48 protein-coding genes and 3 tRNA genes are annotated in these 57,671 nt (G+C 57.1%); 31 read left to right on the top strand and 20 right to left on the bottom strand.

Translation table 11 applies throughout. The features are described 5' to 3' along the window. Positions 1 to 305: 305 nt before the first annotated feature. From rplJ to B5E43_RS10060, 3 genes are all read left to right on the top strand, one after another. Positions 306 to 860, top strand: a complete 555-nt coding sequence (gene rplJ / locus B5E43_RS10070; protein WP_087396345.1) for a 50S ribosomal protein L10 — start codon at positions 306 to 308, stop codon at positions 858 to 860. Between the two features lie 75 nt (positions 861 to 935). Beyond that, on the top strand, positions 936 to 1,316 hold the full coding sequence (gene rplL, locus B5E43_RS10065; RefSeq protein WP_087396343.1) for a 50S ribosomal protein L7/L12: 381 nt from the start codon (positions 936 to 938) through the stop codon (positions 1,314 to 1,316). 285 nt (positions 1,317 to 1,601) lie between these two features. Then, complete coding sequence (locus B5E43_RS10060; protein ID WP_087396341.1) at positions 1,602 to 2,513, top strand: LysR family transcriptional regulator; 912 nt, start codon at positions 1,602 to 1,604, stop codon at positions 2,511 to 2,513. 40 nt (positions 2,514 to 2,553) lie between these two features. Here the strand turns inward: B5E43_RS10060 and B5E43_RS10055 are convergent, their stop codons facing one another. Continuing rightward, positions 2,554 to 3,114, bottom strand: a complete 561-nt coding sequence (locus B5E43_RS10055) for a manganese efflux pump MntP family protein (RefSeq protein WP_087396339.1) — start codon at positions 3,112 to 3,114, stop codon at positions 2,554 to 2,556. Positions 3,115 to 3,439: 325 nt separating this feature from the next. On the opposite strand from B5E43_RS10055, the gene B5E43_RS10050 reads away from it, so the two are divergent. The 12 genes from B5E43_RS10050 to B5E43_RS09995 all read left to right on the top strand — a co-directional run bounded on the left by B5E43_RS10050 (position 3,440) and on the right by B5E43_RS09995 (position 14,977). Next, a tRNA-Leu gene (locus B5E43_RS10050) sits at positions 3,440 to 3,526 on the top strand. Between the two features lie 149 nt (positions 3,527 to 3,675). Continuing rightward, positions 3,676 to 4,863 (top strand): MBL fold metallo-hydrolase, encoded by a 1,188-nt coding sequence (locus tag B5E43_RS10045; RefSeq protein WP_087396337.1) that lies wholly within the window; start codon positions 3,676 to 3,678, stop codon positions 4,861 to 4,863. Positions 4,864 to 4,970: 107 nt separating this feature from the next. Then, positions 4,971 to 6,686, top strand: a complete 1,716-nt coding sequence (ilvD, locus tag B5E43_RS10040; protein WP_087396335.1) for a dihydroxy-acid dehydratase — start codon at positions 4,971 to 4,973, stop codon at positions 6,684 to 6,686. 144 nt (positions 6,687 to 6,830) lie between these two features. Continuing rightward, a complete protein-coding gene (locus tag B5E43_RS10035; RefSeq protein ID WP_087396333.1) occupies positions 6,831 to 7,568 on the top strand; it encodes a FadR/GntR family transcriptional regulator in 738 nt (245 codons plus the stop codon). 268 nt (positions 7,569 to 7,836) lie between these two features. Continuing rightward, complete coding sequence (locus B5E43_RS10030; protein WP_087396330.1) at positions 7,837 to 8,889, top strand: TRAP transporter substrate-binding protein; 1,053 nt, start codon at positions 7,837 to 7,839, stop codon at positions 8,887 to 8,889. A 91-nt stretch (positions 8,890 to 8,980) separates the two neighbouring features. Then, positions 8,981 to 9,484, top strand: coding sequence for a TRAP transporter small permease (locus tag B5E43_RS10025; RefSeq protein ID WP_087396328.1), 504 nt, complete (start codon positions 8,981 to 8,983; stop codon positions 9,482 to 9,484). Next, positions 9,481 to 10,755, top strand: coding sequence for a TRAP transporter large permease (locus B5E43_RS10020; protein ID WP_087396326.1), 1,275 nt, complete (start codon positions 9,481 to 9,483; stop codon positions 10,753 to 10,755). The genes B5E43_RS10025 and B5E43_RS10020 overlap by 4 nt, the downstream gene beginning before the upstream one ends. A gap of 43 nt (positions 10,756 to 10,798) precedes the next feature. Continuing rightward, on the top strand, positions 10,799 to 11,611 hold the full coding sequence (locus tag B5E43_RS10015) for a 5-deoxy-glucuronate isomerase (protein ID WP_242964792.1): 813 nt from the start codon (positions 10,799 to 10,801) through the stop codon (positions 11,609 to 11,611). Between the two features lie 146 nt (positions 11,612 to 11,757). Next, positions 11,758 to 12,525 carry an SDR family NAD(P)-dependent oxidoreductase gene (locus tag B5E43_RS10010; RefSeq protein WP_087396322.1) on the top strand — a complete coding sequence of 256 codons (768 nt, stop codon included), beginning with the start codon at positions 11,758 to 11,760 and terminating at the stop codon, positions 12,523 to 12,525. A 29-nt stretch (positions 12,526 to 12,554) separates the two neighbouring features. Beyond that, complete coding sequence (locus tag B5E43_RS10005) at positions 12,555 to 13,514, top strand: C-terminal binding protein (protein WP_087396319.1); 960 nt, start codon at positions 12,555 to 12,557, stop codon at positions 13,512 to 13,514. Positions 13,515 to 13,546: 32 nt separating this feature from the next. Then, positions 13,547 to 14,503, top strand: a complete 957-nt coding sequence (eda, locus tag B5E43_RS10000) for a bifunctional 4-hydroxy-2-oxoglutarate aldolase/2-dehydro-3-deoxy-phosphogluconate aldolase (RefSeq protein ID WP_087396317.1) — start codon at positions 13,547 to 13,549, stop codon at positions 14,501 to 14,503. A gap of 21 nt (positions 14,504 to 14,524) precedes the next feature. Further along, entirely contained in the window at positions 14,525 to 14,977 is a 453-nt protein-coding gene (locus B5E43_RS09995) for an HIT family protein (RefSeq protein ID WP_087396371.1), read from the top strand. Between the two features lie 88 nt (positions 14,978 to 15,065). Here the strand turns inward: B5E43_RS09995 and B5E43_RS09990 are convergent, their stop codons facing one another. Genes B5E43_RS09990 through B5E43_RS09980 form a run of 3 tightly spaced genes read right to left on the bottom strand, consistent with a single transcriptional unit; the run spans position 15,066 to position 18,316 of the window. Further along, on the bottom strand, positions 15,066 to 16,316 hold the full coding sequence (locus B5E43_RS09990; RefSeq protein WP_087396315.1) for a zinc ribbon domain-containing protein: 1,251 nt from the start codon (positions 16,314 to 16,316) through the stop codon (positions 15,066 to 15,068). A gap of 31 nt (positions 16,317 to 16,347) precedes the next feature. After that, on the bottom strand, positions 16,348 to 17,601 hold the full coding sequence (locus tag B5E43_RS09985; protein ID WP_087396313.1) for a zinc-ribbon domain-containing protein: 1,254 nt from the start codon (positions 17,599 to 17,601) through the stop codon (positions 16,348 to 16,350). Between the two features lies 1 nt (position 17,602). Then, a complete protein-coding gene (locus B5E43_RS09980) occupies positions 17,603 to 18,316 on the bottom strand; it encodes a protein kinase (protein ID WP_242964791.1) in 714 nt (237 codons plus the stop codon). A 101-nt stretch (positions 18,317 to 18,417) separates the two neighbouring features. Here B5E43_RS09980 and B5E43_RS09975 point away from each other — a divergent pair, with 101 nt between their 5' ends. The 7 genes from B5E43_RS09975 (at position 18,418) to B5E43_RS09945 (ending at position 31,320) form a co-directional block, all read left to right on the top strand. After that, complete coding sequence (locus B5E43_RS09975; RefSeq protein ID WP_087396311.1) at positions 18,418 to 18,843, top strand: helix-turn-helix transcriptional regulator; 426 nt, start codon at positions 18,418 to 18,420, stop codon at positions 18,841 to 18,843. 29 nt (positions 18,844 to 18,872) lie between these two features. Continuing rightward, on the top strand, positions 18,873 to 20,432 hold the full coding sequence (locus tag B5E43_RS09970) for an O-antigen ligase family protein (protein ID WP_087396310.1): 1,560 nt from the start codon (positions 18,873 to 18,875) through the stop codon (positions 20,430 to 20,432). After that, entirely contained in the window at positions 20,429 to 24,229 is a 3,801-nt protein-coding gene (locus B5E43_RS09965) for an S-layer homology domain-containing protein (RefSeq protein ID WP_087396307.1), read from the top strand. Before B5E43_RS09970 ends, B5E43_RS09965 begins: the two co-directional genes overlap by 4 nt. A gap of 71 nt (positions 24,230 to 24,300) precedes the next feature. Continuing rightward, on the top strand, positions 24,301 to 26,997 hold the full coding sequence (locus B5E43_RS09960) for a hybrid sensor histidine kinase/response regulator (RefSeq protein WP_087396305.1): 2,697 nt from the start codon (positions 24,301 to 24,303) through the stop codon (positions 26,995 to 26,997). Between the two features lie 41 nt (positions 26,998 to 27,038). Then, positions 27,039 to 28,529 carry a sigma 54-interacting transcriptional regulator gene (locus tag B5E43_RS09955; RefSeq protein ID WP_087396303.1) on the top strand — a complete coding sequence of 497 codons (1,491 nt, stop codon included), beginning with the start codon at positions 27,039 to 27,041 and terminating at the stop codon, positions 28,527 to 28,529. 166 nt (positions 28,530 to 28,695) lie between these two features. Next, the gene (locus tag B5E43_RS09950) at positions 28,696 to 30,117 is read left to right on the top strand and encodes a sodium:solute symporter family protein (RefSeq protein ID WP_158099019.1); all 1,422 of its coding nucleotides are present in this window, start codon (positions 28,696 to 28,698) and stop codon (positions 30,115 to 30,117) included. 75 nt (positions 30,118 to 30,192) lie between these two features. After that, positions 30,193 to 31,320, top strand: a complete 1,128-nt coding sequence (locus B5E43_RS09945) for a muconate/chloromuconate family cycloisomerase (protein WP_087396299.1) — start codon at positions 30,193 to 30,195, stop codon at positions 31,318 to 31,320. A gap of 134 nt (positions 31,321 to 31,454) precedes the next feature. Here B5E43_RS09945 and B5E43_RS09940 read toward each other — a convergent pair whose 3' ends face one another. Both B5E43_RS09940 and B5E43_RS15520 read right to left on the bottom strand, forming a co-directional pair. Further along, the gene (locus B5E43_RS09940) at positions 31,455 to 32,510 is read right to left on the bottom strand and encodes a DUF4179 domain-containing protein (protein ID WP_087396298.1); all 1,056 of its coding nucleotides are present in this window, start codon (positions 32,508 to 32,510) and stop codon (positions 31,455 to 31,457) included. Next, on the bottom strand, positions 32,500 to 32,613 hold the full coding sequence (locus B5E43_RS15520; RefSeq protein WP_242964793.1) for a sigma factor-like helix-turn-helix DNA-binding protein: 114 nt from the start codon (positions 32,611 to 32,613) through the stop codon (positions 32,500 to 32,502). Before B5E43_RS15520 ends, B5E43_RS09940 begins: the two co-directional genes overlap by 11 nt. Here B5E43_RS15520 and B5E43_RS09930 point away from each other — a divergent pair. Together B5E43_RS09930 and B5E43_RS09925 are read left to right on the top strand one after the other, a co-directional pair. Then, entirely contained in the window at positions 32,560 to 33,576 is a 1,017-nt protein-coding gene (locus B5E43_RS09930; protein ID WP_242964794.1) for a hypothetical protein, read from the top strand. The two genes, B5E43_RS15520 and B5E43_RS09930, sit on opposite strands and share 54 nt — an antisense overlap. Then, positions 33,576 to 34,445 carry a DUF6551 family protein gene (locus B5E43_RS09925; protein ID WP_087334857.1) on the top strand — a complete coding sequence of 290 codons (870 nt, stop codon included), beginning with the start codon at positions 33,576 to 33,578 and terminating at the stop codon, positions 34,443 to 34,445. Before B5E43_RS09930 ends, B5E43_RS09925 begins: the two co-directional genes overlap by 1 nt. 43 nt (positions 34,446 to 34,488) lie before the next feature. Here the strand turns inward: B5E43_RS09925 and B5E43_RS09920 are convergent, their stop codons facing one another. From B5E43_RS09920 to B5E43_RS09885, 8 genes are all read right to left on the bottom strand, one after another. Then, on the bottom strand, positions 34,489 to 35,745 hold the full coding sequence (locus tag B5E43_RS09920; RefSeq protein ID WP_087396293.1) for a type II toxin-antitoxin system HipA family toxin: 1,257 nt from the start codon (positions 35,743 to 35,745) through the stop codon (positions 34,489 to 34,491). Between the two features lie 3 nt (positions 35,746 to 35,748). Then, entirely contained in the window at positions 35,749 to 36,069 is a 321-nt protein-coding gene (locus tag B5E43_RS09915; protein ID WP_071430674.1) for a helix-turn-helix transcriptional regulator, read from the bottom strand. Positions 36,070 to 36,138: 69 nt separating this feature from the next. Further along, positions 36,139 to 36,762: a hypothetical protein gene (locus B5E43_RS09910; protein ID WP_143382989.1), complete on the bottom strand. Its 624-nt coding sequence runs from the start codon at positions 36,760 to 36,762 to the stop codon at positions 36,139 to 36,141. Next, positions 36,735 to 37,328, bottom strand: a complete 594-nt coding sequence (locus B5E43_RS09905; protein WP_087396289.1) for a hypothetical protein — start codon at positions 37,326 to 37,328, stop codon at positions 36,735 to 36,737. Before B5E43_RS09905 ends, B5E43_RS09910 begins: the two co-directional genes overlap by 28 nt. Before the next feature lie 71 nt (positions 37,329 to 37,399). Beyond that, positions 37,400 to 38,074: a hypothetical protein gene (locus B5E43_RS09900; RefSeq protein WP_087396287.1), complete on the bottom strand. Its 675-nt coding sequence runs from the start codon at positions 38,072 to 38,074 to the stop codon at positions 37,400 to 37,402. Between the two features lie 273 nt (positions 38,075 to 38,347). Further along, on the bottom strand, positions 38,348 to 39,868 hold the full coding sequence (locus B5E43_RS09895; protein WP_227604059.1) for a transposase: 1,521 nt from the start codon (positions 39,866 to 39,868) through the stop codon (positions 38,348 to 38,350). A gap of 585 nt (positions 39,869 to 40,453) precedes the next feature. Continuing rightward, a complete protein-coding gene (locus tag B5E43_RS09890) occupies positions 40,454 to 40,660 on the bottom strand; it encodes a hypothetical protein (protein ID WP_087292822.1) in 207 nt (68 codons plus the stop codon). Then, positions 40,660 to 41,178 (bottom strand): hypothetical protein, encoded by a 519-nt coding sequence (locus B5E43_RS09885; protein WP_087396285.1) that lies wholly within the window; start codon positions 41,176 to 41,178, stop codon positions 40,660 to 40,662. The genes B5E43_RS09890 and B5E43_RS09885 overlap by 1 nt, the downstream gene beginning before the upstream one ends. 885 nt (positions 41,179 to 42,063) lie before the next feature. Between B5E43_RS09885 and B5E43_RS09880 the strand changes: the two genes are divergently transcribed. Together B5E43_RS09880 and B5E43_RS09875 are read left to right on the top strand one after the other, a co-directional pair. Next, positions 42,064 to 42,366, top strand: a complete 303-nt coding sequence (locus B5E43_RS09880) for a DUF6809 family protein (protein ID WP_164475088.1) — start codon at positions 42,064 to 42,066, stop codon at positions 42,364 to 42,366. A 5-nt stretch (positions 42,367 to 42,371) separates the two neighbouring features. Beyond that, positions 42,372 to 43,523, top strand: coding sequence for a site-specific integrase (locus B5E43_RS09875; RefSeq protein ID WP_087396283.1), 1,152 nt, complete (start codon positions 42,372 to 42,374; stop codon positions 43,521 to 43,523). A gap of 132 nt (positions 43,524 to 43,655) precedes the next feature. Here the strand turns inward: B5E43_RS09875 and B5E43_RS09870 are convergent. Continuing rightward, a tRNA-Met gene (locus B5E43_RS09870) sits at positions 43,656 to 43,731 on the bottom strand. A 3-nt stretch (positions 43,732 to 43,734) separates the two neighbouring features. Beyond that, positions 43,735 to 43,821, bottom strand: a tRNA-Leu gene (locus tag B5E43_RS09865). A gap of 478 nt (positions 43,822 to 44,299) precedes the next feature. Between B5E43_RS09865 and prfB the strand changes: the two genes are divergently transcribed. Both prfB and B5E43_RS09855 read left to right on the top strand, forming a co-directional pair. Continuing rightward, a complete protein-coding gene (gene prfB / locus B5E43_RS09860; protein WP_087396282.1) occupies positions 44,300 to 45,421 on the top strand; it encodes a peptide chain release factor 2 in 1,122 nt (373 codons plus the stop codon). A 128-nt stretch (positions 45,422 to 45,549) separates the two neighbouring features. Then, a complete protein-coding gene (locus B5E43_RS09855) occupies positions 45,550 to 47,445 on the top strand; it encodes a 5'-nucleotidase C-terminal domain-containing protein (protein ID WP_087396280.1) in 1,896 nt (631 codons plus the stop codon). An 81-nt stretch (positions 47,446 to 47,526) separates the two neighbouring features. Here the strand turns inward: B5E43_RS09855 and mgtE are convergent, their stop codons facing one another. The 3 genes from mgtE to B5E43_RS09840 form a co-directional block, all read right to left on the bottom strand. Then, positions 47,527 to 48,897: a magnesium transporter gene (gene mgtE / locus B5E43_RS09850; protein WP_087396279.1), complete on the bottom strand. Its 1,371-nt coding sequence runs from the start codon at positions 48,895 to 48,897 to the stop codon at positions 47,527 to 47,529. Between the two features lie 411 nt (positions 48,898 to 49,308). Further along, positions 49,309 to 49,776, bottom strand: a complete 468-nt coding sequence (locus B5E43_RS09845) for a methylated-DNA--[protein]-cysteine S-methyltransferase (RefSeq protein WP_087396277.1) — start codon at positions 49,774 to 49,776, stop codon at positions 49,309 to 49,311. Between the two features lie 27 nt (positions 49,777 to 49,803). Next, positions 49,804 to 50,916 (bottom strand): DUF3048 domain-containing protein, encoded by a 1,113-nt coding sequence (locus B5E43_RS09840; protein ID WP_087396276.1) that lies wholly within the window; start codon positions 50,914 to 50,916, stop codon positions 49,804 to 49,806. Between the two features lie 282 nt (positions 50,917 to 51,198). On the opposite strand from B5E43_RS09840, the gene B5E43_RS09835 reads away from it, so the two are divergent. The 3 genes from B5E43_RS09835 (at position 51,199) to B5E43_RS09825 (ending at position 55,963) form a co-directional block, all read left to right on the top strand. Continuing rightward, a complete protein-coding gene (locus B5E43_RS09835; RefSeq protein ID WP_158099018.1) occupies positions 51,199 to 52,110 on the top strand; it encodes a phosphate acyltransferase in 912 nt (303 codons plus the stop codon). 281 nt (positions 52,111 to 52,391) lie between these two features. Next, on the top strand, positions 52,392 to 54,227 hold the full coding sequence (locus B5E43_RS09830) for an NAD(P)-binding protein (protein WP_087396272.1): 1,836 nt from the start codon (positions 52,392 to 52,394) through the stop codon (positions 54,225 to 54,227). Next, the gene (locus B5E43_RS09825) at positions 54,221 to 55,963 is read left to right on the top strand and encodes a [FeFe] hydrogenase, group A (protein ID WP_087396270.1); all 1,743 of its coding nucleotides are present in this window, start codon (positions 54,221 to 54,223) and stop codon (positions 55,961 to 55,963) included. Before B5E43_RS09830 ends, B5E43_RS09825 begins: the two co-directional genes overlap by 7 nt. A 70-nt stretch (positions 55,964 to 56,033) precedes the next feature. Here B5E43_RS09825 and B5E43_RS09820 read toward each other — a convergent pair. After that, positions 56,034 to 57,671, bottom strand: a 1,638-nt coding sequence (locus B5E43_RS09820) for a SpoIIE family protein phosphatase (RefSeq protein ID WP_143382987.1), incomplete at its 5' end; no start/stop codon positions are given.

Below are 57,671 nucleotides of genomic sequence, written 5' to 3'. Positions count from 1 at the left end.
GGACGGGCAAAGACCCGGCCGTTTGTGCGCCGAGTCGGAGGGAAGCCGTGCGTTGCGAGCAGGCGAGGCGTGACATCCAAGCGCCGAATCCCTGATTTTTCCCTTTATTTATCCCTCCCGGACAGGTTTTGCTTGACAAAGCCTGTCCGGGGTGATAAAATACCACTTGCGTTCAAAGACAGCAGGTGTCCGGTTTGCCGGACGTAAGTCCTGCCGAGAGTGCTTTCAAAAGAATACTTTTGATTGTACTGTCCTCCTGTCCTTTGACGCGGAGGATTTCTTATTTTCTGGAGGTGAATCCAAAAATGCCTAACGCAAAGGTTCTTTCTGAGAAGCAGGCCATCGTGGCCGCCCTCACCGAGCAGCTGCAGAACGCTTCCAGCGGCGTGCTGGTGGACTACAAGGGCATTACCGTGGCCGAGGATACCGCTCTGCGTGTCGAGCTGCGCAAGAACGACGTGCAGTACGGCGTGGTCAAGAACACTCTGGCCCGCTTCGCTATGAACAACGTCGGCCTCAACGAGCTGGATGACGTCCTGAACGGCACCACCTCTCTGGCCACCAGCGCCGGCGACCCCATCGCTCCCATGCGTGTGGTCAACAAGTTCGCCAAGCAGCTCAATGGCAAGTTTGTCATCAAGGGCGGCTTTATGGACGGCAAGGTCCTCTCCCTGGAGGAGATCACCGCCCTGGCTGAACTGCCTTCCAAGGAGACCCTGCAGGCCCAGGCTCTGGGCATGATGCTGGCCCCCATCACCAGCCTGGCTATCGTCCTGAAGGCTATTGCCGAGAAGGACGGCGAGGCTGCCCCCGCCGAGGAGGCCGCTCCCACTGCCGAGGAGGCTCCCGCCGCCGAATAAGTTCGGCACCAACCGCTCTTACATGGAGCAATCAAATTTATTTAAAATCAAACCATTTTTAGGAGGTATTTAATCATGGCTAGTGAGAAGATTACTGCTCTCATTGAGGAAGTGAAGGCTCTGACCGTTCTGGAGCTGTCCGAGCTGGTGAAAGCTCTGGAGGAGGAGTTCGGCGTGTCCGCCGCTGCTATGGCTGCTCCCGCTGCTGGCGCTGGCGCCGCTGCTGAGGCTGCTGAGGAGAAGACCGAGTTTGACGTGGTTCTGGCTGGCTTCGACGCCGCTGCCAAGATCAAGGTCATCAAGGCTGTCCGCGAGATCACCGGTCTGGGTCTGGCTGAGGCCAAGGCTGTTGTCGAGGGCGCTCCCAAGGCTCTGAAGGAGGCTGTCTCCAAGGACGAGGCCGAGGAGATGAAGAAGAAGCTGGAAGAGGCCGGCGCCAAGGTCGAGCTGAAGTAAGCTTCCCCCTTTCTCATCCATGTAAGGACCCCTGGCGGCAAACGCCGCCAGGGGTCCTTTTCCTTTTCTCATCCAAAGTAATCTTTATAAAAACAGCCCGAACGGACGGAGAGGAGTGTCTGTTCGGGCTGTAATCATTTCTTTGTATGATGGATGGATCACACAAAGAGGGAGGGATTTCCTTGGATGACTCTATCCTATCACATCCCTCAATAAAAATAAAATACATATATTATTGCTTTTATCATATTTTTTTCGTATGATAAGAGCTAGAGGTGATGCTTTGTGGAACTGCGTACCCTCCACTATTTCACTGTGGTGGCCCAAGAATTAAATATCACAAAGGCCGCCGAGGTCTTGAATATGAGTCAGCCCCCTCTCAGTACCCAGATCCACCAGCTGGAACAGGAGCTGGGAGTTCCTCTGTTTATTCGGGGCAAGCGCCGGCTCCGGCTCACCGAGGAGGGCAGCCTGCTGCTGCGCCGGGCCACTCAAATTTTAGATTTGACCGACATGACACGCCAGGAGCTGGCCAGTCAGAGCAAGGGGATGGGCGGGACCATCTACCTGGCCATGGTGGAAGGGCGTGCCCCCTATCTATGCGCCCAATGGATCGCGGGCTTCCGTGCCCAGTACCCTTTGGTTCGGTACAGCCTGTGGAACGGCAGCGGTGACGAGGTATTGGAGCGGCTTCACAAGGGTCTGGCCGACCTGGCCATCATTGCCGCCCCCTATGACACCGAGCACCTGGAGGGCTTTTCCGTGGGCTGTGAGCCCTGGGTCGCCATCATCCCCCAAGACCACCCTCTGGCCCATCAGGAAGGAACTCAAATTTCCCTTGCCCAGCTGGTGGGACAGCCCCTCATTGTACCCACCCGGAAGTCCCGGGTAGAGGCCATTCGGCAGTGGTTTACCGCCATCGGCGCGGAGCCGGACATTTTATGTGAGATGTCCAACTATGTGGACGCGGTGGCCCTGGCCGAGCAGGGGGTCGGCATCAGCATTTTTCCCCAGACCACACTTACTCCAAGCCAGTTGGTATGTTCCAAAACCATCACCCAGCCAGCCCGCCATGTAGAGTACGTCTTAGTCTGGAACCGTGGACAGCGTCTCTCCCGACTGGGACAGGAATGGGTTCAGTTTGTGCAAAGCCATAAGCCGCCTCTCCCCCTGTCCCCGGACAGTAAGCTGCTGTAATGACACGTCCCGCCACAACGGGGAAAACACCGAACTTCTTTTACCCCAGAATCCCCAGATGCTCCAGCAGGATCTTTACGCCTATCAGTACCAGAATCACTCCGCCAGCCAGTTCTGCTTTGCTCTGAAAACGGGCACCGAACAGCGCCCCTACCCGCACTCCAAAGGCAGACGTGATAAAAGTGGTCACCCCAATAAATAGCACGGCCCAGCCGATCTCCACCTTCAAAAAGGCAAAGGTCACCCCAACCGCCAGGGCATCAATGCTGGTGGCCACAGCCAGGGGCAGCATAGCCCCCGGAGCAAAGGATGCGTCCATACATGCCTCTTCCTCCTGGGACTCCCGAATCATGTTGATTCCGATGGCGCCCAGCAGCACGAAAGCGATCCAGTGGTCCACCGAGGTGATCAGGCTTTGGAACTGTACTCCCAGTGCCCAGCCGATCAGCGGCATTAGAGCCTGAAACGCCCCAAAATAAGCCCCGCAAATCAGGCTGTGGGATATCCGGGTCCTGGGAACGGACAGTCCCTTACAGACGGACACGGCAAAGGCATCCATGGATAAACCGATGGCAAGGATCAATAGCTCAAAAAGACTCACAGTTTACTCCTCCTCTGGGGAGCAGGGCAAGAAAAAAAGACCCACCTGTCCCACCGGACAGGTAAGTCTCATCATTTCAGGACCGGCCAGGAGAGGCATCTTCTCCAGTATGTTGACCGTTCCGCGCCCATGCGCCGACTACTCCCTTACTTTGGCCTTTAGGGTATCATGAGACCGCCTTCTTGTCAACCATATTTTCCCCCGGCCCTTCCCATACCATCCCCACAGAATTTTTTGTATTTTTTTAATTTTACTCTTGACACTTTCGTCGAACTATGGTAATATCTCTCTTGCGCTGAACGAAACGGCGCAAAACAATAGGGATGCGCGAGTGGTGGAATTGGTAGACTCGCTGGCTTCAGGTGCCAGTGCTCGCAAGGGCGTGCGGGTTCGACTCCCGCCTCGCGCACCACAACGAGTGTTTTTACAGCATGAAATTAGCTGTGAAGACACTCGTTTTTTTATTCTTTCCACCTCGAAATAACTCCTATTTTGTCGCTGTCCAATTGCCAAAACCCAGGCACACCACTGACAGATTAAAATGGAAGGGAGAATCCCGTTATGGAAATGATACGAAGTTTCCTCCCCGTGGGACAAGGCGCCTTCTATACGGAACAGTTTTCCGGGTCCTTCGGTCAAATCAATGTCGTGTACGACTGCGGCTCTCAAACCTCTCTTTCCCTCCTTCGCCGGCAGATCCAGCAAACATTTGTCCCCGGGAGCGTGATTGACGCGGTTTTTATCTCCCACCTTCATGCAGACCATATCAACGGTCTTCCCTTTCTCCTGACCCACTATCGGGTCAAAAACCTCTTCTTCCCTCTGCTGACACAGGAACACCGGCAGCTTCTCCTGCTCCGGGACCTGGTAGCTCCCAATGGCCCGACAACGCCCTTTCTTACCTCCTTCCTCACAAATCCCTACCAGGCCTTTGGGGAACTGGATCTGGACTACACTCCCACCCTCTACCAAATCAGGGACTACCGCCAGCCCGACCTTTCCAGTAACCTGGATGCCATCTCTCTTCCCTCTGGGGAAACTGTGTCCCACATCATCCTACCCGGTGGGGACAAAGATCTCGATGACTGGCTCTATCTCCCCTTCAACTTCCAACAGGATACCCGCTTGGCCATTCTTCGCTCCGCACTGCGGAAGATCTTCCACCGGGACTACTCCCCTGAGGAGTTGGCAGAAGGACTGGAAGACGGCACCATCTCCTACGCCGATCTGAGGCAGGCCTACCACCAGGTCCCCAACACCTTTAATACCAATTCCATGACCCTCCTCTCCTCCTCCCAAAGCAGCCAATATGCGCAGGTTCCGCTCTCCCCCAACCTTGCAGTCAACCTGCGTCAATGCTCCAGCCACTGCTCACAGTCCCAGTGCTGTGTTTCTTCCTATCCCAGCGGTTGTCTCTACACCGGGGACTATGAAGCCAGCAAGCCTCCCCTCTATCAAGAGCTTGCCCATGCGTATGATTCTTACATGGCCGACATCGGCTGCCTTCAGCTCCCCCACCACGGCTCCCGATATAACTACAACACAGACCTCTCCCATCTTCCCGCATGTATGTTTTACATTGCTTCTGCGGCGTCCTCAAATAAAAACCATCATCCCCATGCCTCCGTCCTCAAGGATATTCTGGCCCACAACCGCCTGCCCCTCCCGGTCACCGAGCAAACGGACAGCTTAGTCAGCTTTTTGGTCTGCCCTCTCCCCTTTCCTCCTTCAGCCCTGTGCCCACCCTGATTTGCCCGGCCTATAAACATTGACAAGCCACTCCATTCTTATTATGATGTTAGGTACAATTTCGGTTCCCTGCCCCGGGGGACGCGCGTCACGTGAGGTGTATGTATATGATCAGTCAAGAAATTCGAAAAATTGCTCCTGAACAGGACCCCCTGCGCATGGGTATGGGCTGGACCGTGGAGGACCTATCCAAGCCCCAGATCATGGTGGAAAGTACCTTTGGCGACAGCCATCCCGGCAGCGCCCATCTGCTGGAGCTGGTAGAAGAGGCTGTCCAGGGGGTGGCGGAGGCCGGCGGTAAGGCGGCCCGCTATTTCGCCACCGACATCTGTGACGGTATGGCCCAGGGCCACGACGGCATCAATTATTCCCTGGCCAGCCGGGACACCATTGCAAATCTCATCGAAATTCACGCCAACGCCACCCCCTTTGACGGCGGCGTCTTCCTCTCCAGCTGCGACAAGGCCGTCCCCGCCCACCTGATGGCCATCGGCCGCATCAACATGCCCTCCATTCTGGTCACCGGCGGGGTGATGGACGCCGGTCCCGACCTGCTGACGCTGGAGCAGATCGGCAAGTATTCCGCCCAGTGCGCCCGGGGAGAAATCACCCCGGAGAAGCTGACCTGGTACAAGCAGCACGCCTGCCCCTCCTGCGGCGCCTGCTCCTTTATGGGCACCGCCTCCACCATGCAGATCATGGGCGAGGCCCTGGGCCTGATGCTGCCCGGCTCTGCCCTCATGCCCGCCACCTGCCAGGACCTGCGCACAGTGGCTCAGCGGGCCGGTCACCAGGTCATGAAGCTGGCGGAAGCTGGGCTGACTCCCCGCCAGATCGTCACCATGGACTCCTTTGAAAACGCCATCATGGTCCATGCCGCCATCTCCGGCTCCACCAACTCCCTGCTCCACATCCCCGCCATCGCCCATGAGTTTGGCCTGACCCTTGAGGCGGACCTCTTTGACCGGATGCACCGGGGCGCCCACTACCTGCTGGATATCCGCCCTGCCGGCCACTGGCCCGCCCAGTATTTCTACTACGCCGGTGGCGTGCCCCGGGTCATGGAGGAGATCCGCTCCATGCTCCATCTGGACGTTATGACCGTGACCGGAAAGACCCTGGGAGAGAATCTGGACGAGCTGAAGGCCAGCGGCTACTATGACCGCTGCGACGAATACTGTGCCAAGGTGGGTTTGAAGTGGCAGGACATCATCCATCCCTTTGACCACGCCATCGGAGAAAACGGCGCCATCGCCATTCTGCGGGGCAATCTGGCCCCGGACGGCGCGGTCATCAAGCACACCGCCTGCCCCGAAGAGATGTTCCAGGCCACCCTGCGGGCCCGGCCCTTCGACAGCGAGGAGGAGGCCATCCACGCCGTTTTGACCCACGAGACTCAGCCCGGCGACGCTGTATTCATCCGCTACGAGGGCCCCAAGGGCTCCGGCATGCCGGAGATGTTCTACACCTCCGAGGCCATCTCCTCCGACCCGGAGCTGGGCCGCTCCATCGCTCTAATTACCGACGGCCGCTTCTCCGGCGCCTCCACCGGCCCCTCCATCGGGCACGTCTCCCCTGAGGCCGCCGAGGGTGGTCCCATCGCCCTGGTGGAAGAGGGTGACCTGGTCCATATCGACATCCCCAACCGCAAGCTGGAGCTGGTGGGCGTTCAGGGCCAGGCCAAGACCCCGGAGGAGATGGATGAGATTTTGGCCCAGCGCAAGCAGCACTGGCAGCCCAAGGAAAATAAATACTCCTCGGGTATCCTCCACATTTTCTCCCGATCTGCCCAGTCCCCCATGAAGGGCGGCTATATGGTCTGACCTGTTTGGCTATCTCCATCCATATTACCCTGTAGAAAACGGAAATTTGACAGTCAAGTCAAAGTTTCGTATAATACATAGCGTTCACATGTATTACAACAACTGTCCATACCTGGGGATGGACTTGGATTGGAGAGAGTTGTTATGGCAGCCCGTCGCAGAAATTCCTCCCAAAAGACCTTAGTCGATACCACGGCCGATCAAATTATTGACCTGATTCTGGAAAAAGATCTTCAGCCGGGCGTCAAGCTGCCCACAGAGGCAGAGCTGACTCAGCTGCTGGGCGTTGGCCGCAGTACGGTTCGTGAGGCGGTACGTCGGCTGGTGACCCGCAACATTTTGTCAGTCCGGCAGGGCTCTGGTATTTTTGTCTCCCAGGAGAAGGGCGTACCAGAGGACCCGTTAGGCGTCACCTTCTTTGCCGATCGCACCAAAGCGGCCCTGGAGCTGAGCGACGTGCGCCTGATGCTGGAACCAGAACTGGCTGCCGCGGCGGTAAATCGGGCCACCGATGCCCAGCTGACCAAACTCAAACAGGCCTGTGCCTTGGTGGAGGAGTGCATTGTGAAAGGCGAGGATTACCGCCAGGCTGATATTGATTTTCACCGGTGCATTGCGGAATGCAGCGGCAACCATGTGCTGGAAAACATCATTCCCGTGATCACCTCCTCCATCGAGCTCTCCATTGAGCAGACGGAAGACGTCTACCGCCAGGCCACCTTTGAGGAACATCAAAAAATTCTGGCCGCCATTTTACGCCGGGACGCCATTGGCGCGCGCTTCTGTATGGCCGCTCACCTGAATACCAGCCGGGATTTCTTTGCCCGCAAAGCGGAAGCGGAGGAAAAGAAAAAGAACGCCTCCTCTGGCCCCACTCCCTAGTCCATTGCTGTATGTATTTTGATCCCCCGCAGCGGCAAGCTGCGGGGGACTTTTTTGTCTCGTCAAAGAATTAACAAATTTATCAGACGAATAATTTGTATCTTGCACAAAAGGTACTTCCTTTTTATGGCTATATCGCTGGTTTTTGGATTTTAAACCACCTTACTATTGACAGTTTGCCTATTAGATTGTATTCTTATGTACAGATAAGTCAGACAAATCCGTTTAAATTTATCTGACGAATTTTAAGGTAAGGAGAAAAAGGAATATGAAAAAAGTACTTGCTCTTGCACTGGCTCTGGCCATGTCTCTCTCTCTGGCCGCCTGCGGCAGCTCCGGCAGCTCTTCCTCGGCTGGCAGCGCCGCCTCTGGTGGCTCCTCCGCTGGCGGAAGCAGCGCCTCCGGTGAGACCATCACCTTCAAGATGTCCTTCGTGGACCCCGAGTCCTCCCCCTACGCTCAGGGCGGTCTGAAGATCGCTGAGGAAGTGGCTGCCGCTACTGACGGCCGCATCCAGATCGAAGTAGTCGCCGGCGGCTCTCTGGGCGGCGAGCGCGACACCGTGGAGCTGGCCATGGGCAACAACCTGGACATCGCCACCGCTGCAAACTCTGTTATGACCAACTTCATCCCCGAGATGGCCATTCTGGACCAGGCCTATCTGTGGGACAACGCCGATCAGGCTCACGCCGCCGTGGACGGCCCTGTGGGCGACCTGATCGAGGCCAAGGCTGAGGCTCTGGGCCTGCACGTCATCGGCTACATGGAGTCCGGCTTCCGTAACACCTTCTCCACCAAGCCCATCGAGTCCATCAGCGATTTCCAGGGCGTGACCATCCGCACCATGGAGAACCAGTATCACCAGGCCGCCTTTGAGGCCTTCGGCGCTATGCCCGTGGCTATGAGCGCCAACGATGTGTTCACCGCTCTGCAGCAGGGCACCATTGATGCCGCTGAGAACGCCACCGTCAACTGCCTGAACAATGGCTTCTATGAGATCACCAAGCACATCACCAACACCCAGCACGCCTTCGTGTACATCCTGCTGTGCATGTCCGACGATGCCTGGAACAAGATCCCTGAGGATCTGCAGCAGCCCTTCATGGAGGCTGTTCAGCGCGGCGTCGAGTACGAGCGCGATCTGCTGGTCAGCGAGAATGAGCGTGCCGCCGCTGAGCTGGAAGAGCTGGGCGTCACCTTCCATGAGATTGATACTGCCGAACTGAAGGCCGCTTACCAGGCGAAGGCTGCCGAGAAGGGCTTCACCTTCGATCCTGAGTGGCAGGCCGCTGTGGACGAAGCGATTCAGAGCGTCGCCTAACTCGCCTGTAGTCCCACCGTTATAATGAGACAGGCGGGAGCCATCGAACACACCATTCGATGGCTCCCGTTTTTCCAGAAAGGCTGGTTATATGAAAAAAATATTTAAAGGTCTGCAGCAGATCGAAAACTGGACCATTATCATCACCTTCGCGATCATGGTCATTGCCTGCTTTATCCAGGTCGTAAACCGCAACATCTTTAAAATCCCCGTCACCGGCTTTGAAGAGGCCGCCAAATACGCCATGATCTATATGGTCATGCTGGGCACCGAGATGGGCCTGCGCGACGGCACCCAGGTCTCCGTTACCGCCGTGGTAGATAAGCTGCACGGCACTGCCCGTAAGGCCGTTCAGGTCATTGCTAAGGTGATTGTGATTGGCTTCTCCGCCTTCCTGCTGAGCGAGTCTTGGGCCATGGTGCTCAAGCAGATTCAGATCGGTCAGCTCTCCCCCGGCCTGCGGATGCCCATGGCTGTCCCCTATGCCGCCATGCCCATCGCCTTCGCTCTGATCACCGTTATCCAGATTTACTACCTCATTCGTATTTTTGTTCCGGAAAAGAAAGACGACTCTCAGGGAGGTGAGCAGGCATGACCGGTATTATTCTTTTCGGCAGTTTTGCACTGCTCTTGGCCCTTAGCGTTCCCATCGCCCTGTCCCTGGGCGTGGCTACCATGGTCACTATTTTGTTCGGCGACGTGGGCGTAGGCGTTAACATCATTGCCCAGCGTATCTTCGGCGGCCTGGACTCCACCTCCATCATGGCCATCGCCTTCTTCGTTTTGGCCGGCAACCTGATGTGTAAGGGCGGTATCTCCCGTCGGATCTGCGACTTCGCTCAATCCCTCATCGGCAACGTCCGCGGCGGCATGGCCGTGGCCCTGGTTGTGGCCTGCGGCTTCTTCGCCGCCCTGTCCGGCTCCGCCCCCGCCACCGTGGTGGCCATCGGCGGTATGCTCTATCCCGACATGGTCCGCATGGGCTACCCCAAGGACCGCACTGCCGGCCTGCTGGTTGTCTCCGGCGGCCTGGGCCCCATCATCCCCCCCAGCATCGTCATGGTGGTTTACTGTACCATTACCAGCGCCTCTGTGGGCGATATGTTTACCTCCGGCATGGCCATCGGCCTGACCATTATGGTTGTTTTGATCATCGAGGTTCTGTTCTTCGCCAATAAGGAGAAGTGGCCCGCCGGTACCAAGCGTCCTCCTCTGGGTGAGTTCTTCCGCAGCTTCCTGGGCGCCATCCCCGCTCTGATGCTGCCCATCATTATCCTGGGCGGTATCTACTCCGGCCTGCTCACCCCCACCGAGTCCTCCGCCATCGCCGTGGTGTGGTCCCTGATCGCCGGCATCTTTATTTACAGAGAAATCAAGATTTCTGACCTGTATCAGATCTTTATTGACTCCGCTAAGGGCGCCTCCATGGTTCTCTTCATCATCGCCACCTCCACCGCCTTCGCCTGGCTGTTCACCTACGCCGGCATCTCCAAGCAGCTGGTGGACCTGGTTTTGAACATGCATCTGAGCGCTACCATGTTCTGCCTGGTGGTGGCCATCATCCTGCTGATCTTCGGCACCTTCCTGGAAGGCATTGCCACCTGCGTGCTGCTGGTCCCCGTGCTGTGGCCCATCGCCCAGTCCCTGGGCGTGGATGTGATCCACTTCGGTATGATCGTATGTATCGCCAACGTGGTGGGCACTATGACTCCCCCTGTGGCCGTCAACATCTTCTCCGCCTCTACCGTCTCCAAGCTGAGCATGGGCGAGATCGTGAAGGGACAGGTCCCCTTCTTCATCGGCTATGTGGCCGTCTTCTTCGCCGTGGTTCTCTTCCCCCAGCTCAGCCTGTTCCTTGTTAAGTAACGTCCCACCCTTTCTTCCATTGTTTTAAGGAGGCATATACATAATGCGTAACTTGGATAACAAAGCCCGCATGGAAAAGTGGAGCATCCAGTCCCCTGAGGAGCCTGGCTTCCACGCCGTCATCACGCCCGAGACCTGCGAGTGCAAAGAGGCCCATGTCTACCGTCTGAATCTGCTCAAAGGGCAGAGCCACACCCTGGAGTCCGGCGAACTGGAGATGCACCCCGTGCTGATCTCCGGCTCTGTCCAGCTCTCCGGCCACGCCGTGCTCAATGAGACGATGAAGCAGTACGACGCCTTCTACATCCCCGGCAACGACTCTGTTACCATTACCGCCCTGGAGGACAGCGTGCTCTACATCGCCGGCGCCAAGTACGAGGGATTCGGCAAGGCCTTCTTCCGCAGCTTTGACCTCTCTCAGCCTTTGGGCGACATCCACCAGATCCACGGCAGCGGCATCGGCCAGCGCGAGGTCATGATGACCCTGTCCGACAAGGACGAGGCCTCCCGTCTGATCTGCGGCGTCACCTGGGGCGGCGAGGGCTCCTGGACCAGCTGGCCCCCCCATCAGCACGAGAAGGACCTGGAGGAGGTCTACTGCTACATGGACATGCCCCTGCCCCACTTCGGCTTCCACATCAGCTATCTGAAGTCCGGGGACGTGGAGGACATCGTCACCCATACTGTCCACAGCGGCACCTTCGTTCAGGCTCCCTGCGGCTATCACCCCACCGTGGCCAGCCCCGGCACCCGCAACGCCTATTTCTGGGCTCTGGCCGCTCTGCGCCACTCCAGCCGCAGCTACAACCTGGCTGTTCTGGACCCCGCTCTGGAAAACTTTAACTCCGAGCGCTAATTTATACTACCGTTCACAAGGGGGCGGATCTCCCACGAGATCCCCCCTTCCTCTTCCTCCGCCCGTCCAGACAAGGCGGATCTCAATCCATTATTCTACTCTGCCCTCTATAAGGGCAGACCACTGGTTTGAAAGGAACGATCATTATGACGAACTTATTTGATTTGACCGGTAAAAAGGCTATCGTAACTGGCGGCACCCGCGGTCTGGGTAAGAGCATGGCCGAGGGCCTGATGGAGGCCGGTGCCACCGTGGTCATCTTCGGCACCAGCGACAAGGTACACGATGTGGCCAAGTCCTTCTGCGACAAGGGTCTGGACTGCAAGGGTCTGAAGGTGGACCTGGCCAAGGCCGACCAGCGCAAGGCCGCCTTTGAGAAGGCTGTGGAGATGCTGGGTGGACTGGACATCATCATCAACGCCGCTGGCATTCAGCGCCGCTATGAGAGCCCCAACTTCCCCATGGAGGACTGGAACGACGTCATCGAGGTCAACCTCACCGCCCCCTTCGATCTGAGCCAGATGGCCGCCCGGGAGTTCTTGAAGAAGGACGTTCCCTATGGCAAGATCATCAACATTGCTTCCATGCTCAGCTTCTTCGGCGGCCAGACCGTCCCCGCCTATGCCGCTTCTAAGGGCGGCGTAGCTCAGTTCACCAAGGCCATGTGCAACGAGCTGGCCAGCAAGGGCATCAACATCAATGCCATCGCCCCCGGCTACATGGACACCGACATGAACACCGCCCTCACCGATCCTGAGAACCCCCGTTTCAAGACCATCACCGACCGCATTCCTGCCGGCCGCTGGGGCACCGGCGCCGACATGAAGGGTACCGCCATCTTCCTGGCCTCCGCCGCTTCCGACTACCTCAACGGCGCTGTGATCCCCGTGGACGGCGGCTACCTGGTAAAGTAATATCGTATTCTTTAGGAGATGAACCCATTATGGCAAAATATAAAGTTTATGTGACCGACGGTCGCCACGAGAGCTATGACATCGAGCGGGATATGTTGGCTTCCATCGACGCCGAGCTGAAGGTCTGCCAGTGCGTCACCGACGAGGATATCATCCGCGAGTGCGCCGATGCCGACGGCATTCTGCTGGACATGGCCCCCATGACCGAGAGGGCTGTTCAGGCTCTGAACAACTGCAAGATCATCAACCGCTACGGCGTGGGCTTTGACAACGTTGCTGTGGACGCCTGCACCGCCAAGGGCATTCAGGTCACCAACGTACCCGACTACTGCGCCGAGGACGTATCTGACCACGCTCTGGCCCTGATGATGAGCTGTCTGCGCCAGACCGCTCTGCGGGACCGCAAGGTCCGCCAGGGTGAGTGGAACATCCACGGCACCAGCTTCCGTCTCAGCGGCAAGGTTCTGGGCGTGCTGGGCTTCGGCCGCATCGCCCGTGCCCTGGTGAAGAAGTGCTCTGGCTTCGGCTTCTCCAAGGTTCTGGTTTACGATCCCTATGTCCCCGCTGAGGCCTGTGCCGCTCTGGGCGCTGAGAAGGCTGAGCTCAATGAGGTCATGAGCCAGTGCGACTTCCTCTCCCTCCACATGCCCGTCACCCCCCAGACCACCGGTATGATCAATAAGGAGACTCTGGCTCTGATGAAGCCCACCGCCATCCTGGTCAACACCGGTCGTGGTCCCCTGGTCAACGACGAGGCTCTCATTGAGGCCCTGGAGAACCACAAGATCCTGGCTGCCGGCCTGGACACCCACTGCGTGGAGCCCATTCCCGCCGACTCCGGCTACCGGAAGCTGGACAACGTGGTCCTCACCGACCACACCGCCTACAGCACCGTGGAGGCCGTCCAGGAGCTGAAGACCAAGTCCGCTCAGAACATCATTAACGCCTTGACCGGTGTGGCCCCTGTCTATCCGGTTAACAAACTGTAAGCGCAAACGCGTATAAAAAGGAGAGCTTTACTATGGAAATCCTCGATCGTTTGGCCCGCGCCGGTCTGGTTCCTGTTGTCGTTCTGGATGACGCCAAGGATGCCGTCCCCACTGCCAACGCCCTGCTGGCTGGCGGCGTGGATGTGATGGAGATCACCTTCCGCACCGCCGCCGCCGCCGACTCCATCCGTGCCGTGGCCGAGAACTGCCCCGACATGCTGGTGGGCGCCGGTACCGTGATCACCCTGGAGCAGTGCAAGAAGGCTGTGGAGTGCGGCGCCAAGTTCATCGTCGCCCCCGGCTACAACGACGAAGTGGTGGCCTGGTGTGTGGAGAACCGCATTGCCGTCACCCCCGGCTGCGTCACCCCCACTGAGATCATGGCCGCTATGAGCCACGGTCTGAAGGTGATTAAGTTCTTCCCCGCCAACGTCTACGGCGGCCTGAACGCCATGAAGGCCCTCTCCGGCCCCTTCGGCGGCATCAAGTTCATCCCCACCGGCGGTGTCAACGGCAACAACGTGGGCGAGTACATCTCCGCCCCCTTCATCCACGCCGTGGGCGGCAGCTGGGTGTGCGCCAAGGCAGATATCGCTGCCGGCAACTTCGACAAGATCACCGCTCTGTGCAAGCAGGCTCGGGCCTCCATCATGGGCTTTGAGGTGGCTCACATCGGCATCAACTGCCAGAACGCCGAGGACTCCATGGCTGTGTGCGAGCAGCTCAACAAGGCCTTTGACTTCGAGACCAAGACCGGCAACTCCTCCAACTTCTCCACCTCCGCCATCGAGGTGATGAAGTCCATGTACCTGGGCAAGAACGGCCACATCGCCGTGCGCACCAACTCCATTACCGTGGCTGTGGCTGAGCTGGAGAAGCGGGGCTTCGTGGTGGATCCCGAGACCGCCAAGTTCAAGGGCGACCGGATGACCGCCGTGTATCTGAAGGACGAGTTCGGCGGCTTCGCGGTCCATCTGCTGCAAAAGTAATTGAGGAAACGAGGTATGGGTATGGATTGCTTCTACTGTACCAAAGACCAGCGGCTGCTGGATCTGATGATCCCCATGGCGGAAATGACCTGGTCCCATGTCTATCTGTTCCGGGACCAGAAGCACCGTGGCCGCTGCATTGTGGCGCTGAAAGAGCACAAGGACGAGATTTTCCAGCTCTCCGCCGAGCAGCGCAACGGATTTTTTGCCGAGGTCTCCGCGGTGGCGGAAGCCATCGCCAACCTCACCAAGGCCGGGAAGATCAATTACGCCATCTATGGCGATAAGGTCTCCCACTTCCACGTCCATTTGGTCCCCAAGCAGGTAGACGGCCTGCAGTGGGGCGGTCCCTTCACCGACACCTTGCCTGTGGTCCATCTCACCGACGGTGAGTATCAGGATCTGGCCAAGGAGCTCCTGGCTGAACTGGAGCCCATCGCCCAGCGGGAGAAGCTGTCCTTGAAGGCAATGTAACTTTCTCTCTTACCTTAAATGAGGAGACGCGCTTTGAACTTCACGTTCAAATGCGCGTCTCCTCGTTTTTTATTGCAACTTATATTGGCTACGGTTCCACGACAGCCTGAGATAGGTCCACCCCATGACCGCAGAGATTGTCCAAATCCACCCCATTTTCAGTAAATACACAGCCATCAAAGGAAAGGGTATCATCCCCAGGCACGTTCTCCAACACCACAGCGGTCCCGTTGCCGGTAAACTGATTGTCCAAAAACCGGGTGTCGGAGATTCCCGACCGGGTACTGTTGATGTGGAGGCCGATCTGGTTGTCCGCAAACTGGCATTCGGTGGTGTTCACCCAGGAGTTTCCGCCGTAGGACAGCACTCCTGTCCTCCAGTTAGCGAAGGAGCAGGCGACCGCCCAGGCCCGGGAAGCAGCGGACAGCCCGATGCCTCCCCCCTCCCCCGGGAAATCCAGGTCGTAGAAGAAGGAGATAGCACCCCCTTCGTACCGGATCTGTACCCCACCGGCAAAGGCGGTGCGCCCCGTGCCATCGGTGCAGCCGTGGAAATTCATTCCCCGCCGCTCCAGCACCAGCATCTCTTGGTAGGTCACCGGAGGAAGATAAATTTCAATCTGGTCCTCCTGAGGAATTTCCTCCGCCAAACGGTCCACCAGAGCTTGAAGCTCCTGGGTGGTGTTCATGGGGTAGTCCTCAGGCCGAATTTCGTGGGTTTGGGTGGCGGTAATGATCATATCCTGACGCAGCCGGATCACATCTCCATTCTTCATATGAATGGTCCAGACCACCTGGTTGGTATCGGTGCCGCAGATGAAGTGGATAAAGGATATCATGGCCGCTTCCCGATCATAGCCATCCGGAGCGGGCTGAGAGGCCTCCATGGGACAGGCCCCTGCCTCCCCCAAACGGATTTCTGTGGTCACATGGTCCACCAGTTCCAAAAATTCCGGGGCGGCGTTGAGTCCGCTGTCCTTGTAATTGACGTACCACCGGGAGGGCCAGGTAAAGTCTCCACCCGCTTCCTCGCTGAGATAGATTTTGGGGGCAAGGCTGTTGGGGTCCCGGTTCCAGGCCAGGATGAGCTGGTAGGTGGTCCCTTTATGGGTGTAAACCACCTCGGCCTGCCCGTCAAAGACCTGGGGGCGGGTGGCCAAATACATCCACACGCCTCCGGCCGCGGCCAACACTAGGACCAGGAGCCCCACCATCACCCGTTTGCGCAGGGGAATCGGCTGCCTCAGGGTTTTACGGGGGCGGAGCGTCTGGGCGCAGCGGGGGCAAAAAGCGGCCTCGTCAGGCAGAGGGAAGCCGCAGTGGGGACACGAGCGGGACATATGGATTCCTCCCTGTTGAGTCGTTTGCACTTCATTCGATGATCGCCTTGGTAATATCAATAGGCTGGTTGCTTCGGTTGTCGATGTCGATGCCGTTTCCGGTGAACCGGGAGCCCTGGAAATTCATTACCGTATCGGTGGGCACCCGCTCCAGCAAAACGGCGGTGCCGTTATTCTGGAAGAGATTCTCGTTAAACATGGTGTGGCTGGCGTACTCGCCCTCGCTGTTGAAGTGAAAGCCCACCTCATTGTCCCGGAACTGGCAGGCGATCACGTTCACCCACACGTCTCCGTAGCCCAGCACTCCGGTCTTCCAGCCGGTGAAGGAGCAGCCCTCTCCCCAGAACCGGGCGGAGGCGGACACCCCAATCCCCTCTCCATTCCCCACAAAGTCAATGTCATAGAAGTAGGAGATGGGGCCATTCTGGGCAACCAGAGAAACCGTGTCCGTGAAGGTAGTGCGCTGGGGACCATCGGTGCAGCCGTGGAGGTTGATGGGCCGGTCCCCGATGGAAAGCCCCCCTTCATAGGTCACCGGCGGCAGGTAGAAATGCACCTCGTTGGGCATCTCCACCTCCTTGGAAACCTGGTCCACCAAAGCCTGCAGCTCCTCCGCCGTGTTCATGGGATAATCCTGGTAGTGGTATTCATAGGTTTCCAGAGGGGTGATGATGATGTACTGCCGCAGACGGATGGTGTCCCCGTTTTTCATGTTCAGGGTCCATACCAGCTCCTCTGTCCCGCTCTCGCCGGTAAAGCTCAGCCGGGACACCAGGGCCGCATCCTTGGAATAGTCCGCCGGGGCCGGAGGATCACAGATCATGGGGCTGGGGTTGTCCCCCTGGTCTTTAAATTCGGCGGTGACCGACTCCACCTTCTGCAGGAAGATGTCTCCGGCGTTGGCTCCGCTGTCCACATGGTTGATAAACAGCCGGGAGGGCATCCGTCCCAGAACGTCCCGGGCAAACTGCTCCGTATACTCCGGCACCGGAGTAAAGCGCTCCTCCCCCGCCCCCAGGATCAACTGATAGGTGCCGTCCCGGTCGGTATAGATCACCTCGGCCAGGCCCTCATAGGTCTTGGGCATTTGGGCATACACCACCCCGGCCACCACCGCGATTGCCACCGCCGCCGCCAGTCCCCACCGCAGGACCTTGCCCCACAGGTGGGACGGGGGCTGGATGGTTTTTTGTGCCCGGATACTCCGGGCACACCGGGGGCAAAAGGATGCCCCCGCCGGCAGCTGTGCGCCGCAGTAGGGGCATGTCTTCGTCAGGTCCACCATATCACAGCGCCTCCATCAGCCGCAGCACGTTTTTATACCGCCTCTGAGGGTTGACATGGGTACAGCGGTCCACAATCCGTCCCATCCGCCCTTCCGCCAGCTGTTTGGAGGGGTGCTGGCCGGTGAGCATTACATTGATCAGGATGCCCACCGCATAAATATCCGTACGGATATCCGACTGGGACAGGCCGTACTGCTCCGGCGCAGCAAAGCCGGTGGTGCCCAGAATCTGGGTGTCGGTATCCAGCTCGGGCTTATGGAACCGGGCGGCGTCAAAGTCGATGAGCACCGCCTCCTTCCCCCGCAGGATGATATTCTCCGGCTTTACATCCCGATGGACCGCCCCGATGGAATGGAGCACCCACAGCGCCCGGCACACCTGCAGCACAATCTTCCGGGTCTCCTCTTGTGAAAAAAGGGCACCCTGGAGCAGATATCCCAGGGTGTCGCCCTCAATAAACTCCTCCAGTTCCAGCACCTGATCCCCCTGCACAGCCACTTCCAATATGGTAGGTAAATTGGGACAGGTGTAGTCCAATAACGTCCGGTAGACCTCGGGATTTCCGGTAAACCGCCGGAGGATCAGCTTCTGCCCGCTCTTTTTGTGGCGGATCAGACTGACACTGCCCCGGTTGCTCTCCTTAATGACCCGGACCGGATCATATTCCTCCTGCAAAACCTTCCACAGCCAATCGTAAATGGGAATCGCCTCCAAAACCTTGTGCACTATGCACCCGGAATATTGTTTTGCCGTATGAAATGTTGTAGATTTAGTATAAACAATTTTTTCCCAGAAGTAAAGGGGGTGGAATATCGATGCAGGAAAAATCCACAGATGACCTCAATCAGGAACTGATGCGGCAGGACAACCTGGACGACTACATTAAGGACAACAGCCCCTATTTTTCCCGGCAAAATGCCGCCCATCTGCTCAACGAACTGTATGAGCGAAAGAGCATAAGCAAGGCCGCCCTGGCCCGCCAGGCGGGGATGAGCGAGGTATATCTGCATCAGGTATTTTCTGGGCGGCGCAACCCCTCCCGGGACCGGCTTTTATGCCTGTGCATTGGGTTGGACGCCACCCTGGAGGAGACCCAGCAGATGCTGAAGCTGGCCGGTTATGCCCCCCTCTACCCCCGGCTCAAGCGGGACGCCATGATTAGCTTCTCACTGCTGCACCACATACCGCTGCAGCACCTCAATGATAAACTCTTTTCCGAAAATGAAAAGACTCTGTTTTGATCTATTTCCACAGGCAAGGCGGTGATTCTTTGCCCTCCCATACCAAGTCTCAGCCCCGCCCTACCGCCGCTCTGACACGGGTAACCCAGGGCTATTTGGCACTGATGTGTTCGGTCGTCCTGCTCCTTCCCGCCCTGAGCGGCTATGAGGCCCTAGGCCGCTGTTCTTTTTTTGTGTGTACGGGCATTTCCCTGGCGTACCTGGTCGTCCTCCTTCTTGCTGCTCTGGAATTGGCCATCACCGGCCAGTGCCCGCTGTCTGTACAGCTTGCCCCGTTGGCTAAGTGCTCTACCGCCCGGATTTGCTTCCTGTTGTACGGAATCTGGTGCATCCTGTCCGCGGTATGTTCCCCCTATGACCGCGTCTGGCTGGGCAGCAGCCGGTATGAGGGGCTGTGCTTTCTCCTTCTATGTCTTTTAATCTACTGGACCGTCTCCTCCTACGGGCGTTGGAACACCTGGCTTGCTTATCTGCTGGGAACAGTGGTCCTGATCAACCTGGGTCTGGCCCTGGCCCAATATGCCGGGTTCAATCCCTTGCACCTGTTCCCCCCCGACGTCACCTTCCATGACGCCTTCGTCCTGTACAATGGGCGGTTTTTGGGCACGCTGGGCAATGTGGATCTGTTGGGCGGCTTCTTGTGCCTGACCATACCGGTCTGTTATGGTGCCTTTCTCACCAGCGGCCGCACTCCCCTGCTGGTCTTTCTGGGAGGAGGCGCCCTCCTGCTGGCTTTGGCCGATGTGGACGCCGGATACGTGGGACTGGCAGGTGCACTCCTTCTCACCCTCCCTCTGTTTTACAGCCGCTCCTCCCTCTGGCCCCGGGGAGCTCAGGCTGTAGGGATTCTTGCCGCCTGTCTGGGGCTTGGAAAGCTGCTATACGCGGACCGGGAACAGCCGCTGACTCTGATTGTTTCTCCCGTGAGCGCACTCCTCCTGGTCGGGGGGATCGCCCTCAGCCTGGTTGGGCTGTTGCTGGCTCGGCATAACCCTATCCCACCCTTGCAGCAGCCCCCTTCCAAGCTGCTCTTCCACTGCCTGACCATGGGTATAGCCGTCCTGGCCGCTTTGGGACTGGCCTGCGTCTCCCTCATCCCCTTCTCTTCCGGCCCCCTTTATGAACTGAACCAGATTCTCCACGGAAACTTAGACCCCACCTTCGGCTCCGGCCGGGTCCGGATCTGGCAGGAAGTGATCCGCCTGATTGGGGAACACCCCCTGTTGGGCGGAGGGCCGGACACACTGGCCCAGCGCATCACCTTTACCTTTTCCCGCTACGTCCCCGAGGTCGGTACCACCATTGAGGCCTATGTGGACTCCGCCCACAACGAATTTCTCAACATCGCCGCTAACCTGGGACTCCCCGCTCTTGGCTTCTACCTGGCCGGATTGGTGTGCTGGCTGCGTTCCCTGCGCCGGCACCTCTCCCCCGCCGTACTGGTCCTTTTATCGGGCACAGTGGGCTACCTGATTCAGATCTGCTTTACCGTCAGTTGCGCCGCTCTGACCACACTATTCTGGATATTCCTCGCTTTGTGCGAGGCTGATATCAATTCCCAAACTGCGAAGGAGGATATTTCAACATGAGGCAAACAACAAAACCCAGGCTGCGATTGCTGGCTTTCAATCTGGTAATCGTATTGCTGTGTTCCCTGGCTCTGCCGATTTCGGCCAGCGCCGCCGGTGGGGAAAACATCTCGCTGTACTACGGCGAGTCGGACCAATCCGGAACCGGCTGGACCTATGACTCCAGCGAGCGGCTGCTCAGCCTGTCCGCAGGCTCCTACGGCCGTATCACCGTGACCGGTGATTTGATCCTTTACACCAACGGCAACGTATCCCTAAGAGGGATCTCCGTCACCCCCTCCACCAACTCCACTCCCTCCAATCCCACCAACCTGGACGTGCGGGTGGATGGTGGCTCCCTGACTGTGGACAACAGCTCGGGCAACGGCGACGCCATCTCCGTGGGCGGCCAGCTCAATCCAGACGGCATCGCCTCCTATTGCGGCACCACCCTCATCCGCCTCAACAATGCCCAGTTCACCGTCAAGGGCGGTAAGAACGGCTGCGGCATTGACAGCAACGGAGGCATTCTGATCAACGACCGGGAGCAGCTCTGGACAGATGCAGCCGGAAAACAGCATTATGATGGCCGCGTGGGCAGCAGCTCGGTCTCCATTACCGGCGGCTCCGGCAGCGGCGGCTACGGCGTGCGCTCCCTGCTGGTCTGGCTGGACGCCGACGGCACTATCACCGGCGGCTCTTCCTCTGCCGCTGCCTACTGCAACAGCCTATACGTAGGAAATGGTGAGGACGCGGCTTCGTCCACCAGCACGGTACACATGACCCTGAAGCGGGGCAGCGCGACCAATTCCGCCGCGGTGTCTTACATGTCCAGCGAATCCAACGTCGTGGGCACGCACATTGAAATGAAAAAAACCATGGTGGGCATCACCCCCCAGTCCCTGGAATTCTACCCCAAGACCTACACCACCACCATCAACGGCAACGGCGGCACCGCCAACGGCCAGAAGAGCGTCACCCTCTCCCAGGCCTATCCCGCCCACGTCAAGCTGGCGGAACAGAACTTTACCTACACCGGCCATGACCTGACCGGCTATCAGATGGGCAAGTCCACAGTAGCCGTTGACTATGAGTTCATCCCCACCGCCGACAGCACCCTCACCGCCCAGTGGAAGTTTGCCGGCAAGATCGACGTCAGCGATCAGATCACCTTTACCGCCAAGCAGGCCGAAGCGACTTACACCGGCCTGGACATGGCCCTGAGCAGCTTTGTCAACGAGGCAACCTGCTCTGCCGGCAGCGGTGCCATCACCTACACCCTCTCCCAGGACGGGGGCACCGCTCAGGCCGTGACCCTGTCCGATACCGTCAAGGATGCCGGCACCTACACCGTCACCGCCACCTACGAGGATGAGAACAACTTTGGTACCAAATCCCTCTCCTTCACCATCCAAAAAGCTAATCCCGTACTGACGGTCACTCCCGAGGCCGATCCCCTCACAGTGATCATCAACACGGAGAAAACGGTCCCCGCCTCCGCCAAGCTGGGTGAGACCGTTCTACCTATCACCGTCACCAGCAGCAATGAGAAGGCAGCTGCCGTGACCTATTCTCAGGGCAACGTCACCGTGAAGGGCATTGCCGCCGGAGAGGCCACCATTACTGTCTCTTATCCCGGCGACAACAACATCAACGTTGCCAGCAAGTCCTTCCAGGTAAAGGTCATCGATCTGCCGCCCCAGGAGATTGCCTTTGCCGAAGCTGGCGATCGGACCGCCACTTACGGCGACCCCGCCTTCACCAATGTGGCCACCAACTCCTCCCAGGGCGGCGGCGCTATCTCCTACTCCAGCAGCAATCAGCAGGTGGCCACCGTGGACGCCAACGGACAGGTGACCATTCTGGCCACCGGCGAGACCACCATTACCGCCACCGCGGCCACGGTGGAAGGCACCTGGGCTGAGACCTCGGTGAGCTACAAGCTGACCGTGGCCAAGAAGCCCCTGACGGTCCAGGCAACCGCCAGCGAAAAGACCTATGACGGCACCACCGATGCTGATGTAACCGTGACCTTCCAGGGTCTGGTGGGTCAGGACACGCTGACTCCCGGCGCCGACTACACCTTTACTGCCAGCTATGCCGACGCCAACGCCGGCACCGACAAGACCATCACCGGCACGGTCACCCTGAAGAACACCGCCAAAACCGCCAACTACGTGCTCTCTGACGGTTCCTTCTCCCTGGCGGATGGGGTAATTACCCAGGCCCCCGGCAAGGACATCACCCAGACCATCAACGTCCGCTTTGACGACACCAGCCTGAAAACCGCCTCGGCCGCCAACGTGCTCCCCGCCGACGCAGGAAACCTGGCTTACACCCTGGGTCAGATCCTGGATGACGGAAATATTCTGGCCGCCGGAACTGCTATGGACGGAGCCTCCAGCGCTCTGACCTTCGCGTTGAAGGAGGGCCTGGACTGGGAGACCGACGTGGGTAAGACCGCCCAGGCGCCCATCCTCATTACCTCCACCAACTTTGCCGACTCCACTGCTACCATGAAGGTCAATGTGGTCTACGAGTACGTCCCCGTGGTAGACGTGGAGAACATCTCCGTCACCTACTCCGGCCAGGCTCTCTCCCAGGACGTCATTCATGGCACCGCCACCTATGACGGTGTGGAGGTCCCGGGTACCTGGAGCTTCCAGGCCGACAGCGCCCCTGTCTCTGCCGGCATCCAGCCTGTCGTTGTCATCTTCACCCCCGACGACCTTGAAACCTATGCCCCTGTAGAGGCCACCATTTTGGTCACCATCCAGAAGGCGGATCCTTCCGGTAAGCCGGGCTACACCCCCATCACCCAGGAGGGCAAAACTCTGGCAGACGCCGCTTTGAACATCGGCACCATTCTCCCCGCTGAGGGTACCCTCACCTGGAATGACGGCGACGCCACAATCGTCACCGCCAACACCGCCTATGGCTGGACCTTTGTACCCGATGACACGGACAACTACAACGTGCTCACTGGATCCATTACCCCCTATGCCCGCTCCAGCGGCGGCGGCGGTGGCAGCAGCTCCGTCAACATCATCGTTAAGACGGACGGCCACGGCAAGATCACCGTATCGCCCCGCAGCGCCTCTAAGGGCGACACCGTTACCATTACCGTTAAGCCCAACGAGGGGTATGAGCTGGATGAATTGATTGTCACCGACCGCAACGGGGATACCATCAAGCTCTCCCAGAAGGATGACAACCAGTACACCTTTACCATGCCCAGCATCCGGGCCACGGTAGAGGCCACCTTCCAAAAAGTAGAGGAGAGCAGCGCTCTGGACTTTACCGACGTACCTACTAGCGCCTACTACTATGACGCGGTCAAATGGGCGGTGGAGAATGGCATTACCAGCGGAACCAGTGCCACCACCTTCTCCCCCGACGCCGGATGTACCCGCGGTCAGGTGGTCACCTTCCTGTGGCAGGCCTTCGGTCGTCCCCAGCCCAAATCCACGCAAAATCCCTTTACGGATATCTCCTCCGACGACTATTACTACGACGCCGTCCTCTGGGCCTATGAGCAGGGCATCACCAGTGGCGCTACTGCTACCACCTTCGCCCCCAACGCCACCTGCACCCGGGCTCAGATTGTCACCTTCCTGTGGCAGGCTGAGGGCCGTCCCAGCGCCAAGGCAGACAGCTCCTTCTACGACGTAGCGACCGACGCCTACTACGCACAAGCTGTCGCTTGGGCTGTTGCCAACGACATTACCAGCGGTACCGGCACCTACACCTTCTCCCCGGATGCCACCTGCACCCGGGCCCAGGTTGTCACCTTCCTGTACCACAATATGGTGGATTGATACCCCCCTATCCGTCTTCCCAGACGAATGGAGTTCCCTCTGGCTCACTGCCAGGGGGAACTCCATTTTTTATGAATTACATGGAAAATTGGGCTCCCTTCCTGAAATCTAGTAGAAACCCAACGGCTTTCGTGTTAAAATATGGATGTTCCCGCCCCTTGCGCCCTGGACAATGGCCGCCAGGTCCGATAAATGGACCGGCTGTTTTCTCTCCATACCATATACACAATAAGGAGCTGCATCCTGTGAGAAAAAATTCCAGATTATCTGCCAATACCGGTTTAAGTATTCTTCTGTTGGCACTTTTTGTGGTTTTACTGACAATGAGCATATTTTTGGTGCGTACAAAGCTACTGCAAAATACTCAGAATCTGGGGATGTCGCTGGCTGAAAGCATTGCCGCCGAGGAGGAAAGCCACCTAGTTGCCTTCCGCACATTTTTAGAGATGGGTGCCCAGTACTTGGATGAGATTTCAGAGGAGGGCGGCACCGACGCTGACCTTCAACAGTGGTTGAGTGACTACTTCATCAAGCTCACCCACATTGTGGGGAACAATGTCATTGATCCTTACGCCGTTATCTCCGGCAAAATTGTGGCCGCCAACCCCTGGACCGGAGGCGACGCCTACGATTACCAGCAGGCTGACTGGTATCAGCAGGCTCTGCAAGCCAAAGGGGAGCTCATCTTTACCAACGTATACTTTGATGTCATTACCGGTGACCCGGTGATCACCGCTGCCAAACAGCTGGGCCACAGCGGAGATGTGCTGGCCCTCGATATTTTCCCAAAAAACATGCACAAGGACAACAGTTCCCGCATTCTGCCGGACAACTGCTCCCTCTATGTGTGCGATTCCGTGGGTACCCTGGTATATTCCACCAACACCTCCAACGTTGACCCCTCCAAGCTCCAATCCTACACCGACTATCTGCTCAACGGCATCAAGGATGGTTCTCTCTCCCAATACGACGCCTTTTTTGAGGATTTGAATGGGGTAAAGCGAGGGGCCTACTACGCCTCCATGACCAACGGTTGGACCGTAATCATCACCGTCCCCCTCAACAGCATCTTAATGGGCGGCCGGAATTTGACCATCTACTTCATGGCCGGCGTGGGCATCATTCTCTTTACCATCCTGGCCGCCATGGTGATCCGGGACCTGGTACAAAACCGGAGAATCCGCCAGGCCGATCAGACCATCCACATTTTAGGCGAATCCTTTTACGCCATTTACCGCATCAATTACCAAACCGGCACCTATGAGACCATCAAAAACTCCCAGGACCTGGAACCGGTCCTTCAGGCCAGGGGAAGCTACTCCACGTTGCTTCAAACCATCCGTGACCTGGTGGAACCAAGTACCTATGAGCAGTTTGAGCTGTGCTTCTCCCTAAAAAGCATCCGCCAGCGGGTGGCAGAGCACATTGCCGACTACGGTGGGGATTACCAGCGCCGCTTCGGAGACACCTATAAATGGGTCAACGTGCGCACCCTGTACGACGAGAAGCTGGCTCCCGACGAAGTCATCCTCTGTTTTCGGGAAGTAGACATCGAAAAGCGCCAGCAGCTACAGCACACCATCATCCTTCAGGAGGCTCTAGACACCGCTCGGAAGAGCACCAAGGCAAAGTCCGCCTTCTTCAGCCATATGTCCCATGATATGCGTACCCCCCTCAATGCCATCATCGGCCTGTCCGAGCTAGCGGAGCAGCATCTGGATGACCCAGAAAAAATGGGGGACTACATGCGGAAAATCACCTTCTCCGGAAAACAGCTTTTGTCCCTCATCAACGATATTTTAGAGCTCTCCCGCCTGGAGTACCAGGGCAACAAGCTGCAAAACAGTCAATTTAACATTCAAACCTGTGTGGAGGACGCAGCGGGTATCTTCCGCGGCCAGGCCCAGAGCGAACAAAAGAAATTTGACATCTCCTTTGACATCCAGCATAGCTTGGTACTGGGAGACCAGCAGAAGCTGACGCAGATTTTAAACAATCTGATCTCCAACGCCTTTAAATACAGCGAGCGAGGAGCGGAGATTCGGGTCAGCGTGCGGGAGTTTGATTTCCAGCAGTACAACAAATATCAAATTGTGGTGGAAGACACGGGGATCGGTATGTCTCCGGCATTTTTAGAGCATCTATTCGAGCCCTATTCCCGAGAAACCCACTTCTCCAGCCACTCTGCCATCGGCACTGGCTTGGGCATGCCCATTGTGAAGAGCTTAGTACAACAGATGAGCGGCGAGATCATGGTGGAAAGTGAACTGGGCAAGGGGAGCAAATTTACGGTCATCCTCCCTATGCCCGCCGTCTCCGGCCAGCAGCCAGCTCCTGAGTCCATACCCGCCCAGTCCTCCGCCATTGATCTATCCGGGCTCCACATTCTCCTGGCGGAAGACAACGAACTGAATATGGAAATTGCTGCGGAAATTCTTACCATGAACGGCATCACCGTCACTCCGGCCGTCAACGGAGCCGAGGCCCTCCGCCTGTTTGAAGCCGCCTCCCCCTACACCTTTGACGCCATTTTGATGGATATGCAGATGCCCGAAATGGACGGTTGCCAGGCGACCCAAGCCATCCGGCATCTAGACCGTCCTGACGCAGCGGACGTCCCCATTATCGCCGTCACCGCCAACGCCTTTGCCGAGGATATCGCAAAGACCACCGATGCAGGGATGAATGGACACATCTCCAAACCCATTGATTTCCAGGCCTTGTGTCAGACGCTTCAGGAGCTGATCCGGCCGCACCATAAGGGGTGAACCGAAAGAAACCAGTCCAAGGGGAAAGGGGGCTGAATGTGATGGGAGAACGAACTCAGGATTCCATCCAGGTATTGACCGCCGAAATCGAGCAGCTACGCCGCTCCAACCAGTGGTTTAAGGAGGTGCTGGACGCCATCAAAGAGGGGATTGAGGTGGTGTCCCAGGATGGCACGGTGATCTATGTAAACGCCGGCTTCCACCGTATCCTGGACGAGTCCAAGGACGAGCGCTTGGGGAAAAATATTTATGACGTCTCGCCCAACGGGGCTCTGGTAGAGACTTTACGCACGGGAAAGCCATCCATTGCCCGGCTGCACACTACGCTGAACCAGACCAAAACCGTCCTGGCCAACGCCATGCCTTTGGTGGATGAGCAGGGGAAGCCCGCTGGGGCTATCTCCGTATTTATGGACATTTCCGATGTGGAGCGCACCGGACGTCTGCTGGAAAAGCGCAACCTGGAAATTAACCGCCTGCGGGAACGGGTGCAGCAGCTAGCCTCCTCCGACTACTGCTTTGACGATATCATCGGCAGCAGCGACCTGCTTAACCAGTGTAAAAAGGTGGCCGGCAAGATTGCCAACACCAAGATGACCGTCCTGCTCTCCGGGGAGTCGGGCACAGGCAAAGAGTTATTTGCCCACAGCATCCACGGCGCCAGCCGGCGCTCCCGGGGCCCCTTCATCAAGGTCAACTGTGCCGCCATTCCCGACAGCCTGCTGGAGAGTGAATTTTTCGGCTATGAGGCCGGCGCCTTCTCCGGCGCTACCAAGGCCAAAATGGGGAAATTTGAGCTGGCCAACGGAGGTACTCTGTTTTTGGATGAAATCGGCGAGATGAATTACTCTCTCCAGGCCAAGCTCCTGCGGGTCCTTCAGGACAACGAAGTGGAGCGACTAGGAGGCACCAAGGCCATCAAAATTGATGTGCGCGTGATTGCTGCCACCAACAAAAATCTGGTAGAGGAGGTTCGGCGCGGCACCTTCCGAAAGGACCTATACTACCGTCTCAACGAATTTAACATTACCCTCCCCTCCCTGGACGACCGGAAGGAGGATATCCCCTTGATTGCCGCCCACTACATCGACAAATACAACGAGGAATATTGCAGTGATTTTCAGCTCACGCCGGAGGTGTGCCAGTCCTTGATGGCCCGCAGCTGGCCCGGCAATATACGGGAGCTACAGAATTATCTTGGCAAGCTGGTCCTGTTCTGGGACGACGACCACCAGACCAGCCGCTCTGATTCTGTGCTGCAATCCGAGATCCCTCCCCTCCCAGGCACCCCCCACAAGGTCAGAGTCTCTCAAGGGGATATGCCCAATCACCGGATTCCCTCTATCCAAGAGGCGGCGGAGACATCTCCCCATAGCTCCATCAGTGACCTGGAGCGGCAGATGATTTTGAGCGCTCTGGAAAAGCACGGCTATGACACCAAGGGCAAGCAAAATGCCGCCAAGGAGCTGAAAATCTCCCTTTCCACCCTATACAACAAGCTGCGGCTATATAAGCAGCAGGGAGAATTGTAAATTCTAAATTTTGCAATTTCTCATTTTTAATTTTTACACTGTTTTTTGGAAAAGATTTTGATTTTCCAGGCCTTTTTCGGAAAACGGAACCATTTTACCCACCTGCCCAGTTGGCATGTAGTTTGCTTTTCTTTCTAGTGAAGTTATTATGAAAGGAAGGTACTCTATGATCAACTGGGCAGTTTTTCTTGCGTTTATCCTGGTCACCGCACTTGTAGGACATCTGGCCAGCAAAAAGGTGGTCTCCTCCGACGATTTTATCTCCGCCGGCGGCAGTCTCGGTCCCCTGGCCATTTCCTGCACCCTCATCGCAACCTGGCTGGGCACGGGCTCCCTCATCGGCTTTGTGGGCACCGGCTATGCCTACGGCAGCACGGTGGTCGCCTATACGGCTGGCTCTTGTGTGGCCGCCTTTGCCATCTTGTTTTTCTTTTCCAAGTGGACCAAGCGGAAGAACATCGCTACCATCCCCCAGTGGCTGGAGTACATCTATGGCAAAAATAAATGGGTCGACGCCTTCTCCGCCTGCTGCTATGTCTTTATGTACTGCTCCTGGACCATCGGCTGTGCGGTGGGCTGCGGCACCATGTGCAACAACCTACTGGGCATCCCCTCCTGGCTGGGCGCCGTGGTCTGCTGCGCCATCATCGTGGCCTTCTCCATGACGGGCGGCATGTATGCTGTAGCCTGGATGGACGTATTTCAGCAGATCATCATGGCCGTTGGAATGCTGTTTCTCTTCTGTTTCGTGGCCAACGCCACCGGCTGGTTTGAGGGCGTGAATGCCAGCAACCTGGGTGCTGAATACTTCAACTTCTCCCTGCCCTCCCGGGGCTATGTCATCAGCATCACCCTGACCTACTTCTGCGGAAATCTGTTCGGGCAGACCTACTACCAGAGAGTTGCCGCCTCCCGCGATCTGAAAACCGCGCGGATCGGCCTGGCTTCCGGCGGCATTGCGGTGCTGCTGGTGGGCCTGTACTGCATGTTCGTGGGCCTGTCGGTCCGGGCAGCCGGTGCGGAAATTGCGGTTACTGACGACACGGTGTTCTGGGCCATTCATAACTGGATGCCCAGCTGGATGGAGTGCATCTATCTAGTGGCTATTTTAGGCGCGGCCTTCTCCACCGCAGACTCCGCTTTGAACTCTGCCTCCTCCAACATCGCCTCCGACATCTACAAAAACATCATTAACCCCAAAGCCACCGACGCCCAGGTCATGAAGATGGCCCGAATCGCCACCCTGGTTTTGGGCCTGATCTGCCTGGCCATGGCACTGCGTCCCATCTCCATGCTGGTCAATATTTTTAAGGGCGCCCAGGTGTGCATCGTAGGCGGCATTTTCTGGCCCATCATCCTGGGAATGTTCTGGAAAAAGGCCACCCTGAAAGGGGCTATCTGCACCATCCCCATTGGAGCCCTCACCGGCATTATCTTTGAGTTTACCCCCGGCCTGAATACCATCTGCGGCGGTGGCGCCATTCCCGCCTGTATCGTGGGCTTCCTGGTAATGTTCCTGGTCAGCCTCTTCACCTGTAAAAATGCCTGCGGCGGAGCCTACTACCGGGATGCCGTCACTCAGAAGTGATGGTCCATACCGTCTCCATAACATGTTTGTCTAAAACCGGATATCTTTACTGCTAAAATAGGAGGAGTACATCATATGAAAATCAAACGGATCTCTACTCTCGTGGTGGATATACCTCTGACCCGTCCCCATGTCATGTCCCTGATGACGGTAAAGGAGGTCAATTATCTGTTTGTCCGCATCGAGGGGGATAACGGCATAGAGGGTTGGGGGGAAACCACCTTCCTGGGCGGTCCCACCTGGTCGGAGGAGAGCGTAGAGGGCGCCGCTGCCGTGGTCAACAAGTATGTGGGCCCCTATCTCATTGGGAAGGATTTTACCCAAATTGAGCACCTGCGGCATTTTATGGAACAGCTGGTGCGCGGGAACCACTTCGCCCTGGCTGCCATTGAGCTGGCCCTGTGGGACCTGCTGGGCAAAACCCGGGGAGTGCCTGTATATGACCTACTGGGCGGCAAGTGCCGGGATAAGGTACCCATGAGCTGGTCTCTGGCCGCGGGGAGCATCGAAGCTGACCTAAAGGAAGCGGAGGAAATGACGGCAAAGGGCAATTTCATTTTCAAATTCAAAACCGGCCTGAAGAGTGTGGAAGAGGACGCCCAACGCATCCGGTGCGTCCGGGAGGCCCTGCCCAAGGCCTGGCTCCGGGCAGACGCCAACCAGGGCTGGAATAAAGCCCAGGCGCTGCGGGCCTGCGCCCTGTTTGAGCCCTACAACCTGGATTTCATTGAGCAGCCGGTCCCCAAGTCGGAGCTGGACGCCCTGGTCTGCATCAACCAGCGCTCCAACGTCCCCATCATGGCAGATGAAAGCCTGGAGTCCATACAGGCCGCCTCCCAGTTGGTTAAACGGGACGCGGTTGGCGTATTCGGTATCAAGCTGTGCAAGGCGGGCGGTCTCCTGGGAGGGAAGCGCCTGGCCGCCATCGCCGAGGGAGCCGGCTTCCCCTGCTATGTGGGCAGCATGTTTGAAACTCCTTTGTGCAACGCCGCTCACCTCCACTTCTGCTGCTCCACTCCCCAAGTCAGTCTGGGCTGTGAGCTATTCGGTCCGATGCTGCTGGCCGACCAGGTGACCAATGAAATGACCGGCTTTGAAAACGGTTATGTCTTACTGGATGATGGAAAGCCCGGATTTGGTATCACCATGAACGAGGCAAAGCTCAAGCAATATGCCCGGAGCGATTATTATCACATTCAATGATTTCTTTGCTCCCGTTTCCCTCGTATCGGCTCATCTAGCATATAAAATCATCCCATATGCAAAGCCGCTGGAATCCGAGGATTCCAGCGGCTTCTTGCATTGGTGGTACACCTACCCCATAAAACCAGAAACCGTCAGCAGGATAGCTCAATCCACACCCCACAGATGGAAATGGCGGCCAAATTTTCTACATCCAACAGGGTTTCTGGCCGGCGAACCAACCGGATCCAGCCATCCTCGGTGCGGTCGGTGCCTCCACTGCACCCGCTGCCAGACATACCGCCCATCATGGGAATAGCGGTTCCATCTTTGGTATAAAGAGTAACTTCCTGGTATTCCACACAGCCGTACCAGCCGTCCGGTGCGTTCTTGGACACCCAGTCGTGGTGGCCCTTGAGGGCGTCGCCCTCAATCTGCACATAGACGGTGAGCGGAGAGACAACCACTTCTGTGATCGTGGCATCCACGTCCAGGGTGTGGACGGGCAGGTTTGGCTCTAACCGGGTAATGTGATCCGAGTAATTCAGGGTGGTGCGGAAGGTCCAGTCTTCCTCACAGTCATAAGTACGCAGCCAGCGCTCTTCCTTCTCGTCCCACACCGTGTTGTGGTAGAGCTTGCCCAGTGTGAGCTCCATGAGCTGTCCATTCAGCGGCTGGTTTCCGGCATTGTAGTAAAGGTTGGTGGTAAAAATGAAGCTGATCTGATTATCGGTGGGGTCTTCATCCTCCACCTGCATATAGCCACCCGAACCGGCCACATACAGTTCCGGAAAGTCCGGCGGGAACCAGTCCTCAAAGAGGTAACCTTTCTCATTGTCCAGCACGGTGCCTTCCGGGGCCGTGAGGATCACGCCCACATACACGGTATAATCATCCGCCGCGCAGTCGGTCAGCGTCATAGTCCAGCCGTTTTGGGAGATGGACTCCCCCAGCTCCACCGCGCTCTGCTGATATCCAATGCTGTTTCCAAAGTAGCTGCGCACCACCGGAGACGCCACCACCGCCGCCCCCGCTGAGATCACCAAAACCGCTGCCATGGCGGCAGCAATCAGGGTGACCCGATTCCACCGGCGGGGTTTCCGGGAGGCCTGTGGGACCTGTTTGGCCTGCAGAGCATGGATCAAGGCTTCTTTGCTCTCCTTTGTCAGCCGGATTTGTTCCAGTTCTTTTCGGTATTGCTCATACTTCATAGCAAGTTCCCTCCAGTTGTTCCCGTAATTTTATTCTTGCCCGGGCCAGATGGGTACTGACCAGCCCCGCACTACAGCCCAGAAGCTGGGCAATTTCCTGCACCCCATATCCTTCATAGTACCGCAAGTACAGCACCCTAACATCGATCCGGAATTCAAAAACTTGATTCGTCCACTTCGCCGGGAGGAATACCGGCAACTGGAGCTGAATCTGGTCATGGAAGGATGCCGGGAAGATATCATCGCATGGAATGATACCATCGTCGACGGTCATAATCGCTATGAAATATGCAATAAAATGCGCATTCCTTATGGAGTCAAGGAGCTGGATTTTCCAAGCAGAGATGCTACCATCGCCTGGATCTGTGCGAACCAACTTGGGCGCCGCAACATCTCAGAAGAAACCAGGAAATATCTGATTGGGAAACAATATGAAGCGGAAAAGAAAGTACAGCGAAATAGGAATGGCTATAATCAGTACCGTCCGAACCCCAACATTACTGTGGGGAGAGGCCGCCCAATAGATGAAGAGAGTGGCCGGCGAACAGCAGCCCGGCTGGGAAGGAAGTATCATGTGTCCGGCGCAACCGTACAGAAACATGCGAAATACAGTGCAGCATTAGATACCATTGAACAAAATGCTCCTGAGCTTGTTCCGCACATTCTTTCCGGGGCATATAAGATTTCTTTCGAAAATATCGTTGCTCTATCAGAAATGGAACCCGAAGAATTGAAAGCACTTAGTAAAAAAATCGGAAAAAATCCCTTTGCTTTTGCTCGTTACAGTGAATCGAGACGATGCCTTTATTCCGACGCTTCTGCCAAGCCCGGTACAGCGGCGGCAGAGCAGCCGGCAATCAAGACGATGCCCGCCTATGACCCGGATGCGGAAGTTGCTGGACTTACTCTTACGATCCCCTCCTGGATGAGCTCCATCGACCGGACAAAGTCCATGGCACATTTGGAAGCGATCTCACCTGCTGCCAGACAAAACCTCTTGGCGGCGTTGACTGAATTAGAAGGAAAAATCCAGGAAATGCTCAATGCAATTGAGGGGGAATCCTAATGGAAGATTATAGTATGTTTGTTCCCAATGTTCACTTCGAACAGATTCCCATCAAGAACCTCGTATCCAATCAGGAGTACCAGAGGAATATTTCCGAACAGCATGTGCTGAATGCTGCGGCACACTTTGATCTGTATCAGATCAACCCCGTGAAGGTAAGCCGTCGAAATGGGGTCAACTATGTCTTCAATGGCCAGCACACGGTGGAGATCGTCGCCCTGGCCTCTGGCTCTCGTGAAACGCCAGTCTGGTGCATGATATACGACGATCTGAACTACGAGCACGAGGCAGATATCTTCGCCAACCAGATGAAGTTTGTCAAACCGCTCCGTCCCTATGAAGTGTTTATGGCAAATGTGGAAGCCGGGAATCAGGAGCAGCTTATGATCAAAGATCTGGTAGAGTCTTATTCTCTTTCCATTGGCCAGGTCAGAAACTATGGCGTTGTCTGTGCTGTCTCCACGCTCGAAAATATATATGAGCGGTTTGGTTACCACGTACTTGATCGAACACTCAGACTCTGCGTAGGCACCTGGGAGGGCGATATGAATTCGCTTTCCGCCAATATGCTCAATGGAATCGCCAGATTGGTCTACACCTTTGGCGACACATTGAAAGATGAAACCTTCAAGGAAAAAGTGGGAGAAATGTCGGTCAAGCTGCTTTCGAGGACAGCCAAGGAACGACGCCCCGGTTCTATGGGCTATGCCGAGGCGATGCTTCTGGCCTATAACCGCAAATGCAAATATCCGCTCAAATGGACCAAGCTCTACGAGAAGAATGTGGGGAACAATGAAGGACTGGACATTGATACGGATATGGACGAGGATGAGGGCGGGGACTCTTTTGAGGGAGCCGCCAAAGAATAAGCAAACGGACGGTTCCGCCAGGAATCGTCCGTTTGTGATCTTATCATGGAAGGGAAAAGGCGGGGCGCATATACTCTATCGCTCCTCGGCTGAGACCATACTGCCCGGCCAACTGTTCCCAGTGTCCGGATACTGTTTTGCAGACCTCCTCTGCAGCCTGTTCCGCTTCCTGCGGGGCAAGGCCGAAATAATCGGCTACTTCCAGAGCCAGTTCCAAGTCAATGGTGTTATCATACTCACTCACATTGAGGGAAAGCCGGTCCCCCGAGGGGACTGGGTTCACATCATAGAGAGGGGCCAGCCGCCAGCCGGTGGGTGTCAGAAGAAAACCATGGTTGCGCAGGTGGTCGTCAGTATTGGATACCGCCATGCTGAACACGATCCGCTTCCACAGCTCGGCCAGATCCTGCCGGGGTGATGCCCCGTTGGCCCGGATGAACGCCGCCAGATCCAGATAGCTGCTTCCGTCCGCTGCAGAGGCTCCATCGGTCTTGCCCAGCAGGGTCATGGCGGAGGCGAAGTGGATGCGACGGCTACCGTTTCGGTCAAATCGCTTGACGAGAAAGGTACTGCCGGTCTTGGAGAACGTCTCCAATTTGGATTCCGGAACATCCAGTCCGCAGAGCCGTGCCAGGTCATGGACGACCTTCTCCCACGCGCCGCTGTTATATTCATCATGCTTGGAAGGGAACTTGGCGATCCACAAGGCACCATCTGTGGCCTGCACCGTAGCTTTGGGTCTTGCGCCTCCCAAGGAGGAGCCGGGGGCCAGAAGCTCACGCAGCCATTTTTCATTCAGGCCGCTCTCATCGTTCTCGAAAGCGATAGAGGCGTTTTCCAGCGTCCGAAGGTTTACCCAAGGAGGCGTCGCAAACGCTTTATCGTTCGAAAGAAATTCGCCCCCTTCTTCCAAGCTGAACCGCAGCGCACCCATACGGGATTCATCGTAGACCCCCAACAGGAAGTCGCTCTCGGTGAGCTTACGGGGCTTGCGGTCCTCTTTGCGAGCGTCGATGGCCTCCTTGCGCTTCATCAGCAGGCGTCCCCAGCGATCCGGGCAGGAGTCGGAAAACAGGCCAAAGAGCTGTTTGTTCAGCGGCACATACTGCCGCCCGCGGTAGAGAGCCAGATCCGGGTCCAGCGAGAAGGAACTCTCGGCGGATGACAGCCAGGCCGGATCATACTCAAAGGAAAAAGTCTCCTGTCCACGGACAAAGCCGCAGCGTAGCCGCCCCAGCAGGGTGGGTGCCTCTCCACGCCAATTTTCATATACATAGATGGTCTTTTCGTCCTGCGCCATGGGCTACTCTCCTTTCTTGGGCGCCCGCCGTCTGGTGGGCAGCGCCAGATCTTGCAGTTTCCTGCCGAATTCATCATCTTTTGCAATAAGCAGCAGGTCGCTGTCCATATTGTTTAATGCGTGCAACACAGCGGCATAGGAGCCGATGGATACCGTAGGGGTGCCTTTCTCAATGGATATAAGAGTGGCTCGGCTGATCCCGGCACGCTCTGCTACCAATTCCAGGCTTAACTTCCTGCGCAGGCGGGCCAGGCGGATCTGCTCACCCATCTGTGCCAGGATCTCCCGTGTTTGCGGCATGATGACCGCAGCTTTTTTTGCCATGCACAATCGCCTCCTAACATAAATTATATTATATTATTTTGGCGATTATGTCAATTATATTTGAAGTTATCAACTTTCTTTTTTCAGGCCTTCTTCGATGAGATACCCTCCTCCGAAGATAATGTCCAGTCTCCCGTCGGGATACACCTTCACACACTCAATCATTTGGTGGACGATGGTATCGTCGTACTCCATCTTTTTGGATGCTCGGTCGGCGATGATCTGCTGTAGTTGAAGGATTCGGCTGTCATTCACCTGATCGGAAGCAAGTGCTTCTTCGAGTTTCCGAATCCGTCCTTGCAGGAGTTCAATGGTATCGGAAAGTTCCTTGAATTCAGCTTCGTGACTCTCGATACCCTCCCCGCTTTCTACACTCTCATTGATAAGAGATACCATTTTCCGATTCAGACCATCTATTTTCCGCCGGAGCAGGTCGATCTCGTCTGTGCCTCCGGTTAGACCGATTGCGTCACCAATGGTTGCCCGCATGAGTGCCATATAAGTGGCCTCGTCTTCCTCGTTGAATCGGTTGATAGCCCGGACAATTGCTGCATGGAGGGTGTCCTCATCTACCGAAAGAGATGTTTTGCAGTATCGCTTTCCGTACTTTCCTTCAAAATTCAAAATCACATCTCCGTACTTGGCCAGAAGCAGAGCGCAGACAATCAGGTGGAACGCCTCATCTGTGACCAATTCGGGGGATGCGAGATCGGCAAGAGTGATATTGCGGCCTGATAAACACTGTACAGTTCCGGCTGGATGCCGGAAAGCTGGACGGACTGGACGTCAAATCTGCGGGCATCAAACTTCCAGATCATTCTGCTCCAGATATCCTCATACGCCGTGAGGAGAAACAGCGCGGCCAGATTACGGCCTGACATTCGATAGCAGCGCGCATGCCAGTGCTGCCAGCGCTCGCGATGGCTCTCATTCAGAAAAAAGCTGATGGAGCAGCAAGTGAAATTCCTCTCTAAGCGGGCCTGAAGCTGTACCCCCGCTTTAGGGAAGAAGCAATCCCTGACGAACTCATTGAGGTTCAGTGCGCCGGCCGCGATCCGTTCATCCAGGCAGATGCACAGTTTCAGCGGACAAGGCTGATTGCGCCTGAAGTTTATACAGTATGGGCACTCCGTGTCCTCGCTGCTGTATTGGAAACCGGGAGAATACCGGCCGTGACCTCTGGGCTTGAAATTGGGCGGGGTCATCATCTGCTGTTCCATCTGGCACAGCGGTGTATCCCGCATGAAGTAGCGTGTCATTGGTGGTGTGCTCCTTTCAGTAAAGCAAAAAAGCGCCGGAGTCTTATTTCTAAAACTCCGGCGCCTGAATATTACATGATCGGTTCCTGACTGTAGGGTTCCATGGGGTGCTGCTCCTGCTCCCTTATGCGCTCCAGAGCATCGGGAGCTGCAATGGCAATCTGCTCTTGAACTCCCCGGATGCACTTTTCCTGCTCGGCAGTCAAGTCAAAACCAGCATCCAAGGTGTCAGAGCAGCACCGGTAGATTTCAACAAGCTGCTCCTGATTGAAAATTTGCTGTTTGGAAATGAGACCGGCGCGGATGGCGAAGTCCTGCTTGGCACCTACATAGTTTTCCTGAAAGTAATTGCCCTGGTTGAGACCTGTGTGGTCGAAGCTCCAATCCCATGTGACGAATTGGACGCCAAGCCGAGTGGGATGGGCAGCCAGCACGGCTCCATTGAAGTCAGCCAGCAGGCGGTAGTCATCGGTCAGGCTTTGGGCTTGTAGGGGCGGAGCCTGTTCCAGCAGCGTCATGTACTCCCGCACGGTGCAGGCCAGATCGGTGGCTCGCTCACAGGCTCGTTTCCGTTCCGGCGTCGCTACATCCTCCTGCCAGTAGCGAACGCCTCCGTCCGCTGTGATCCGGCAGAGCGGGAGACCGCCCCACTCCACGGGAAGCAATTCACCCTGCTTAGGCTGGGAGGTAAACCCCTCCCGTGTGAGTGCAATATGTAGTTCCTCAAAATACTGTTTTCGATCCAAGTTGATTTCCTCCTGTGTGTGACGCCTTTTGGGCTCTCGTTTTGATTTTATCTGAAAACAAAAAAGGCCGTGACCTTAAAAAAGTGACGGCCAAGATGTGTGGAATAGAAAAGTGGTTTGTACTACATTTTGACATTAAGGTCAAAAGGGAGGTTTTGAAGTTAGCGCAGCTAATGTTAGGCCTGTTTTGCTGCTCCAAAACAATATCATACCAATAAAAATTGCCTGCCGGCCCTCTATACGGGACGGCAGGCAATCCAATCTTCCGATTGTTTAACTGAGGAGAGGATTTTGGGCGCAGGACAACAAGCCTCTCCGGTGTCGAAGAAGTTTGTTGAAATTCATTGCGGAGATTTTAGCCCCAAAAAAGAATTTACTCGGGATAAATCCTCTCACGGGCATCTTGTCTACTTGGTACCGGTTACGCAGTATGGACGGAACCGATTCTATTCCGTTCCGAATTCTATGCCAATTTTGAAAATCAGGTGCATGCATCTGTTGCTGCTGCCTTGCGCGCTCCACAGCCGAGCGGGAAAGTGACATTTGACAGGTCGCCCGTCGCTGCTTTGCTTGGCATTCTTCGCGGTGATCACATCCCATGCAATGTTCAGATTTAAAGTAGGCCCTGATTCGGGACGTTCTTTCTGTGTAGGAGCAGCGTATTGGCGCATATCCGGCTGGACATTGCTGCACACTCTTTCCGTTATCACTTAGCAGAAAACCGCCGTAAATATCCGGTACAGCTACACCCTTTAATGCTGTATTGATGAGCTCAATATTTTTCTCTGCTGCAAGTTCTCTGCACTCCTGCCCCACATAGCCGCCATCCGCAACAATCCGCACGGTCTCCTTTTGTTCTTCTGTGCGCGTAAGATGGTCGCGAAGAAAGCGCGGGTCGGAAAATATGTTTTTCTCATATTGATAATCCGTAATCACGGAACCGCTGCTGTCCACACTCTCCACCACATTCGCAGCATACCCAATATGGTCTTTCCCTGCCTTTACACAGTATGTCGCATCCGGGTCAGTAGGATTTTGCAGGGAAGTTGTTGACGGGGATTCCTCTCCCTTCTTGCGAAGCCGTCTTCCGCCGCTTCCGGCAATGGTCTGCTCGTCCAGGCATCGGACAAGCAGACGATACTCCTCTGTTTCCTGATATTGTGCCGCACTCCGCAGCAGAAGCTGGTCCGCATCTTTCAGAATGGTCTCTATTCGCTCATTCATATCTGTGTTCCGGCAATGATACACGATGAAATTGCGGTCACCTGGCTGGCAGTAATGTTCCAGCCCTGTCAGTTTACCGATGCCTTCCTTCTTTTCGATACGCTTGGCAAGTCTTGCAACACAGGAATAGAGCAGCTCGATCCGGCTTAATTTTCGGATATTTGCCTCGATCATCAGCGAATCCATACGTTTGACGTGAGAATTGATCCCCATCAGTTTTGCGATTTTGCGGTTCAGATCGCAGACGCACTCATGGAACAAATCTACGCCGGTAGTTTTTTCGTATTCATAGCAGCGTTTCCGAAAACGGGACAAGGATTTGTCGCTCAACGGCTGCTCCTCGTAGCTGGTGGTGTGGAGAGCATACTGATAATGGATGTCCAGCATCAGATTCTCAACAATCTCGTCATCGGACAAAGCAAACAGTTCTTTTATAATGAGCGCACCCACAATAATATTGACTGGGGTATTGGGTCGTGAAGCATTTTGAGAATACAAAACTCGGAAACGTTCTTCGTCAATGGCGGGAAAAATCTCATCAGAAAACACTTTTGCCCATGACTTTTCCAAAAAGCTCCGCTCCCGTCTCGTGAGCCGGAGACTGCGGTCGAATATGGACAACTGCTGGCTTCCGTTGGCCCTGTATGACATCTTCCGCCACCACCCTGTTTTTATCTACATTATATCAAACCTGAAGTATTGTGTCACACCCCCTTTTGACCTTAATGTCACATTTTTGCACAAACCACTTTGTTCACAGAAATTTAACAAAATATTTTTCGAAGAAACTGAAATTTTTCCGTGTTGCTCACTCAAAATTGGGCGCAAAAGCCCTCAGTTTTAGTTCAAGTCCTCACCGCACGGGGAAGAGGTGGGAAGATATCTTTTTTTCGTGCAGTCAAAAATGGACGCGAAAAACCCCGAAACCGTTGCGGCTTCGGGGTTTTCCGGTGCGATATCTTTTTTGGTCGCACAATGTGGTTGCGGGGACAGGATTTGAACCTGCGACCTCCGGGTTATGAGCTGCTGTCGGTTTGTCCATCTGCTGCGGTTCAACGCTTTCCGGGCGTTTTTGGGCCTAAAATGGGCCCAAACCCGGAGGTTATATTCTCTCTGTTCCGACCCAGTTTTTCCGGTTCTGGGTCAGATTTTGGGTCAGGCGCGCATGGAGTAAAAACTCTTTTCTGCCATACGGATTACAAAATCCCGCTCATCCTCATCTGCTGTTGCAAAGTCGATATTGTAGCGTTTACAGATTTTCTGAAAATGCAGAATATATGCCAGATCCGTCTGGCTGGGAGGTGTGACAAAAGAATCCGGCCCCGCCAAATCGTCCAGCTTTGCGTAGTTTTCAGATAGCATCACAACTCCTCCTTCATGAATTGAAATAGCAGGTTTCGGGCAGCCTCTCCGTCAATCAGCAGCAGAAAGGGCTCCCTATGGCTGAATGGTATTGCTCCGAAATCACGAATATAGTGTTCCCGTATCTCTGAGGTTTTTGCCTTCAGATAAATCGTACCGCCGTAACCAGAGTCTATCGATAACTGGACTCCGTAAGCCAAAAGCGCGGCCCCAATGCCGCGATATTTGCGATTTTTCGATAAAGTTGGGTTGCTGTGAGGCGCACTTTCTATGTACTCAATATATACCAAAAATCCCTCCGGCATATTTCGATAGGCGCCGAGTCCTACAAGCTCGCCTGTGGCTGCAATTTTCAATGCGTATTTCTGGAGAAATGGCTCCTGAAGATACTTGGACATCCAACTGGTCTGCCAACAATCCTGCACGGTGAGGCGAAAGTCAGACTCGGTGGCCGGAAGGATTTCTGCTGGGACTTCCTGGCTGCAGGAGAGGTCAAATACATGATATGCAGGGTACATAGGCACACCTCTATCGTAAATTCAGTGTACCATGGAAAAGAAGAAAAAACAAGCGCACAAAAAGGGCTCCTATAAGTAAAACAAGGTGGAACAAGAGATTTTACCCACCCGCAGGTGGGGCAAGCAGAGCGCCTGGCTTGCCGCGAGCGGCAGCCGACACGATTTCCGGGCGGAAGCCCGGACCCACTTTATCTGCAGAGAAAGAAAATGCTGCGGTGCCTTTACACACCAAGAAAAGAAATCCCGCCGTGCTGCCCCTGTGCCGCCCTGTGTGAGACGATTGGATACAGGGCACCGGTGGTCCCAGCAAACCAGGATGTCGCCGCTAAGGGGCCCTTGCAGGCGAAGGACGAGACCAGAAAACGGATGTCCAAAGGACTGCCATATTTTCCATTTCAGCGCCGGATTTTTTTCTCTCTGAACATGATTCTTCCGCCCTTGGTTATGGCTGTTTCGCTGGAACCAGGGGCGTTCGATTTTAGAACGAGGATAAAGGGAGGTGGTCGCAAAGCGCCCACCTCCCGGTCACAACGCCCCGCAGTGCGGGGCGTGTCAAGGGATTGCGGGATTTCGCCTCAGCGCCGTGCTAGGTGGTCGCTGAAAGGGCTTTTTGAATTTTAGGTGGTCGGAGATTTGAGGAAATCCAACAGTTTCAAGGAGTCCCCCGCTTTTTCACCGACGCTGTGCACAGCAATATGTCAGGCATCTCAAAAATTGCGCCGCCTAAACAAAGAATGGAAGCCGCTCCGGAACTGGAAAATGCGACGCTTAACAAAGAAAAGGGCAGAAACCGGGAAATGTGAATTGTTTGATAACTCTGCGCCGTGCCCCTGGCTTTTTCTGTTTTCTGTGGTATGTTGTGTCGTTGCAAAGGAGGCGGCACATATGCGCAAAACACTGGAAGAGCTGTTCTACGGAAACCTCACCCCAAACGAACAGCAGATTACCCCGGACTCTCCGCTGCAGCAGGCCATGGATCAGGCGGAGAAATACGAAGAGAAGCTCACCTCCCTGCTGGAGGGAGAGGAGAAAACCATGCTCCTGCGGCTCCTCAACGCAGAGAATGAGATCGGTAGCACCTTGGCCCTGGAGAACTTTATCCTGGGTTTCCGGTTGGGGATGCGGGTAGCAATCGAGGCACTGGACGAGGATGACGGCAGTCTGACTGCCCTCCCGGAAGGATGGTGAGGGCTATGGCAAAACGCAGAGCCAACGGGGAGGGGAACCTCCGAAAACGGAAGGACGGCCGCTGGGAGGGCCGGTACACCGCCGGTCACGACCCGGAGACGGGCAAGGCTATCTACCGGAACGTCCTGGGTCGGACCCAGGCGGAGGCCCGGGCCAAGCTGAAGCAGGCTATTGAGGAAGCCAAGCAAATCGACCCGGTGAGATCAAAGCAGTACACTGTGGGAGAGTGGATGGACATCTGGTTCGAGAACTACGCCAAGGTAAAGGTTCGGCCCTCCTCCCACCAGACCTACCGGGGCTACATCGACAATCACATCAAGCCCAACATCGGGAAGATCTCTCTGAGCAAACTCACTTCCCTGGAGTTACAGAAGTTCTACAAGAAGCTGCTCAGCAGCGGCAGAGTGGAACGCATCGAGAGCAAGAAACAGAGCAAGGGGCTAAGCCCTAAGACTGTGCGGAACCTCCACCAGATCATTGCCTCGGCGATGAAGCTGGCCAAGGAACAGAAGCTCATCGTTGCAGACCCAACCGAGGGATGCGCCTTGCCCAAGGTGGAGCACAGAGAGATGAAAACCCTGCCGGTGGAGCAGCTGGCGTCTTTTCTGCGGGAGGCGAAAGAGAGCGGCGTATTCGAGCTCTACTACGTGGAGCTGGCCACCGGCCTGCGGCGGGGAGAATTGCTGGGGCTCAAGTGGGAGGACCTTGATTTGGAACGGGGTGACCTCCGGGTTAAACGGCAAATAGCAAGAATCAACGGCGAGGTGGTGGAAGCACCCCTGAAAACAAAAAACGCCTACCGTACCCTGCCTCTGGCAAAGGATACGGTAGACGTTCTGAATCAGCAGAAAAAGAAGGTCGGAGCAAGCCCCCGGGTATTCCCTGGCCCAACGGGCGGCCCCATGTCTCCGGACAGTGTGCTCCACATGCTCCACCGGGTGCTGAAGCGGGCGGGACTGCCAAGAGTCAGGTTCCACGATCTGAGACACACCTTCGCCACCCTGACCCTGCAAAACGGGGTGGACGTGAAAACGGTGTCCGGCATGCTGGGCCACTACAGCGCCGGGTTTACCCTGGACACCTACGCCCATGTGACCACCTCGGCCCAGCGGCAGGCGGCGGAAGCGATGGAACACGTCCTCTCCGGCAGTTTATAGTCCTGCCCAGTCCGGAAAAATTCCCGTATGGGTCAGGATCTGGGTCAGATTTGAAAGAGAAAAATAAACTCCCCCAAAAAGTTGCAGAAAACAAAAATAATCCGCTGGAATCAGGCGATTCCAGCGGATTTCTGGTTGCGGGAGGAGGACTTGAACCTCCGACCTCCGGGTTATGAGCCCGACGAGCTACCAACTGCTCTACCCCGCGATATGGTGCCGGAGACCGGGGTCGAACCGGCACGGGATTGCTCCCACGGGATTTTAAGTCCCGGGCGTCTGCCAATTCCGCCACTCCGGCAAGGGTGTGGCCCCAGCTCATTTTTAATGCTAGAGTAGTTTAGCACAAAACGGGGAAACTGTCAAGGGGAAATTTTCAAAGCCACCTCGATTAAATTTTTTGATTTGATGTACAAAATCCAGCACACATCACGCCCCGCCCCGCATATACTGATATGTAAAACCGGTTTTGCCGAGAACTCTAATTTTTAAGCGATCAACAGGAGGAACGACCCATGGATGAAGCGAAAACCCCTCTTTTAAATTTACCCCCCCGTCCCACCCCGAGAGATGATCTGGATGACTTGATCTTCCGTGAGGAAGGTTGGTTGACCAGCGACCGCTGAGAGGCCGTCTCCCAAGGGAGGCGGCCTCTTCCTGGTTTTGGGGATGTAGGCAGGTTTTTCTTTACTTTTTTCCTATATTCATATATAATAATTGGGCCTAAAATTTCAATTCCCCGGATACCGGGAGTTTTATTAGAAAGAGTGGAGGACCCTATGCTCCAATTTGATGAGTATAAAGTGAAGCTGAACAATCTGGCCCCCACCCTGGAGAAATTAGCCCAGGCTCTGGACTTAGAGGGGGCAGAACGGGAGCTGGACATGCTCCAGGCCGAATCTGCTGCTGACGGCTTTTGGGACAACTTAGCAAAAGCCCAGAAGGTACAGCAGCGCATCAAAAATCTCCAGGACAAGGTGGACGGACAGAAAAAGCGTCAATCTCAATGGGACGATTTAATGGCTCTGTGCGAGATGGGTAATGAATTTGAGGATGAATCTCTACTTCCCGAGCTGGAGGAGGGCTTTGCCGCCTTGGAGCAAAACATGGAAACCGCCCGTCTGGAAACACTGCTCACCGGTGAATATGACCGCTCCAACGTAATTTTGACCATTCACCCCGGTGCCGGTGGCACAGAGGCCCAGGACTGGGCCCAGATGCTCTACCGCATGTATACCCGCTGGACCGAGCGCCACGGCTTCACTTATCAGATCATGGACTACCAGGAGGGCGATGAGGCAGGTATCAAGTCCGCCACCATCATGATTGAGGGGGAAAACGCCTACGGCTACCTCCGAGGCGAGCACGGTGTCCACCGTTTGGTCCGTGTGTCTCCCTTTGATGCCAACGCCCGCCGTCAGACCTCCTTTGCCTCTGTGGAGGTCATGCCCGATCTGCCTGAGGACGTGGAGGTAGAGATCCGTCCGGAGGACATTGAGATGCAGGTTTACCGCGCCAGTGGCGCCGGTGGCCAGCACGTCAACAAAACCTCCTCCGCTGTCCGTTTGATCCACAAGCCCACCGGTGTGGTAGTGGCCAGTCAACAGGAGCGCTCTCAGTTCCAGAATAAGGACAACTGTATGAAGATGCTCCGCGCCAAGCTGGTGGAGCTGCAAATGCAGGAGAAGGCAGAAAAAATCTCCGACCTGAAGGGCGTACAGCTGAAGATCGAATGGGGCAGTCAGATCCGCTCCTATGTCTTCATGCCCTATCAGCTGGTCAAGGATAACCGCACCGCCTTTGAAACCAGCAACATCAATGGCGTCATGGATGGAGATCTGGATGGCTTTATCAACGCCTATCTCACCTGTGAGGCCACAGGAAACTGGGCCAGCAAATAATCCTTCCACCCCCTGCCCACTGCAGGGGGTCCTTTTCTGGACTGTGTACACTTACGGGACAGCCAATCTTACACTCCACTATCTGTACCGTAAATGGAATTTAAACAATAAGGAGTGACTACATTTTGATGCGCATCTCACATCTCAGCCTTCGCCTTCCCCTCGCCGCTATCATGGTGGCCCTTTGCCTTGTCGTTCCCGCTTTGGCGGCGGAGCCTACCGGCGATGAAATTGTTATTCTCCACACCAACGACGTCCACTGTGGTATGGAGGACGGTCTGACCTATGCCGGTGTATCCGCTTACGCCAAGGAAATGGAAGCACAATATGGCTCCGACCATGTCACCTTGGTGGATGCCGGCGACGCCATTCAAGGGGGCCCCATTGGTACCCTGACCCAGGGCGGCTCTCTGATCCAGCTTATGAACGCTGTGGGCTATGACATCTTTGTTCCCGGCAACCATGAATTTGATTTTCAGATTCCCCGGCTGATGGAGCTGACTGATCAGCTGGATGCCCAGGTTCTATCCAGCAACTTTCTCCGCCTTTCTGATGGGGAAAGTGTATTTTCGCCCTACACCATCCTGACCTACGGAGACACCAAGGTGGCCTATGTGGGGATCACCACTCCCGAGTCCTTCACGAAGTCCACCCCCGCTTACTTCCAGGACGAGAACGGAACTTATCTCTACAGCTTCTGTGAGGGAAACAATGGCCAGGATCTTTACAACAATGTTCAGTCCTCTGTAGACGCCGCCTTGGCCCAGGGCGCTGACTATGTCATTGCCGTAGCTCACCTGGGGGTGGATGAGGGTAGCGCTCCGTGGCGCTCCACCGATGTGATTGCCCACACCAGCGGCATTGACGTGATGATCGACGGCCACTCCCACTCTACGGTGGAGGGGCAAGAGGTAGCCAACCGAGATGGGGAGATGGTGCTGCTCAATCAGACGGGCACCAAGCTCTCCGCCCTGGGCAAGATTGTTCTGGATTCCGACGCCGGGACCATTTCCGCCTCCCTAGTCACCGATTACAGCAGTCGGGACGAGGCCACCCAAACCGTGGTAGACTCCGTCAACCAGGAATTTGAGGGACTTCTAAACCAGGTGGTGGCAAACAGCTCCGTATCTCTGACCACCGTGGATGCGGTCAGCGGAGAGCGGCTCATCCGCAATCAGGAGACCAATCTGGGCGATTTCTGCGCCGACGCCTACCGCTGGGCCCTACAGGCCGACGTGGGTCTCATCAACGGCGGCGGCATTCGGGCGGATCTCCCGGCCGGGGAAATTACCTACGGCCAGATCATTGACGTCCATCCCTACAGCAACCAGGCCACCTCTGTCCAGGTCACCGGGCAGCAGCTTCTGGACGCCCTGGAGATGGCCTGCCGCAATCTCCCGGAGGAAAATGGCGGTTTTCTTCAGGTTTCCGGCATGACCTACGCCGTAAACCTGGCCATCCCCTCCAGTGTGGTCACTGATGACAAGGGAAACTTCCGGTCCGTTAACGGCTCCTACCGAGTCCAGGACGTGACGGTGGGCGGCCAGCCCTTGGATCTGGAGAAGACCTACGTAGTGGCCTCCCACGACTATATGCTTCTGCAATCTGGCGACGGTATGACCATGTTCCAGGGTGCCCAGGTGGTCAAAGACCGGGTGATGCCGGACAACGAGGTTTTGATCCAATACATCCGGGACGGCCTGGGCTGCGCCGTGGGAGATGTCTACGCCGATCCCTATGGCCAGGGCCGCATTACCCTTCTGGCCCAGGACCAGGCGGAGGAAGGATCCCAGCCGGATACTCAGCCCGAACAGCCCACCGCCCAGCCGGAAATCCCGGAGGAGCCGGCAGACACCTCCACCCGCACTTACACCGTTACGGCTGGAGACTCCCTGTGGCGCATTGCCTCCCGGGAGCTTGGCAGCGGCCTGCGCTGGGAGGAGCTCTATCAGCTCAACCGGGACGTCATTGCTGACCCCAGCCTTATTTATATCGGCCAGGAGCTGACCCTACCAGCCGCCTAATCGTATTCCATTCCAGTGAAACAGACACAGGCCCCGCTCCCATCTGGGAGCGGGGCCTGTGTCTGTTATGATCCGCAAAGTTCACAGCCCTAAAATTTGAGAGGCAATTACAAAATAAATCAGCAGAGACAACGCATCCACTACAGTGGTGATGAAGGGGGCAGCCATAACCGCCGGGTCAATGCCGATCTTCTCCGCCACCATGGGGAGTGTGCAGCCCACAATCTTGGCACACACCACCGTTAGCATTAAAGTCAAACAGACCACCAGTGCTACCAGCGGCGTGACCTCTGGCTTGTTCATCAGCCAGCGGTCCACCACCATCATCTTCACAAAGTTGGCTGACGCCAGGCAGACGCCGCACAAAACCGCCACCCGCAGCTCCTTCCAAATCACCAGCAGCATATCGGAAAACTCCACTTCCCCCAGGGACAGCGCGCGGATGACCGCCACCGAGGACTGGGAGCCGGAGTTTCCTCCCGTGCCTGAGAGCATGGTAATGAAGGAGGTCAGGACCACATAGGAGGCCAGAACACTTTCAAAATGAGTGATGATCATCCCACTGAAGGTGGCCGAGAGCATGAGCATCAGCAGCCAAGGAAGCCGGGAACGCCAGGTCTCAAAGACGCCGGTTTTCAGGTAGGGCTTGTCGGAGGGCAGGATGGCCGCCATCTTCTCAAAGTCCTCCGTGGTCTCCTCCTCGATAACGTCCATGGCGTCGTCGAAGGTGATGATGCCCACCAGGCGGTCCTCTCCATCCACCACCGGGAGGGCGGACAGGTCGTATTTGGAGAACATCTGGGCCACGTCTTCCTTGTCCTCATGGGTTTTTACCGAGATGACATTGGTCTCCATAATGTCCCCGATCCGAGTCTCGTAGGAGGCCAGAAGTAGACGCCGCACCGTCACCACACCCAGGAGCACCCGGTTCCGGGTGACATAGCAGGTGTACACCGTCTCCTTGTCCAGCCCTACCTTCCGAATCCGGGCAAAGGACTCCTCCACCGTGGCGTCGGGGTGGAGGAAGACAAACTCCGTGGTCATAATGGAGCCGGCGGAATCCTTGGGATAATTGAGCAGCTGGTTGATCTGGCTGCGGGTGGAGGCGTCGGTATTGCGCAAAATACGGGACACCACATTGGCGGGCATATCCTCAATGATATCGACGGTATCGTCCAGATACAGCTCGTCCAGCACCTCCCGCAGCTCCTTATCACTCAGAGCTCCGATCAGCTTCTCCTGGTCCTCACTGTCCTCCAGATAGGTGAACACCTCTGCCGCCATGTCTTTGGGCAGCAGCCGGAAGACCACCGCCTGCTGTTCCGCCTCCAGTTCATCCAGAAACTCGGCGATATCCACCTCGTTCATTTCCGCCAGCACCTGCTTTAAGGCGCGAAACTTCCTCTGGGCCACCAGCTCCAGCAGCTGGTCTAAATCGTAATTCTCATGCACCGCGACTCCTCACCTTTCTCACCGGCCATGGCTGAATACAAAAAGCCACAGGAGAAAAGGGTACTTTGAAGACGGCACGCCGAAATGGGTCTGCCTTCTTCAAAACACTCTTTTCTGTCCTGTGGCCGCACACAAAAAAGCCAAATGGGTCTCTCCCACCCTCCAGCCGGCCGGACCGTTTCCGGTTCCAGGCCCGCTACCCGGCTTCTTGCGGCAGCTGACGTCTATTTGATACCGCCAACTTCGGTCGTCCATACCGGACCTCACTTCCCTTTCTGCAGTATTTCCCAGCGCCTGCTTGCTCTGCGGCCGGCGCTCCCTGCTCTTTGTAATTATACTATTGTATCCCGCTTATTTGCAAGGTTTCCTGCCAGATTTTCCTGTTAGAACCAGGTTAAATCTCGCCTTCACCTACAGCTGTAAATTGGCCCCCTCCAATGTGAGCAGCTGCCGCTTCAGCTCCAGCCCTCCGGCATAGCCGGTGAGGGAACCGTCTGCCCCAACCACCCGGTGGCAGGGGATGAAAATGGGGATGGGGTTGCGGTGATTGGCCATCCCCACCGCTCGGAATCCCCTGGGAGAATCCACTGTCTGGGCAATCTCCCGGTAGGACCGGGTTTGGCCATAGGGGATCTCCTGCAACGCCCGCCAGACCCGCTGCTGAAAAGGGGTCCCCTGGGGGGCCAAGGGCAGATCAAAGGCCTGCCGCTCCCCTGCCAGGTACTCCAGCAGCTGCTCCTCTGCTCCCTTCAGCAAAGGGGTGGGACGGGAGGCCACTCGGGGAATGGGACGGCCGGGCAAATATACCCGCCGGATCGCCCCTTCCTCTTCCTCCGCAGCCATCATTCCCAGGGGCGTGGAAAAGCAGTAAAATTCCATGGATGTTCTCTCCTTTTCTTCATCCATTTATTTCACAGTGACAGAGGCTGAGGTGCTCACCACATTTACATAGCTGCTCCCCACACCCAGCTTGACCGGCTGGCCCGCCTCATCGGTATAGACCAGAGGGGCGCTGTTGCTCTCCTTGGTCCAGGTAATCGTTTGCTGTACCCCATCGCACAGCAGCAGCCCCTTGCCGCTGCCTGTGGTCTTCACGGACTGCCGCCCTGCCGAGTCTCCGGCAATGGCAGACACCTTTGTATAGAGCACCAGCACGTTTTTCACCGCCACCTGCTCCTCGGTATTGCCGTCCACATAGGGCGCGCCATATTCCGACACTAGGTACAACCCCGTCTCCGGGTCATAGGTAAATACTCCGGTTTTATAGGTGGAAAATACCACTTCCAGGGACTGAGCCGGCTCCCCCTGAGCCTTCTCCCCCTCCCCCAGGAAAGAGATGGGGTAAGTATAGCCCTCCTTGTGCTCCAGCTTCACCCGGCTGTAGGTAGGCAGCAGCTCCAAAATGGTGTCTCCGGAGGTCAGGACGCTGTGTTCCAGACCCATAGTTTTTCTCCTGGTTTGGTCCCGCCAATACAGAGTCCCCTCATAGGGGCCGTTGACACAGTCCAGGGCGGTCACACCCCAGTTTTTAATGGCGGTATAAGCCTGGGGGCTCCCTCCCGCATGGAGGAAAATGGCGTCGTGTCCCAGGGCCAGAGAGACATAGTAATCCCGGGCCGAGCGCACTGAGCCGATCTCTCCCACTCCCTCCACGCTCTGGAACACCCCCATCATCCGGGTGATGCCCCCCTCTGCTGGCGCTTCATAGATGATATCCGCCTGAGACACCCCCAGCTGGGGCAGCGCCTTTTTCAAATTGTTCAGCATAATGGCCACCGGACGGTTCTGCCCGATATCCTCCGCGCAGCCCTCTCCGGTGAGGGGATTGACATAGGGAAGCACCGGTTCCGGCTCGGGCTCCGGCTCCACCGGTGCCAGCACAGACACGCTGGGCTCCTCCGGAAGGGAGGCCGAGACCGAACCATCCCCCTCCTCCTTGGGCGCACAGGCCGAGAGGGACGCGGCAAGCAGCAGGGCAGACAGCAGGGCGGTGCAGCGGTGCAGGCATCTGGACTTCATGGCGGAACCTCCCAATGGAATTTGATATCGTTAAATTTATCATACCGTCTCCCCCAGCCGGTGTCAACCGGAATACAGGCAGGTCCGAAATGGGAAAAACAGAAAATCTCCCCCTCCTTTTTTGTGATTTTGCCAGATTTTTACCTCTTTTCCCTCCTTTTTCTGTGAAAACTCTTGTGCCTATGGATGGAAAATGCTAAGATAAAAAAGCGGCAGCCGCTGTGGCGTGCCGCGGATGACCGGATGGATGCGACTGTATATGAAGTAAGGAGACGTATGGATATGGCGCTGAACAATTTCGATTCTATTGTAGAACAGGCCAAGCAGCTCCCCCAGCCCAAGCGGGTCATTATTGCCGGGGCCGATGCAGAAAACATTTTGCTGGGTGCCTTTGCCGCCCAACAGGCCGGCTTTGCCTCCCCCATTCTGGTGGGGGAACGGGAAAAGATCCAGCCCCTGCTGGAACGGCTTGGATTGGACCGGGAACCCCACCGTCTGGTAGCCACTCAGGTCGGTGACAACGTGTCCCAGATTGCCGTGGACCTGGTCAACCAGGGGGAGGGCGACATCCTGATGCGGGGCAACACCCAAACCCGGGAATTTCTCCTGCCCCTGCTGGTGCCGGAAAATGGGCTGCGCACCGATCGGCTCCTCACCCACATTGACCTGGTCACCATGCCCGACTACCCCAGAGTCATTGCCATTGGCGATGTGACCGTCACCATTGAGCCCAACCTGCAGCAGAAGAAACAGATTATTCAGAACATGGTGGACACCCTCCAGGCCGTGGGCTATGAACAGCCCAACATCGCCCTTTTGTCCATGGTGGAGAAGGTCGCCTTCCACATGAAGGACACCATCGAGGCTCAGGAGCTGGTCAAAGAGCACAGCCACCACCCCATTGCGCCCTGCCACCTGGTGGGCCCCATCGCCTACGACCTGATCATGTCCAAGGAGGCCGCCCGGCTCAAGGGCTACGACTGCCCCGTCTGCGGTGAATTTGACGGCATCGTGGTGCCCAGCTTGCTTGCCGGCAACCTGGTGGTCAAGTGCTGGCAGATGCACGCCCATGCCCAGACCTGCGGCGTGGTCATTGGTGCCAAGGTCCCCGTAGCCCTCACCTCCCGCAGCGACGCCAAGGAGGTTTCCTTCCACTCCCTGGCCTTCTGCGCCGCCCTGGGGCAGCGCTTCTGATCCTCCCGCGCTATTTTGGCCCAGTTGTCCCTGGTGGACAACTGGGCCATTTTTCTTCCAAAAAAGTGTGCAAAACGGCGACTTCCGTCCTCCAGCAGTTGACACATGCATGTCAGTATGTTACATTTTTCACAGTTCTTTTTGCGAATCATTCTTATTTTTATGTAATTTAGCCCAGAGGCCCCCTGCCTCGCCCAGGTTTTCCACTCATAAACTGTACCAACAGGGATCTCCCTCCGTTTACCGGAGCAGGAAGAATCCCTCTGGAAGGAGGATGTTTTTTGAGTCGACTATCCATCGAAACGCCAGGACGGGCACAAACCGTCTTAGGCGGCCTGTACCGGGATATGGGCCGGCGGCTGAGTGCCAGCCAGCCGGGACTGTGCCCGGTAGACATGTCTCTGAATTTCCTGCGTTTGTGTCACGCCCAAACCTGCGGCAAGTGCGTCCCATGCCGGGTTGGCCTGAGCCAACTTGCAGTTTTGATCGAGCAGGTGTTGGACCGCACCGCCACTCTGGAGACCATCGACCTCATCGAGCGCACCGCTCAGGTCATCGCTGACTCTGCCGACTGCGCCATCGGCTATGAGGCCGCCCACATGGTCCTCAAGGGTGTGCGCGGCTTCCGGGAGGACTACGAGGAGCACGTGCTCCACGGCCGGTGCATCTGCGGCCTGAGCCAGCCGGTGCCCTGTGTCTCCGCCTGTCCCGCTCACGTGGACGTCCCAGGCTATGTTTCTCTGGTGCGGGAGGAGCGCTACGACGACGCGGTCTACCTTATCCGCAAGGACAACCCCTTCCCCTCTGCCTGCGCCTATGTGTGTGAGCACCCCTGTGAGGGCCACTGCCGCCGCCGCATGGTGGACGACGCCATCAACATCTGCGGTCTGAAGCGCTTTGCGGTGGACCATGCCCAGCCCGTTCCCGCTCCCGCCCCCTTCCCCGCCACCGGCAAAACGGTGGCTGTCATTGGCGGCGGCCCCGGCGGTCTGACTGCGGCCTACTACCTGTCCCTCATGGGCCACAAGGTAACCGTGTATGAGCAGCGCCCCAAGCTGGGCGGCATGCTCCGCTACGGGATTCCCGACTACCGCCTGCCCCAGGACGTGCTGGACCGGGACATCGAACATATCCTAACCACCGGCATTACCGTACATACCGGGGTGTCCATCGGAAAAGACCTGTCCATGGAGGACATTCAGAAGAGCTTTGACGCGGTGTATATCGCTATCGGCGCCCACACGGACAAGAAGCTGGGCCTGGAGGGCGAGGACTCCAAAAACGTGGTCAGCGCGGTGGAGCTGCTGCGCAACGTGGGTGAGGGCTCCGTCCCCGACTTCACCGGAAAGCGGGTTTGCGTGGTGGGCGGCGGCAACGTGTCCATGGACGCCACCCGTACCGCTCTGCGCCTGGGCGCCGAGCAGGTCACCTGTGTCTACCGCCGGCGGGTGGAGGATATGACCGCTCTGGCCGAGGAGATCGAGGAGGCCATGGCCGAGGGCTGCCAGATTCTGCCCCTTCAGGCTCCCGCCCGCATCGAGGCGGACGAGGAGGGCAAGGTGGCCGCTCTTTGGACCCGGCCCCAGCTTATCAGCTCCTACGGCAAGGACGGACGTCCCAAGCCGGTGGACGCGGCGGAAAAGGAGTTCCGCATCCCTTGTGACTATGTGATCGTGGCCATCGGACAGGCCATCGTGGCCCAGCCCTTCGAGGCTGTGGGCGTCACCACCAACCGGGGCGCCATTCAGGCCGATCTCACCAGCGCGGTTCCCGGCGCGGGCAACGTCTTCGCCGGTGGCGACGCCGTCTCTGGCCCCGCCACCGTCATCCGCGCGGTAGCAGCCGGCAAGGTGGCTGCCGCCAACATCGACAACTACCTGGGCTTTGAGCATAAAATGCGCTGTGAAGTGGACATTCCTCCTGCCCACCTCACCAACACCCCGCCCTGCGGCCGGGTCAATCTGAAAAACCGCCACCTGTGCGACTACAAGGGTGATTTCTCCCTGCTCAAGGAGGGTATGACCCGGGAGGAGGCCGCCCAGGAGTCCAGCCGCTGCCTGCGCTGTGACCACTTCGGCTACGGAATCTTTAAGGGAGGGAGAAGTACGGCATGGTAACTCTGACCATCGACGGCCAGACCGTCCAAGTCCCCGAGGGGACAACCATTCTGGAGGCGGCCCGCCAGGCCAACATCCGCATCCCCCACCTGTGCTATTTGAAGGAGATCAACGAGATCGCCGCCTGCCGCGTGTGCTGCGTGGAGGTGGAGGGAGAGCGGGCCATGGTCACCGCCTGCAACAACCCTGTGCTGGAGGGTATGGTGGTCCACACCAATTCTCCCCGGGCCCGCACCACCCGTCGGGTCAACGTGGAGCTGATCCTCTCCCAGCACGACTGTCGGTGCGCCACCTGCGTGCGCAGCGGTAACTGTCAGCTACAGACCATCGCCAACGACCTTGGCATCCTGGATCTGCCCTATCAGACCCAGCTACCTCTGGGTCTGCGGGGGGCCTGGACCACTACCTTCCCCCTCTTCCATGACTATAATAAGTGCATCAAGTGCATGCGCTGCGTCCAGGTCTGCGACAAGGTCCAGTCCCTGTCCATCTGGGATGTGGCCAGCACCGGCAGCCGTACCACCATTGACGTCTCGGGCAACCGGGTGATCAAGGACTCGGACTGCGCCCTGTGCGGCCAGTGTATCACTCACTGCCCCGTGGGCGGTCTGCGGGAGCGGGACGACACCCAGCGTGCCTTCGCCGCCCTGGCCGACCCCAACAAGATCACGGTGGTTCAGGTGGCTCCCGCCGTCCGGGCCTCCTGGGGCGAGTCCCTGGGCCTGAAGCGAGAGGAGGCCACCATGGAGCGCATGGCCGCCACTCTGCGCCGCCTGGGCTTCGACTATGTCTATGACACCAACTTTACCGCCGACCTGACCATCATGGAGGAGGGCAGCGAGTTCCTCCACCGGCTGAAATCCGGCGGTCTGGTCCGCTGGCCCATGTTCACCAGCTGCTGTCCCGGCTGGGTGCGCTTCCTGAAGAGCCAGTACCCCGAGTTGACCAATCAGCTCTCCACCGCCAAATCCCCCCAGCAGATGTTCGGCAGCGTGGCCAAGACCTGGCTGGCCCAGAAGTTGGGCGTGGAGCCGGAGAAGATCTTCTGCGTATCCATTATGCCCTGCGTGGCCAAAAAGGCGGAAAGCGAGCTGCCCACCATGGCTACCGAGCACGGTCCCGATGTGGACCTGGTGCTCACCACCCGGGAGCTGGTGCGCATGATCCGCGCAGACAAGCTCAATCCCGCCCTGCTCCCCGAGGAGCCCATGGATTCCCCCATGGGGACCCACACCGGAGCTGCGGTGATCTTCGGCGCCACCGGAGGCGTGATGGAGGCCGCTCTGCGCACCGCCAGCTTCCTGCTCACCGGAGAGAATCCTGACCCCGACGCCTTCCGGGATGTACGCACCGGACCCGGTCTGCGGGAGGTCACCTACGAAATTGCCGGCATTCCTGTGCGTTGCGCCGTGGTCAGCGGACTGGGCAACACCCGCAAGCTGATCCAGCGCCTCAAGGCCGGAAAGGTCCATTACGACTTTGTGGAAGTCATGGCCTGCCCCGGCGGCTGCGCCGGCGGAGGCGGACAGCCCATCTCCGTGGAGGACGAGGAGCTCTACGGAGTCCGTGGCGAACGGCTGTACCAGCTGGACCGTGAGGCTCCCATCCGCTACTCCCACGAGAATCCCCAGGTCCAGGCTCTGTATCAGGAGTTCCTGGGTGCGCCGCTGAGTGAGCGGTCCGAGCATCTGCTCCACACCGACCACAAGGGCTGGAGCATGCCCAACCAACTTTGATTTCTTCCTTTTCTCATCCAAAATAATGGAACGGGGGAGGGGCCGTTTGGCCCCTCCCCCGTTCCATATTTCAGGTCCGCGTTTCAATTCGGATGACCAGCGCCGTGCGGTCGTCCGCCGCCTCCGCAGGCCCCTGGGTGATCAGTTCCCGGGCCAGGTCCTTGGGGCTGCTTCCATCAAAGCCCTCCAGCTTCTCCCGCAGCCAGCCGTCCTCCCCTGCGGCACACACACCGTCGCTGACCATGAGAACGGTATCCCCCGGTCCCAGGCGCAGGGGGAACTGGTCCATGGGCCTACTCTCCCCCTCCCCAAGCCCTGCGGGGAAGGAGGTGCCGGACAGCCGCTGCACCCCCTCCCGCTTCCGCACATAGGTGGGGGCCGCCCCCATTTTAAATAGTGTTCCCTCTCCGGTAAACAGGTCCACCTGGAGCAAATCCACCGTAGTAAACCCTCCCGTCTCTTCCCCCCGCAGGGCCAGGGCAGAGGAGAGGGTGGCCAGCGCCTGGCTGGCCTCCACTCCAGCCTGAAGGAACTGCTCAATGAGCCGTACCGCCAGGGTGCTCTCCCGGTTGGCCTCAGGACCGCTGCCCATGCCGTCACACAGCAGTACGTACAGCTTGCCATCCCACCGCTTGAAATAGGTGCCCGCGTCTCCGCTTACCGTCTCTCCGCTCTTCTTTCGGGCCGCCACCCCCGCTACCGCCATCAGAGGCTCCTGCTGCAGCAGCGACAGGGCGTCCTCCCCCTCCCGCTCCACCCGCAGGGGCACCCCCAGCATCTGGGACAGATCGGCCATCCGGCTGGGGCGGGTCAGCTCCCGGCAGCCCGGACCCTCCGCCTCCACCCGGAGCAGGCCCCGGCTGTCCCGAAATACAGCCGTGCGGATGTCCAGCCCCAGCTCCGCCGTCTTCTGCCGCACCCGCCGGTCCCCCACCAGATCGGGCACCAGCTCCCGGCTCAGCTCCGCCGCCGCCGTGCCCAGCAAATCGGACAGCTGGGCGTACTGCCGGCACACCGCCAGGCGGCTCTCCCGCACCCGGGCATTATATTGACGGCGGTAAAACAGGGCAGTGAGCTCCACGTTCACCGCCGTGAGAAAGGCGGGAAAGTGGAGGCAGCGGTCGGCAAAGTGCCGGGGGAAATCCCCCGCCTCCGCCCGTCCCCGCTCCACCATGGCGGCGGTGGCGTCGTTGAGGGCGTTGAAGGTGGTGGTATACTCCTGCTTCCAGCACCTGCCCCGGAGGGTGCAGCTCCGGCACACCCGGTTGGCCGCCCGGTCAAAGACGCTGGAGACATCGTTGTCATTCTGGGGCGCCCGGAAGGCCCCCCGCAGGGAGTCCCCCAGAGAACGAAATGCCTGGGCGGTGGCCTCCAGCTTGTCCTGCACCAGCTTCTGGGCCCTCAGGTCCACCGGGCCTGTCAGCTCCGGCGCCAGCCACACCCCCAGCTTCCGCAGCGTGGGCTGGGGGAGCAGCAAAAACAGCATGGAGGCCAGAAACACGTCGTATAAAATGGCAGCCGGGGGCTCCAGCTCCCAGGCCCACAGCACCACTCCCCCGTTGGTCAAAACATAGGTCACGGCGCAGGCCACCCGCCTTTTTCCCCGGCACAGGCCGGACACCAGGCCGGACAGGCCGCAGGTCATGGTATACAGGGGGATGCCGCCCGCGGCCAGGTCCAGGGCCGCCCCCAGGGCCACCCCGGCAAC

Origin of the sequence: Flavonifractor sp. An100 (assembly GCF_002161175.1) — a bacterium.
GTDB lineage: Bacteria > Bacillota > Clostridia > Oscillospirales > Oscillospiraceae > Lawsonibacter.
Note: the sequence above shows the minus strand (reverse complement) of the source record. Positions and strands in the feature narration are given on the sequence as shown.

What these genes read in the sequence shown, in the direction of transcription:
- rplJ (WP_087396345.1), top strand. Translation starts at nt 306, where the DNA reads ATGCCTAACGCAAAGGTTCTTTCTGAGAAGCAGGCCATCGTGGCCGCC.
- rplL (WP_087396343.1), top strand. Translation starts at nt 936, where the DNA reads ATGGCTAGTGAGAAGATTACTGCTCTCATTGAGGAAGTGAAGGCTCTG.
- B5E43_RS10045 (WP_087396337.1), top strand. Translation starts at nt 3,676, where the DNA reads ATGGAAATGATACGAAGTTTCCTCCCCGTGGGACAAGGCGCCTTCTAT.
- ilvD (WP_087396335.1), top strand. Translation starts at nt 4,971, where the DNA reads ATGATCAGTCAAGAAATTCGAAAAATTGCTCCTGAACAGGACCCCCTG.
- B5E43_RS10035 (WP_087396333.1), top strand. Translation starts at nt 6,831, where the DNA reads ATGGCAGCCCGTCGCAGAAATTCCTCCCAAAAGACCTTAGTCGATACC.
- B5E43_RS10030 (WP_087396330.1), top strand. Translation starts at nt 7,837, where the DNA reads ATGAAAAAAGTACTTGCTCTTGCACTGGCTCTGGCCATGTCTCTCTCT.
- B5E43_RS10025 (WP_087396328.1), top strand. Translation starts at nt 8,981, where the DNA reads ATGAAAAAAATATTTAAAGGTCTGCAGCAGATCGAAAACTGGACCATT.
- B5E43_RS10020 (WP_087396326.1), top strand. Translation starts at nt 9,481, where the DNA reads ATGACCGGTATTATTCTTTTCGGCAGTTTTGCACTGCTCTTGGCCCTT.
- B5E43_RS10015 (WP_242964792.1), top strand. Translation starts at nt 10,799, where the DNA reads ATGCGTAACTTGGATAACAAAGCCCGCATGGAAAAGTGGAGCATCCAG.
- B5E43_RS10010 (WP_087396322.1), top strand. Translation starts at nt 11,758, where the DNA reads ATGACGAACTTATTTGATTTGACCGGTAAAAAGGCTATCGTAACTGGC.
- B5E43_RS10005 (WP_087396319.1), top strand. Translation starts at nt 12,555, where the DNA reads ATGGCAAAATATAAAGTTTATGTGACCGACGGTCGCCACGAGAGCTAT.
- eda (WP_087396317.1), top strand. Translation starts at nt 13,547, where the DNA reads ATGGAAATCCTCGATCGTTTGGCCCGCGCCGGTCTGGTTCCTGTTGTC.
- B5E43_RS09995 (WP_087396371.1), top strand. Translation starts at nt 14,525, where the DNA reads ATGGATTGCTTCTACTGTACCAAAGACCAGCGGCTGCTGGATCTGATG.
- B5E43_RS09990 (WP_087396315.1), bottom strand. Translation starts at nt 16,316, where the DNA reads ATGTCCCGCTCGTGTCCCCACTGCGGCTTCCCTCTGCCTGACGAGGCC.
- B5E43_RS09985 (WP_087396313.1), bottom strand. Translation starts at nt 17,601, where the DNA reads ATGGTGGACCTGACGAAGACATGCCCCTACTGCGGCGCACAGCTGCCG.
- B5E43_RS09975 (WP_087396311.1), top strand. Translation starts at nt 18,418, where the DNA reads ATGCAGGAAAAATCCACAGATGACCTCAATCAGGAACTGATGCGGCAG.
- B5E43_RS09965 (WP_087396307.1), top strand. Translation starts at nt 20,429, where the DNA reads ATGAGGCAAACAACAAAACCCAGGCTGCGATTGCTGGCTTTCAATCTG.
- B5E43_RS09960 (WP_087396305.1), top strand. Translation starts at nt 24,301, where the DNA reads ATGAATTACATGGAAAATTGGGCTCCCTTCCTGAAATCTAGTAGAAAC.
- B5E43_RS09955 (WP_087396303.1), top strand. Translation starts at nt 27,039, where the DNA reads ATGGGAGAACGAACTCAGGATTCCATCCAGGTATTGACCGCCGAAATC.
- B5E43_RS09950 (WP_158099019.1), top strand. Translation starts at nt 28,696, where the DNA reads ATGATCAACTGGGCAGTTTTTCTTGCGTTTATCCTGGTCACCGCACTT.
- B5E43_RS09945 (WP_087396299.1), top strand. Translation starts at nt 30,193, where the DNA reads ATGAAAATCAAACGGATCTCTACTCTCGTGGTGGATATACCTCTGACC.
- B5E43_RS09940 (WP_087396298.1), bottom strand. Translation starts at nt 32,510, where the DNA reads ATGAAGTATGAGCAATACCGAAAAGAACTGGAACAAATCCGGCTGACA.
- B5E43_RS09930 (WP_242964794.1), top strand. Translation starts at nt 32,560, where the DNA reads ATGGGTACTGACCAGCCCCGCACTACAGCCCAGAAGCTGGGCAATTTC.
- B5E43_RS09925 (WP_087334857.1), top strand. Translation starts at nt 33,576, where the DNA reads ATGGAAGATTATAGTATGTTTGTTCCCAATGTTCACTTCGAACAGATT.
- B5E43_RS09920 (WP_087396293.1), bottom strand. Translation starts at nt 35,745, where the DNA reads ATGGCGCAGGACGAAAAGACCATCTATGTATATGAAAATTGGCGTGGA.
- B5E43_RS09915 (WP_071430674.1), bottom strand. Translation starts at nt 36,069, where the DNA reads ATGGCAAAAAAAGCTGCGGTCATCATGCCGCAAACACGGGAGATCCTG.
- B5E43_RS09905 (WP_087396289.1), bottom strand. Translation starts at nt 37,328, where the DNA reads ATGACACGCTACTTCATGCGGGATACACCGCTGTGCCAGATGGAACAG.
- B5E43_RS09890 (WP_087292822.1), bottom strand. Translation starts at nt 40,660, where the DNA reads ATGCTATCTGAAAACTACGCAAAGCTGGACGATTTGGCGGGGCCGGAT.
- B5E43_RS09885 (WP_087396285.1), bottom strand. Translation starts at nt 41,178, where the DNA reads ATGTACCCTGCATATCATGTATTTGACCTCTCCTGCAGCCAGGAAGTC.
- B5E43_RS09880 (WP_164475088.1), top strand. Translation starts at nt 42,064, where the DNA reads ATGCGCAAAACACTGGAAGAGCTGTTCTACGGAAACCTCACCCCAAAC.
- B5E43_RS09875 (WP_087396283.1), top strand. Translation starts at nt 42,372, where the DNA reads ATGGCAAAACGCAGAGCCAACGGGGAGGGGAACCTCCGAAAACGGAAG.
- prfB (WP_087396282.1), top strand. Translation starts at nt 44,300, where the DNA reads ATGCTCCAATTTGATGAGTATAAAGTGAAGCTGAACAATCTGGCCCCC.
- B5E43_RS09855 (WP_087396280.1), top strand. Translation starts at nt 45,550, where the DNA reads ATGCGCATCTCACATCTCAGCCTTCGCCTTCCCCTCGCCGCTATCATG.
- B5E43_RS09845 (WP_087396277.1), bottom strand. Translation starts at nt 49,776, where the DNA reads ATGGAATTTTACTGCTTTTCCACGCCCCTGGGAATGATGGCTGCGGAG.
- B5E43_RS09840 (WP_087396276.1), bottom strand. Translation starts at nt 50,916, where the DNA reads ATGAAGTCCAGATGCCTGCACCGCTGCACCGCCCTGCTGTCTGCCCTG.
- B5E43_RS09835 (WP_158099018.1), top strand. Translation starts at nt 51,199, where the DNA reads ATGGCGCTGAACAATTTCGATTCTATTGTAGAACAGGCCAAGCAGCTC.
- B5E43_RS09825 (WP_087396270.1), top strand. Translation starts at nt 54,221, where the DNA reads ATGGTAACTCTGACCATCGACGGCCAGACCGTCCAAGTCCCCGAGGGG.